This window comes from Leifsonia virtsii (assembly GCF_030433675.1).
Classification (GTDB): Bacteria; Actinomycetota; Actinomycetes; order Actinomycetales; family Microbacteriaceae; genus Leifsonia; species Leifsonia virtsii.
On sequence record NZ_JAROCB010000001.1, the window covers coordinates 369,333 to 423,275 of the forward strand.

Sequence of the window (53,943 nt, forward strand, 5' to 3'; positions counted from 1 at the left end):
GGGGCGGCGCTCCCTGGGGGGGGGGGGGGGGTGGTCCAGGTTCTGGGCGCGGCCGCGGGGGAGGGGGGGCGGCGGGGGGACACCCGGACGCGCGGGCGCTAATGCCCGCGCCGCCGCTTCCGTGAGGACGGATGACCGTCAGTGGTGGTCGTGGCCCGACTCGAGCTCGCCGCGGGTGGGCGGCAGGATCCGGTCCTCGAAGAACCAGCGGGACAGGCCTGCGCGCACCCGGTTCGCCGCCGTGATCCGGCCGCGGCGGTTCGGGCGCAGCATCAGCGGCTCGTAGGCCTCCTGCGAGACCAGGCGCCAGCGCTCGTAGTCGCTCAGCTGCTCGTGCACCTCGATGAACTCGCCGCCGGGCAGCTTGACGATGCGACCGGACTCGTAGCCGTGGAGGGCGATCGAGCGATCCTTCTTCTGCAGGGCCAGGCAGACGCGCTTGGTCACGACGAACGCGATCAGCGGGCCGACGAACAGCAGTGCCTGGAGGGTGTGGATGACGCCCTCCATGGTCAGCTTGAAGTGCGTCGCCATGATGTCCGAGCTCGCCGCCGCCCAGAACACGGCGTAGAACGTGACGCCGGCCGCGCCGATGGCGGTGCGGGTCGCCGCATTGCGCGGACGGTCCAGGATGTGGTGCTCGCGCTTGTCGCCCGTGATCCACGCCTCGAGGAACGGGTAGAACATCACGGTCACGATGAACAGTCCGAGGATCGCCACCGGGATGATGATGTTGAACGACCAGGTGCGGTCGAGCCAGACGAACTCCCAGCCCGGCGGGACGAGACGCAGCGCGCCGTCCGCGAAGCCGATGTACCAGTCAGGCTGCGTACCGGCGGACACGGGGGAGGGGTCGTACGGGCCGTAGTTCCAGATCGGGTTGATGGTGAAGAACGACGCCATGAGCGCGACGACACCGAACACGATGAAGAAGAAGCCGCCGGCCTTGGCCGCGTACACCGGGAGGACCGGGTAGCCGACCACGTTGCCCTGGGTGCGTCCGGGCGCCGCGTACTGCGTGTGCTTGTGGATGACCACGAACATGAGGTGCAGCGCGATGAACGCGACGACCAGTGCCGGCAGCAGCAGGATGTGCAGCGTGTAGAGGCGGCCGACGATGGCGGTGCCGGGGAACTCGCCGCCGAACAGCAGGAACGAGATCCACGTGCCGACCACCGGCAGGCCCTTGATCAGGCCGTCGATGATGCGGAGGCCGTTGCCCGAGAGCAGGTCGTCCGGGAGGGAGTAGCCGGTGAAGCCCTCGGCCATCGCCAGGATGAACAGCACGAAGCCGATGACCCAGTTCAGCTCACGCGGCTTGCGGAACGCGCCGGTGAAGAAGATGCGGAGCATGTGGAGGCCGATCGCCGCCACGAACAGCAGCGCCGCCCAGTGGTGGATCTGCCGGACCAGGAGGCCGCCGCGCACCTCGAACGAGATGTTCAGCGTGCTCTGCATGGCCGAGGACATCTCGATGCCCTTCAGCGGCACGTACGAGCCGTTGTAGGTCACCTCCGCCATCGACGCCTGGAAGAAGAACGTCAGGAAGGTGCCCGACAGCAGGATGACGATGAAGCTGTAGAGCGCGACCTCGCCGAGCAGGAACGACCAGTGGTCGGGGAAGATCTTGCGGCCGAACTCCTTGACGGCGCCCGAGATGCTGGTGCGGTCTTCGAGGTAGTTCGCGGCTGCTGCCGTGAACCCGCCCTTCGAAGCCGTCGTCTGTGCCGCAGGGCGTGCGGCGGTCGTGGTGCTCAATGGCGCTCCCAGAAGCTCGGGCCGACGGGCTCGTGGAAGTCGCTGCGGGCGACCAGGTAGCCATCGGCGTCGACGGTGATCGGCAGCTGCGGCAGCGGCCGCTTCGCCGGTCCGAAGATGACCTGCGCCTCGTGCGTGATGTCGAACTGCGACTGGTGGCACGGGCAGAGCAGGTGGTGGGTCTGCTGCTCGTAGAGCGCCACCGGGCACCCGACGTGCGTGCAGATCTTGGAGTAGGCGACGATGCCGTCGTAGTTCCAGTTCTCCTTGCCCTTGGAGACGTGGAGGTCCTCGGGCTTGAGGCGCATGAGCAGCACGGCGGCCTTGGCCTTCTGCTCGAGCATGTCCGGAGCCTCGTTGAGGCCTTCGGGGATGACGTGGAAGGCGCTGCCCAGCGTGACGTCGGACGCCTTGATCGGCGTTCCGGTTGGGTCGCGGGTCAGGCGCACGCCCTTGGCCCACATCGTCTGGGAGAGCAGCTCCACCGGGTCCTCGTTCTCGGGCGCGAGGCCCCGGAACAGGACGACGGCGGGGAGCGGGAAGGCGATCAGCGCACCGATGAGGCTGTTGCGGACGAGGATGCGGCGGCTGAAGCCGGACTCCTCGTCGGCCTGGCGGAAGATCTCCGCCGCGCGTTCGGTGGTCGCCTCGCTGCCGCGCACAGGGTGGCGGAGGTCGACGCCCTCCTTCTCGTGCATGAGCGCCTTGCCCCAGTGGACCGCGCCGATGCCGATGGCGAGGAGCGCCAGGGCGCTGCCGATGCCGATGAACAGGTTGTTCAGGCGCACGGAGCCCGGGTCGCCGTCGACGATCGGGAAGGCGAGGTAGGCGGCGACCGCCCACACCGATCCCGCGATCGAGAGGTAGAACAGCGTGTAGACGGTGCGCTCGGCGCGCCGCTCTTTCCGCGGGTCGAGGTCGGTGACCCGCGGACGGTGCGGCGGGAACCCGGGGTTCTCGACGGCGTCGCGGATGACCACCGCGGTGCCGGCGTCGCCGGTGCGGTGCTCCTCAGACGAACGGGCGGGCGTCAGCTCGTGGCCGCCGTTGTCGTCCTGTGCCATTGCTCTCCTTCTTACGCTGTGTTCGTATCCGAAGTGGGATCCGGATTAATTCGACTTCGCCGTGATCCACACGGTGAGGGCGACGATGGCGCCCAGACCGAAGATCCAGAGGAAGAGGCCCTCGGCCACCGGGCCGAGCGAGCCGAGCTCGAAGCCACCCGGCGACGGGTTGTTCTGGATGTACTTCAGGTACGTGATGATGTCGGCCTTGCCCTGCGGCGTGATGTTCAGATCGTTGAAGACCGGCATGTTCTGCGGTCCGGTGATCATGGCCTCGTAGATGTGCTGGGCGCTGACGCCGGTCAGCGGCGGGGCGAACTTGCCCTCGGTGAGCGCACCGCCCGCGCCGGCGACGTTGTGGCACATGGCGCAGTTGATGCGGAAGAGCTCGGCGCCGTGGGCGGCGTTGCCCTTGCCGTCGAGGTACTTCTGCTCCGGGATGGAGGGGCCGGGGGCGAGCGACGCGACGTAGTCGGCCAGCGCCTTGACCTGCTCGTCGGTGAACTGCACCGGCTTCTGCTCGGCCTGCGGGCCCTGCATCTGCATCGGCATGCGACCGGTGCCGACCTGGAAGTCGACCGCGGCGGCGCCGACGCCGATCAGGCTCGGGGCGACCGAGCTGCCCTGGGCGTCGAGGCCGTGGCAGGTGGCGCAGTTCGACTGGAAGAGCTTCTTGCCCTCGTCGACCGAGGTCTGGCTCGCTGCCGCGACCTGCGGCTCCTCGGCGGACGCCGTGGTGGTGGTGAACGCGGCGTAGGCTCCGCCGGTCAGGCCGAGGCCGATCGCGAGGAGCGCGACGGTGGCCAGCGGGTGACGGCGGCCGGCCTTGCGCGCAGGCTTCGCCTTGCGGACGGGCGAGGCCGGTGCTTTTCCGGGTGTACGGGGACGCATGGGGTGAAGAACGCTCCTGTTTCCTTATCGGATGATGTAGATGACCGCGAACAGCCCGATCCACACGACGTCGACGAAGTGCCAGTAGTAGGAGACCACGATGGCGCTCGTCGCCTCCTTGTGGCCGAAGGTCTTGACCGCGAAAGCGCGGCCGATCACGAGCAGGAAGGCGATGAGGCCGCCCGTCACGTGGAGCGCGTGGAACCCGGTGGTCAGGTAGAACGCCGACCCGTAGGCGTTGGCGCTGAGCGAGACGCCCTCGGAGACGAGCGTGGCGTATTCGAGCACCTGGCCCGACACGAAGATCGCTCCGAGGATGTAGGAGAGGGTGAACCACTCGACCATTCCCCACTTGGCCGGGCTCCACCCCGTGCGGCGCGGCTGCAGGCGCTCCGCCGCGAACACGCCGAACTGGCAGGTGAACGAGCTCGCCACCAGGATGATCGTGTTCGTCAGCGCGTACGGGACGTTGAGGTGCTGCGTCTCGGCGGCCCACAGATCGGGCGAGGTCGACTTGAGCGTGAAGTAGATCGCGAACAGACCCGCGAAGAACATCACCTCGGAGCCGAGCCAGACGATCGTGCCGACGGCCACGACATTGGGCCGGTTGATCGCCGGCGCACTCGTTGCAGGAGAAATGGAGGTGCTCGTCACGTAACCCATTATGGCTGAAAAGAACCCATGGTTTTCCCACCTAGGGGGCTTGAATCGGCCGGATTCGAGGTTAGGAGCGCCTCAGGATGCCCCACGGGCCGCTATCGCCGTGGCGTGTCGCCCGCCGATAGGATCGCTTCATGTCCCACACGCAGTCCTGGTCGTCCGTGCTGACGTCGCTCCTCGCCGGGGAGCACCTGAGCGTGGCGGACGCGGCGTGGGCCATGGACCAGGTCATGACGGGCGAGGCGACGGACGCCCAGCTGGCGGCCTTCCTCATCGCGTTGCGCGCGAAGGGCGAGACCGTCGACGAGATCGTCGGCTTCCGGGATGCGATCCTTGATCACGCCGTGCCGCTCGAGGTCGACCCGATGGCGCTCGACATCGTCGGCACCGGCGGCGACCGCTTCGGCACGGTGAACGTGTCGACCACGGCGTCCATCGTCGCGGCGGCGGCCGGCGTGCCCGTCATCAAGCACGGCAACCGGGCGGCCAGCTCCTCGTCGGGCTCGTCCGACGTGCTCGCCGCCCTCGGCATCGACCTCACGCTCCCGGCGGAGCGGGTCGCCGAGGTGCTGGAGACCGCAGGCATCACCTTCGCGTACGCCAGCGCGTTCCACCCCGGCTTCGCGCACGCCGGCCCCGTGCGGGCGCAGCTCGGCGTCCCCACCGTCTTCAACTACCTCGGCCCGCTCTGCAACCCGGCGCGCCCCGAGGCGTCCGCGGTCGGCGTCGCGACGCTCGACCGCATCCCGCTCATCGTCGGCGTGTTCCAGACCCGCGGCGCCACCGCGCTGGTCTTCCGCGGCGACGACGGGCTCGACGAGCTGTCGACCACCGGTCACAGCCACGTCTGGGAGGTCTCGAGGGGCCTCGTCACCGAGCACGACATCGATCCGCGCGATCTGGGCATCCCGCGCGCCAGGATCGACGACCTGCTCGGGAAGGATGCCGCGTATAACGCGGCTGTCGTGCGTGCCGTGCTGGCGGGAGAAGAAGGCCCCGTGCGCGACATCGTGCTGCTCAACGCGGCGGCCGGGCTCGTCTCCTACGAGCTCGCGTCCGACCCGTCGAGGGTCCAGGAGTCCATCCTGGATCGGTTCCGTTCGCAAATGGCGGTCGCCGCCGACGCGATCGACTCCGGGGCTGCGGCCGCGAAGCTCGAAGAATGGGTGGCGGCGACGCACTGACGGCAGTGGAGGCTCCACTGCAGTGGAAGGAATGGTTTCGATGAAGAAGCTCATTAACGACGTACCCGACGTCGTGACCGAGTCCCTCGCGGGGTTCGGCCGGGCTCACGCGGACATCGTCCGGGTGTCGCAGGATCCGAAGTTCGTCTCACGCGCCGACGGCCCCGTCCAGGGCAAGGTCGGACTGGTCAGCGGCGGCGGCAGCGGCCACGAGCCCCTCCACGCCGGCTTCGTCGGCAAGGGCATGCTGGACGCCGCGGTGCCGGGCGAGGTGTTCACCTCCCCGACCCCCATGCCGATCGTCGAGGCCACCAAGGCCGCGGACGGCGGCGCCGGCGTGCTCCACATCGTCAAGAACTACACCGGCGACGTGCTCAACTTCGAGACGGCGGCCGACCTGGTCGGCGCCGAGGGCATCACCGTGCGCTCCGTCATCGTCAACGACGACGTGGCCGTGCAGGACTCCCTCTACACCGCCGGCCGTCGCGGCGTCGCCGGGACCGTGCTGGTCGAGAAGATCGCGGGCGCGGCCGCCGACCGCGGGGACGACCTCGACGCCGTCACCGCGATCGCGGAGCGCGTCAACGCCAACGTGCGCTCGATCGGCCTCGCGCTGACCGACGGCACGGTGCCCCACGCGGGCGAGCCGGGGTTCGTGCTGCCGGAGGACGAGATCGAGTTCGGCGTGGGCATCCACGGCGAGCCGGGCCGTGAGCGCATCAAGCTGGAGCCGGCCGACCGCCTGGTGGACCGGATGATGGACGCGATCCTCACCGACCTGTCCTTCGAGGGCTCGCCGGTGCTGCTATTCGTCAACGGCATGGGCGGCACCCCGCTGTCGGAGCTCTACATCCTGTTCCGCCGCGCCGCCGAGATCCTCGACGAGCGGGGCATCGAGCTCAGCCGGTCGCTCGTGGGCAACTACGTCACCTCGCTGGAGATGCAGGGCGCCTCGATCACCCTGCTCAAGCTGGACGACGAGTTCACCCAGCTGTGGGACGCGCCCGTCCACACGGCCGCGCTGCGCTGGGGCCTGTAGGAAGCCGGAACGACAAGACAAGGGAGGCGTCGATGACGCTGGACACGAACTGGGTCAAGGAGTGGATCGTCGCTGCCGCCGCATCCATCGGCGAGCACAAGCAGGAGCTGAACACGCTCGATCGCGAGATCGGCGACGGCGACCACGGCGAGAACATGGACCGGGGCCTCAAGGCGTCGGTCGCGGCGCTGGAGAAGCTCCCGGACGACGCGACGCCGAACGCGGCGTTGCGCTCGGTCGCCATGACCCTGATCTCGACGGTGGGGGGTGCGTCCGGGCCGCTGTACGGCACGGCGTTCCTGAAGGCGGCGGAGCCGGTCGGCGACGCCGAGGCGATCGACGAGACGACGCTCGTCGCGGCCCTGAGGGCCGGGCGAGACGGCATCGTGTCCCGCGGGAAGGCCGAGCCGGGCGACAAGACCATGGTCGACGCCTGGACGCCTGCGGTGGACGCCGCCGCCGCGGCGCAGGAGTCGGGGGCCTCGGCCGCCGGCATCCTGGCCGCGGCGGCGGAGGCCGCCGAGAAGGGCTCGGACGCGACCATCCCGCTCGTCGCCCGCAAGGGCCGGGCGAGCTACCTCGGTGAGCGGTCGGCGGGCCACCGCGACCCGGGGGCGCAGTCGACGGCTCTGCTGCTGCGCGCGGCCGCCGGGGTGGCCGGATGAGCGCGAAGGTCGGTGTCGTCTTCGTCTCGCACAGTCCGCAGATCGCCGCAGGAATGGTGGCGCTGGCCGGTCAGATGGCCGGGTCGGTGGCGCTCGTCGCCGCGGGCGGCACCGACGACGACGGGATCGGCACCAGCTTCACCAAGGTGATGTCCGGCGTCGGGGAGGCAGACGGCGGTGCGGGGGTCGTCGTGATCAGCGACCTCGGCTCGGCGCTGCTGACCGCCGAGACCGTGCTCGACATGCTGGACGAGGAGCAGCGCGCCCGCGTTCGCGTGGTCGACGTGCCGTTCGTGGAGGGCGGCGTCGCCGCGGCGGTGGCCGCCGAGTCCGGCGGGAGCCTGGACGACGTGGTCGCGGCCGCGGAGGGCGCGATCGACGCGTGGGCGGGGAAGGACGCAGCCGCGGCGGCGGCCGAGCCGGCCCCCGCGCAGGCACCCGCCGACGGCCCGTACGAGCGCGAGGTGCTCGTGCGCAACCCCGAGGGCCTGCACGCGCGCCCGGCGGCCGAGTTCGTGAAGCTCGCGAACACGTTCCCCGCGAAGGTGACCGTCAACGGCAAGGACGCGAAGAGCCTCCTCGGCATCATGTCCCTCGGCCTCACCGCCGGCTCCACCGCGCGCATCGCGACGGACGCGCCCGACGGCCGTCCTGCCGTCGACGCCCTCGCCGACCTCGTCGACACCGGCTTCGGCGAGGTCTGACCCGCTCGCCCCTCCGCCAAGCCATCAGCTCCTGAGTTCTTCGACCTCCGCCCGGCGTGTCGGGTCGAACAACTCAGGAGCTCTTGGCCTCAGGGGAGGGGGAGGAACATCTCCCGTTCGAGGGCGGAGCGGTCGAGGGGGTAGGGCTGGGTGCGGCCGGTGAAGGCGAAGCCGCGGCGGAGGTAGGAACGGATGGCGGGCCGGTTGTCCTCGTGCACGTCGAGCAGCAGCCGGTCGCCGCGGCCACGCGCCCAGTCGATGACGGCGTCGAGGAGCGCATCCGTCATTCCGTGCTCGCGTCCGCGCCATGCGGGAGTGACGTAGACGCCGACGAGGTAGGGCTCGGCGGCGGGCGACGACTGGAAGCCGCCCATGCTGCCGAGCCAGCGGCCGTCGTCCGCGACCGCGGCGAACAGCCGGCTCGTCGAGCCCGTGTTCGCCGCGCGGCGCCGCCAGTGCTCGTCGGGATGGGTCCTCGCGTGCTCGAGCGTCTCCAGGAAGGCGATCGGAGCGTCCTGCAGCATCTCGAACCGCAGCGCGCGGTACTCCCGCCAGTCGTCCTCGGTGCTGGCGCGGACGACCCAGCCGGTCACGGTCAGTCCCGGCCGGCCAGCAGGGTCTCCGCCTCCGCGAGGAGGATCGCCGTGCACAACCCGTCGAGCGCCGTCCGGAGCTCCTCGACCGGAGGGAACGTCGGCGCGATGCGGATGTTGGCGTCGCGCGGGTCGTCGCCGTACGGGAACGTCGCACCGGCGGGCGTGACCGCGATCCCGGCCTCCTTCGCCAGCTGCACCGCGCGCTTCGCGCTGCCGTCGAGCACGTCGAGGCTGACGAAGTAGCCGCCCTTCGGCGCGTTCCAGGTGCCGGCGCCCCACGGCGCGAGCCGCTCGCGGAATGCCGTGTCGACCGCCGCGAACTTCGGCTCCAGGATGGTGCGGTGCTTCTCCATGTGCGCCGAGAGCCCGTCGGCGTCCTTCAGCAGCTGGACGTGCCGCAGCTGGTTCAGCTTGTCCGGCCCGATGCTCTGCGCGGCCGCGTTGTGCTGGAACCAGGCCACGTTGGCCTCCGAGGCGCCGAAGAAGGCCACGCCGGCGCCGGGGAAGGTCACCTTGGAGGTGGAGGCGAAGATCAGCGGGCGGTCCGGGTTGCCGGCCTCCGCGGCCAGCGCCAGCACGTCGATCGGCGCGGGTCGGTCGTCGCTCAGGTGGTGCACGGCGTACGCGTTGTCCCAGAACAGCCGGAAGTCGGGGGCGGCAGGCATGGAGACGAGCGCGCGCACGACCTCCTCGCTGTACACGGCGCCGGTCGGGTTGGAGTAGACCGGCACGCACCACATGCCCTTGATGCTGTCGTCGGCGGCCAGCAGGGAGGCGACGGCCTCGACGTCCGGGCCGTCCTCGTTCATCGGCACCGGGATCATCCGGATGCCGAAGCGCTCCAGGATGGTGAAGTGCCGGTCGTACCCGGGCACGGGCGCCAGGAAGCTGATCGACTGCCGGCCCCACGGCAGTTCCCCGCCCGGCACGCCGTGGATGAGCGCCTGAGCGATCGTGTCGTGCATGATCGTCAGGCTGGAGTTGCCGAGAGCCAGCAGCTGAGCCACCGGCACCCGCAGCGCGTCGGCGAAGATCGCACGCAGCTCGGGAAGGCCGTTCGGACCGCCGTAGTTGCGCAGGTCGGTGCCCGCCGCGTCGCGGTAGGCGCCGTCGGGCAGGTGGAGCAGGTCGTTCGAGAGGTCGAGCTGGTCGGCGGACGGCTTGCCTCGCGTGATGTCGAGCGCGAGGCCCGCGGCCTTCAGCTCGTCGTACGCCTGCGCGAACGCGGCGTGCGCCTCGCGGAGGGCGGCGGTGTCGAGGTCGGCGAGCGGTGCGGGGGAGAGCAGTGCGGAGGTCACGTGAACGATCGTACCGGCGCTGCTTCCCGCAATGCCCAGGCGACGTGTGCGAACATCCGGGATGTGAGCAACGAACTGGAGCACGGCCGGGGACGGACCCGTGCGAAGATGGCGACCGCTGTCGGCAGCGGGGTGGTCGTCGCTGTGGTGGTCGGCCTGCTGAACGCCTGGCACTATGCGGCCATCGCAGGCTGGGCTGCGGCGTGCGCCGTCTACATCGCGTGGGTGTGGATCTCGGTCTGGCGCCTCGACGGAAAGGCGACGAAGGATCACGCGACGCTGGAGGACCCGGGCAGGCGCGTCACCGATCTGGTGCTCATCCTGGCGTCGATCGCCAGCGTGTTCGCGGTGGTCTACATCCTCGTCGACGCGAAGTCGCTGAAGGGCGGCGCACAGCTGGGGGTCGCCCTCCTCGCCGTGGTGAGCATCGCGCTCTCCTGGACGCTGGTGCACACCGTCTACATGCTCCGGTACGCCCGCATCTACTACCGCACGGGCGGCGGCGTCGACTTCAACCAGCGCGAGGACCCGAGGTACAGCGACTTCGCCTACCTGTCCTTCACCCTCGGGATGACGTTCCAGGTCTCCGACACCAACATCCGGAGCTCGTACATCCGGCAGACGATCCTCCGCCACACGCTGCTCTCGTACCTGTTCGGCACCGTCATCGTGGCCGCGACGGTGAACCTCGTCGCGGGTCTCACCTGAGTCAGCGGGTGTAGGTGACGAAGCGGTACCGCATCCCGTTGGACGCGGTCTGCCACTCGCCGGCCTCGACGTTCGTCCAGCCGTCGCCCGGCTCGGGCGCCTGCGTGTCGCCGTCGACGTCGAGGTCGATCTCGGTGATCTCCAGCCGGTCGGCGCGAGGGAGCGCCTCCCGGTACAGCTCGCCGCCGCCGGTGATCCACACGGTGTCCGCGTCGCCCGCGGCGGTGAGGGCGTCGTCCAGCGAGTGCGCGACGACCGCGCCGGGCGCCGCCCAGTCGGCCCGGCGCGTGATGACGATGTTGGTGCGGCCCGGGAGCGGCCGGTAGCGCTCGGGGAGCGACTCCCAGGTCCGGCGGCCCATCACGACGGGGTCGCTGCCGGTGAGCGCGCGGAAATGGCGCAGATCCTCGGTGAGGTGCCAGGGCATCACGCCACCGGCCCCGATCACGCGGTCGTTCGCCTGCGCCCAGATCAGCGCGAGCGTCATACGGCGACCGCGGCCCGGATCGCCGGGTGGTGCTGGTAGTCCTCCACGACGAAATCCTCGAACCGGTAGTCGAAGATGCTCTCGGGCGTGCGGGCGAAGCGCAGGCGCGGGGCGGGGAACGGGTCGCGCGTGAGCTGCTCGGTCACCTGCTCCACGTGGTTGTCGTAGATGTGGACGTCGCCGCCGGTCCAGACGAACTCGCCCGGCTCGAGCCCCACCTGCTGGGCGACCATCATGGTCAGCAGCGCGTAGCTGGCAATGTTGAACGGGACGCCGAGGAACATGTCCGCGCTGCGCTGGTACAGCTGGCAGGAGAGCTTGCCGTCGGCGACGTAGAACTGGAAGAACGCGTGGCAGGGGGCGAGGGCCATCTGCGGGATGTCGGCGACGTTCCAGGCGGAGACGATGATGCGGCGCGAGTCCGGGTCGCTGCGCAGGGTGTCGACGACCTGCTGGATCTGGTCGATGTGCCGGCCGTCCGGAGCGGGCCAGGAGCGCCACTGGACGCCGTAGACCGGCCCCAGCTCGCCGTCGGCGTCCGCCCACTCGTCCCAGATCGTGACGCCGTTCTCACGCAGCCAGCCCACGTTGCTGTCGCCGCGCAGGAACCAGAGCAGCTCGTACGCGATCGACTTGAAGTGGACGCGCTTGGTGGTGATGAGCGGGAAGCCCTCCGCCAGGTCGAAGCGCAGCTGCCGGCCGAAGACGCTGCGGGTGCCCGTGCCGGTCCGGTCCGATTTGTGCGTGCCGGTGGCCAGCACGTCGCGCAGCAGGTCCTCGTAGGGGGTTGCGATCTCGCTCACACCCCCGATGGTACTTGCCTGCCCTCTCCTCAGGGGCGCACGGCGCGTCGTAGTGTGGCCTCATGGACCGGGCACCGGAGGGCGAGCGCCACAGCGACGACGAGCTCGCCAGTGCGCTGGAGGAGGAGGTCGCCCGGATCACCACGGCCATCCCGATCGTGGTGCCGCGGGCCGAGGCGCGGAGTGCCGCCGTGCCGGTCCCTCCGTCTGACCAGGAGCACGGCGACGAGGTCGCCGAGAGTGCTGAGGACGACGAGGGGGAGTGGAGCGGCCCGCCGACCGAGCTCATCAGCTTCGACGACCTCCCTGTGCGTCGGGAGCCGACCGGGCCGGAGCCGACGTTCAGCCCCTGGGTGGCGACCGCCGCCATCCCGATCCAGCGCGCGGAGCCCGAGACGGAGCAGCCGCCGGAGGTGAAGGAGGAGACGGTCGCTCCGCCCGCTTTCCGTCCGGTCGCCCGCGCGGAGCCGCTCGACCTCGTGCCCGAGGAGCTGGCGCCACGCGACTCCGAGCCGGTCCCGGTCGTGGCCGTGGCTCCCTCGGCCGTCGCCGCTCCTCCGGTGGCGGAGAGCGCTACCGCGGTCGACGCCGCGCCGGTCCCCGCGCTCCCGGCCGCCGACGCACCGGTCTCGGCGCCCGTGCCCGCTCCGCACGTCGCCCGCCATCTGGACGCCGACGTGCCGGACGACGCCGACGACGCCCCCGCCGGCCCCGGGAACGGCGCGCACCGCGCCACCGCAACCGTCGCGACGCCGCGCACGGGCGACGCCGACGCCCTGCTCGGCGGCCGCCGCGCCGCCCCGGGCCAGCTCACCACCGAGACCGCCGACCTCGAGCCGACGGCGGTCGAGCGCCGGGTGGGTCGTGCATCCCGGATGTTCTGGCTGTGGTTCGCCGGCACGTCGTCGCTCATCAGCGTCGGCGTCGGCGCGACCCTGTTCGTGCTCGGACTCAACCTGCGCCAGCTGCTCATCGCGACGCTCGTCGGCGTCGCGATGTCCTTCCTCCCGCTCGGCGTCGGCACGCTCGCCGGCAAGTGGAGCGGCCAACCGACGCTGGTCGTCTCCCGGGCGTCGTTCGGGATGGTCGGCAACATCGTCCCGACCGTGCTCGCGCTCGTGGTCAAGCTGTTCTGGGGCGCCGTGCTGCTCTGGCTGGCGGGCTCGGCCGCCGGGTCGCTCACGGCGGCGGAGCAGTGGCCGGGCAGCCCGGTCGCCGCGACCGCGGCGGCGCTCGCCGTGACCATCGCCGTCGCCGTCGCTGTCGCCTACGTGGGCTACGGGCTGGTCGCCCGGGTGCAGCTGGTGCTGACCGTCGCCTCCGCCGTCCTCATCGTGCTCATGGTGACCGCCACCTGGCGGCACGTGGACCTCGGCAGGGCCCTCGCCGTGCCCGACGCCTTCTGGACGCACGTGGTGACGGGGGCCGTGCTGGTGTTCAGCTACGTCGGGCTGGCCTGGGCGATGAGCAGCGCGGAGGTGGCCCGCTATCAGCGTCCGCGCTCCTCGGGCGGCGCCGCCATGCTCTGGGCGACGTTCGGCGCGGCCGTCCCGCCGTTCGTGCTGGTGTCCTACGGCGGTCTCCTCGCCGCCTCCAACCCCGGGCTCGCCGGGGAGCTGGCGCGCGATCCGGTGGCGGGGCTGGTCGCGCTCGGGCTCCCGGCCTGGTACCCGGTGCCGCTGCTGCTCGCGGTCGGACTGTCCCTCGTCTCCGCGCTCGTGCTGACCATCTACTCGGCGGGCTTCACGCTCGACGCGGCCGGCGTCCGCCTCGGCCGGCGCTGGAGCACGCTCATCGCGGGCGCCGCGATCGCCGTCGTCGGCGGCGTGCTCGCCGCGACCGTGACCGACCTGTCGACGGTCGTGCGCGGCATCCCGACGGCGCTGTCGGTGCCCGTCGCCGCGTGGGTCGGCGTGTTCTCGGGGGAGATGATGCTGCGCACCCGCCGCTTCCACCAGCCGTCTCTGGTGCGCCGCGGCGGCGTCTACCCGGACTGGCGCTGGGTGAACCTGGCGCTGCTCATCGCAGGGACGGTGGTCGGGCTCGGCCTGATCAGCTCCGAGCTGCCGTGGCTCGGCTGGGAGGGCTACCTCTTCCGCCTCGGCGGGATCGACCCGCGCGCGGGGATCGGGGCGAGCAACATCGGCGTGGTGGCGGCGCTCGCCGTCGGCCTGGTCGGTGCGCTCGTCTCGGCGCCGGGCGCGGTGCGGCGGCAGGAGGCGGCGCGAGCGTGAGCCCGTTCTGCACATCCGGCGGAGTTGTCCACATGACCGCTTCCGCCCGGCAGGCGGCTGGGCGCATCCCGTAGGCTGATCGACGTGCCCCACTCGCTGAACTCCGTCCGTGACACCGTCGAACGGCTGTGGCCGCTGTCGGGCGCTGAGGGGTGGGATGCTCCGGGGCTCGTCGCGGGCGATCCGGCCGCGCCGGTCGAGCGCATCCTGCTCGCGGTCGACGCGGTCTCCGCCACGGTCGACGAGGCGGTCGAGCTCGGCGCCGACCTGCTGATCGCCCACCATCCGCTGCTGCTGCGCGGCGTCACGAGCATCGCCGAGGACCGCTACAAGGGTGCACTGCTCGCCCGTCTCATCCGCGGCGGCGTCGCCCTGTACGGCGCCCACACCACGGCCGACGTCGTGGCGGGCGGCACGAGCGACGTCCTCGCCTCACGGCTCGGGCTGCACGACACGACCCCGATCTCGCCGGCAACCGACGGCGTCACCGGCATCGGCCGCGTCGGCGACCTGGCGGAGCCGACGACGCTCGGCCAGCTCGCCCGCACACTGGCAGACCTCCTCCCGCCGACCGCGGGCGGGGTTCGCGCGGCGGGCGACTACCGGCAGCCGGTCACGCGCGTGGCCGTCTGCGGCGGCGCGGGCGACTCCCTGCTCTCCGCCGACGCCGTGCGCACAGCCGACGTGTACATCACGGCCGACCTGCGGCACCATCCCGCGTCGGAGGCCCGGGAGCAGGCCGTGCTCGGCGGCGGCCCCGCGCTCCTCGACGTGTCCCACTGGGCGAGCGAATGGCTCTGGCTCGACACCGCGGCCGAGCAGCTGCGCGAGGCGCTGCCCGGGGTCGAGGTCGTCGTGAGCGAACTGCGCACCGACCCGTGGGACTTCGCCATCCTGCAATGACCACCCAGCACGAAGGAAGCACCGCATCGTGAAAGCACGTCCCGCCGACCAGAACGAGCTGCTGCGCCTGCAGGCGGCCGACACCCGCCTCGCTCAGCTGCAGCACGCCACGAAGAACCTGCCGCAGGCCGCGGAGCTCGCGAAGCTGCAGCCGGAGGTCGAGGCACTCCGCGCCCGCTGGATCGCCGCCACCGGCGAGCTGGAGGACGCCCGCGCGGAGCTGAAGCGGGTGGAGTCCGACGTCGAGGTCGTCGAGGCGCGCGTCAAGCGCGACACCGACCGCGTGCAGCAGACCTCGTCCGTGAAAGACGTCCAGGCCCTGGAGGCCGAGCTCGCCTCGCTGGCCAAGCGCAAGGACGACCTGGAGGAGATCGAGCTCACGGTCATGGAGCGCGTCGAGGGCCTCGAAGAGGCGCTGGCGACCGTCGACGCCGAGCGCGCCGAGCTGAGCGGCCGCGTCCAGACGCTGGAAGCGCAGCGCGACGAGGAGGCCGGCAAGCTCGAGGGCCAGAGGAAGGCTCTCGCCGCCGACCGGGAGACCATCGCCGCCGCCCTCCCGGCCGACCTGATCGAGCTGTACGAGCGCCAGCGCGCCCGCTACGGCATCGGAGCCGCCGCCCTCGTCCGCGGCGTCTCGATGGGCTCGAACGTGAAGCTCACCGAGTCCGACCTCTCCGAGATCCGCCGCGCGGCGGCCGACGACGTCGTGCTCTGCCCGGACAGCGGCGCCATCCTGGTCCGCGGGGAGGACTCCGGCCTCTGACGGCCGCGGCGCCGTCCGTCCAGCCGCCTGCGCTATCGTGGAGGCCGGAATGGGTCGGCAAGACGGTCGCGTCGGTCCGCGTCAGCGGGCCGCCGAGGAACGTCCGGGCTCCGCAGAGCAGGGCGGTGGGTAACACCCACCCGGGGCAACCCGCGAGAAAGTGCAACAGAAAGCAGACCGCCGGGGGCTCACGCCCCCGGTAAGGGTGAAACGGTGGTGTAAGAGACCACCAGCGGCCGGGGTGACCCGGCCGGCTGGGTAAACCTCGCCCGGAGCAAGGTCGTACAGGGGACCATGAGGCTGCTCGTCTCGTCCCCGGGTAGACCGCTGGAGGGCGGCGGCAACGCCGTCCCGAGATAGATGGCCGTCCGCGGCGCTCACGCGCCGTGACAGAACCCGGCGTATCAGCCGGCCCATTCCCCCTCCGGATCGAACCGGTACCCCATCCCCGGCTCGGTGAGCAGGTAGCGCGGGCGCGACGGCTCCGGCTCCAGCTTCTTCCGCAACTGGGCGAGGTACAGGCGCAGGTAGCCGGTGTCGGTCGTGTACTGCGGTCCCCAGACCTGCGTCAGCAGCGATTGGCGTGTCACCAGCCGACGCGGGTTGCGCAGCAGCAGCTCCAGGATCTGCCACTCCGTCGGGGTGAGCCGGACGCCGCGGACCGTGCCGTCGGCGTCGCGACGGGTGACCTGGCGCGCGGCGAGGTCCACGGTCACATCGCCGAAGGCGACCACGGGCTCGTCCGTCGCAGTGGGCTGGCGACGGGTGAGGGCGCGGATGCGCGCGAGCAGCTCGTCGGCGGCGAACGGCTTCGTCACATAGTCGTCGGCGCCCGCGTCGAGCGCGTCCACCTTGTCGGCCGAGCCGGTGCGGCCGGACACGACGAGGATCGGCACCGACGTCCAGCCCCGCAGCCCCTCGATCACCTCGATGCCGTCGAGCTGCGGCATCCCGAGATCGAGCATCACCAGGTCCGGGTGGTGGTCGACCGCGACACTCAGCGCCTCGGCGCCCGTGCGGGCCGTGAGCACCTCGTAGCCGCGGGCGGTGAGCAGGATGCGCAGCGCGCGCAGGATCTGCGGGTCGTCGTCGGCGATCAGGATCTTCTTCACGGGGCCGTCCCTTCCGCCGCCGGCAGCGTGACCACCATGGTGAGCCCGCCGCCGGGGGTGTCCTCCGCCTCGAGCGTGCCGCCCATGCCCTCCACGAAGCCCTTCGACAGGGCGAGCCCCAGCCCGATCCCGGCGTCGTTGTCCGTGTCGGAGAGTCGCTGGAAGGGCGCGAACACCGCCTCGCGCCGCTCCGGCGGGATGCCGGGCCCCCGGTCGACGACGCGCAGCTGCACCGTCCCGGCGAAGGCGCTCGCCGCGAGGACCGGCGGGGTGTCGGCCGGGCTGTAGCGCAGGGCGTTGCCGAGCAGGTTCACCAGGACGCGCTGCAGCAGCACGGCGTCGGCGCGCAGCGGCGGCAGGTCGGGGGAGAGGTCGAGCTCGACGTCGCCCGGTCCGACGCCGAGCTCGTCGAGCGCGGGCAGCACGACGTCGTCGAGCTCGGTCGCGGCGAGCGAGACGCCGAGCACCCCGGCCTGCACGCGGCTGGCGTCGAGCAGGTCGGTGACCAGGGAGGCGAGGCCGCGGAGGCTGTCCTCTGCCGTCTCCAGCAGCTCCTCCCGGTCGTCCTCGTCGAGGGCGAGGTCCGCCTGGCGCAGCGTGGTCACCGCCGCCGTCGCGGCGGCGAGCGGGCGGCGCAGGTCGTGGCCGACCGCCGCGAGGAGGGCGCTGCGCACCCGGTCGGCCTCGGCGAGCGGCGCGAGTTCGGCCGCGGTCGCGGTGAGGGCCCGGTGCTCGATGGCCGCCTCCAGCTGGGCGACGATCGCCGACAGGAGGCGCCGGTCGCCGGCCTCCAGGTCGCGTCCCCGCAGTTCCAGCACGGTGCGGGATCCCGCCGCTGGGTTGGCCTCGGCGCCGCGGACGGTGAGCGGGACGGTGAGCACGGGCTCGGTGGCGGCGGTTCCGGAAGGCGCCGCCGCAGACCCGGCATCCGACCCCTCGGCGCCCGTCCCCTCCGCCGCGCCGACATCCGACGCGATGACCTCGCGGCCGCCGTCCGGACCGGTCGTGACCAGCTCGACGGCGGTCAGCCCGAACGCCTCCCGAGTGCGCTCGACGAGCGCCTGAACCGCGTCCTCGCCCCGGATGACGCCTCCGGCGACCGTGGCGAGCAGCTCCGCCTCCGCGGCGGCGCGCTGGGCGGAACGGGAGCGGCGGGCCGCCTGGTCGACCACCAGGCTGACGAGCGCCGCGATGATGACGTAGAGGATCAGGGCGAGCAGGTGCAGCGGCTCGCCGACCGTGATCGTGTACAGCGGATCCACGAAGAAGAAGTCGAGCGTCAGGCCGGACAGCAGCGCGGCGAACAGCGCAGGCCAGATCCCGCCGACGAGCGCCACGACGACGACGAGCAGCTGGTAGCTGAGCACGTCGGCCGTCATCGACTCGTGCGAGCGGGAGCTGGTCAGCAGCAGGGTCAGCAGCGGTCCGCCGACCAGTGCAAGCAGGAAGCCGTAGACGCGGCGCCGCACAGTCAGGCCGCCCTTGGGCCGGGGGAGCGAGAAGCGGCCGCCGGCGCGCGCGTGCGACACGATGTGCACGTCGATGTCGCCGGACTCCCGGATGACGGTCGCGCCGATCCCGGGGCCGGTCAGCAGCGCCGACAGCCGGCTGCGTCGCGAGACCCCGATCACCAGCTGCGTGGCGCTCTCGCCGCGGGCGAACTCGACGAGCGCGCGCGGGATGTCGTCCCCGACGACCTGGTGGTACGTGCCACCCAGCTGCTCCGCCAGGGCGCGCTGCCGGGCGAGGATGCCGGGTGCCGCGTCCCGCAGGCCGTCCTGGCTGGTGACGTGCACGGCGAGCAGGTCGCCGCCGGCGCTCCGGGCGGCGATGCGCGCGCCACGGCGCAGCAGCGTCTCGCCCTCCGGGCCGCCGGTCAGCGCCACGACGACGCGCTCCCGCGCCTCCCAGGTGCCGGCGATGCCGTGCTCGGCGCGGTACTGCTGCAGCGCGTTGTCGACCTCGTCGGCGAGCCACAGCAGTGCCAGCTCGCGCAGCGCGGTCAGGTTGCCGAGCCGGAAGTAGTTCGAGAGGGCGGCATCCACCCGTCCGGCGGGGTAGACGACGCCCTCGGCGAGCCGGTCGCGCAGTGCCTGCGGGGCGAGGTCGACCAGCTCGATGCGGTCGGCACGGCGCAGCACGGCGTCGGGGATGGTCTCCCGCTGCGGCACGCCGGTGATCTGCTCCACGACGTCGTTCAGCGATTCGATGTGCTGGATGTTGACGGTCGAGATCACGTCGATGCCCGCGTCCAGCAGCGCGTCGACGTCCTGCCAGCGCTTCTCGTGCTCGGAGCCGGGGGCGTTGGTGTGCGCCAGCTCGTCGACCAGCGCGAGCGCCGGGGCTCGGCGCAGCACGGCGTCCAGGTCGAGCTCGGTCAGCGTGACCCCGCGGTGCTCGACCGTGCGCCGGGGGATGAGCTCGAACCCGTCCAGCAGCGCCGCCGTCGCGGTGCGGCCGTGCGTCTCGACCAGGGCGACGACGACGTCGGTGCCCTGACGGCGCAGCCGCTCGCCCTCCTCGAGCATGGCGAACGTCTTGCCAACGCCCGGTGCCGCGCCGAGCATCACCCGCAGGCGACCCCGAGCCATGCCCGTTACGCCGGCGTCGGCGCGGGGGCGTCGTCCGGCGTCGCCACCTCGCCGCTGCGGCCGCGCTCACCGCGATCGCGTCGCTCGCCACGCACGGCGAGGGCGGCCGCGCCGAGGATCCCGGCGTTGTTGCGGTGCACCGCGGGCACGATCGGGGTCTTCAGCTTCAGCAGCGGCAGGAACTCCTGGTAGTTCTTCGACACCCCGCCGCCGACGATGAAGAGGTCGGGAGTGAACAGGAACTCGACCGTCGAGTAGTACTTCTGCAGGCGCTTCGCCCACTTCTCCCAGCTGAGGTCGTCGCGCTCCTTCGCCGAGTAGGCGGCGCGCGACTCGGCGTCGTGCCCGTCGATTTCCAGGTGGCCGAGCTCGGCGTTCGGGATGAGGATGCCGTCGTAGATGAGCGCCGACCCGATCCCGGTGCCGAGCGTGGTCATGATGACCAGGCCGTCCTTGCCCTTGGCGGCTCCGAAGCGCGTCTCCGCGTAGCCGGCGGCGTCGGCGTCGTTCACGAAGTGGATGTCGCGCTCGAGCGCCCGCTCGAACAGGTCCTCCGCGTGGAGGCCGATCCAGTCCTTCGCGACGTTCGCCGCCGAGAGGGTCACGCCGTGGCTGACGATGGCGGGGAAGCACACGCCGACGGGCGCCTCCGGCTCCTCCTTGGCCAGCTGGTCGACGATCTCCTTCGTCGTCTCCACGATGTCGTCGGGCTTGCCGCCTGTGGGTGTCGGCAGCTTGACCCGGTCGCTGACGAGCTCGCCGGTCGTCAGATCGACCAGAGCCCCCTTGATCCCCGTGCCGCCGATGTCGATGCCGATCGCGTGCTTCTGCGAAGTCATGTCTCGAATCTACCGCGCCGCGGCGGCGTGGGGTCGGCGCGGACCGTTAGGGGAGCGTGAGGATCCGCTCACGGCCGCGCGGTCGCCAGAGCCAGCGGGAGGAACACGTCGTCGACGAACGACTCGAGCAGCGCGTCGTCCGCGGGCTGCAGTCGCATCATCATCTCGTGGCGCACCAGCGTCAGCGGCAGGTCGGCGACCACGGGGGAGAGCCGGGCGGGGTCGATCTCGCCTCGGGCGGCGGCTCGGTCGAGGATCTCCTGCAGCTGGTGCGGCTGCCCGTCGATGAGGCGTTCGCGGAGGCCGGCGATGCCTCCGTCGGACTCGGTGATGATGCCGGAGAACCGCAGCAGGAGCTCGGTGACGAGGCCCCGGCGCCTGGTGTTCATCTGCCGGAGCAGGTCGAGGGTGTCCTCGCGCAGACTGCCGTGGTCGGGGACCGCGATCGGGTCGGCGGCGAAGTGGTGGCGGATGGCGGCGAGGGCCAGGTCGCTGCGGCTGGCCCAGCGCCGGGCGAGGACGGGCCGGCTGGTCCCCGCCCGGGCCGCGACCGCCTCCATGGTGAGGCCGGCGTAGCCGTTCTCGTCGATCTCCTCCCAGGCCGCCTGCAGGAGGGCGTCTTCGAGCGCCGCGCCGCGCCGCCGCCGACCGGAGGTCTCTTTAGAGTCCATTTGCGCATCTTATCGGATGGACGTATCGTCTCGTTAGATACATCTACGCATCTTAAGGAGATCCCATGACCGACAAGCTCGACCGGGCGGTGGTCCGCACGGCGACCGCGCTCGTGGTCGGCGCGCTCGCGGTGGTGTTCGACACCACCATCCTGAGCGTCGCGCTGCACACCCTGGCGACCGACCTGCACACGACGGTCGCGCAGATCCAGTGGGTGACCACCGGGTACCTGCTCGCGCTCGCGGCGACCGTCCCGCTCTCCGCGTGGTGCCTCGCGCGCTTCGGGGGCAAGCGCGTGTGGATGGCGGCGCTGGCGATCTTCCTTGCCGGTTCCGTGCTCTCGGGTCTGGCCTGGAGCGCCGACGCCCTCATCGCCTTCCGCGTATTGCAGGGCGTCGGCGGCGGTCTCATGCTCCCGGTGATGACCACGATGATCATGGAGGTCGCGGGCGGGAGGCAGCTCGGCCGGGTGTCCGCGATCGTCGGCCTCCCGGCGATGGCCGGGCCCGTGCTCGGGCCGGTGCTCGGCGGGGCGATCCTGGCGCTCGGCGACTGGCGCTGGGTGTTCTGGGTGAACATCCCGTTCGCGGTCGTAGGGCTCCTCCTGGCCTGGCGCATGCTGCCCTCCGACCGCGGCCGCGACCCGAAGCGCCGGCTCGACATCGTCGGGGTGCTGCTGCTCATCCCCGGCCTCACCGGTCTGCTGCTCGGCCTGTCCGACTCGGTCCTCGACGGCGGCTTCGCCCGGCTGGACGCCTGGCTCCCGCTCGCCGCCGGGGCCGTGCTGATCGCGGCCTTCGTGCTCTGGGCGCTGCGCCGCCGCGACGCCGCCCTGGTGGATGTGCGCCTGCTGTCGGTCCGCTCGGTCTGGTCGGCCTCGGCGCTGCTGTTCCTGTCGAGCGTCGCGCTCTACGGCGCGATGCTGCTGCTGCCGCTGTTCTGGCAGCAGCAGCGGGGGACGGACGCGCTCGGCGCCGGACTGCTCCTCGTGCCCCAGGGCCTCGGCATGCTGGCCTGCCGTCCGCTGGTCGGGCGACTCATCGACCGTATCGGCGCGCGGTGGATCGCGGTGGTCGGCTTCGCGGTCGTCGCGGTCGCGACCATCCCGTTCGCCCTCGGCCCGACCTCGGCGGCCGACCCGTGGCTGCTGGTGACGCTGTTCGTGCGCGGGGTGGGGCTTGGCGCCGTGACGATGCCGCTGATGGTCGCGTCGTATCAGGGACTGACGGGGGAGCGGATCGCGCACTCCAGCATCCTGACCCGCACCGCGCAACAGCTCGGCGGCTCCTTCGGCACGGCGCTCTTCGCGGTGCTGCTGCAAGCCGCGGTGCAGGGCGGTGCGAGCCTGTCGTCGGCGTTCGACACCGCGTTCTGGGTGGCGACCGGCGCGACCGTGGTGGGGGTCGTGCTGTCGTTCGCGCTCCCGTCCCCGCGCCGCGAGACCGCTGCCGAGGCTGTGCCCGCACCGGTCGGGGCCGAGGTCAGGGAAGCGTGAGGATCTCCGCGCCGCGCTCGGTCACGACCAGAGTGTGCTCGAACTGGGCCGTGAGGCTGCGGTCGCGGGTGACCACCGTCCAGTCGTCGGCCCACATCTCCCACTCGTGCGTGCCGAGGGTGAGCATCGGCTCGATGGTGAACACCATCCCGGGCTCCATCACGTCGTCGTAGGCGGGCGCGGCGTCGTAGTGCGGGATGATCAGCCCGGAGTGGAAGGCCGCGCCGACGCCGTGGCCGGTGAAGTCGCGCACCACGCCGTAGCCGAACCGCTTCGCGTACGACTCGATCGCCCGGCCGATCACGTTCACTTGGCGGCCGGGCGCGACCGCCTTGATGCCGCGGGCGAGCGCTTCGCGGGTTCGGTCCACCAGCTGGGTCACCTCGTCGGAGGCGGTGCCGGCGATGAAGGTCTGGTTGCTGTCGCCGTGGAAGCCGTTCTTGTACGCGGTGATGTCGATGTTGACGATGTCGCCCTCCTCGATCACCGTGTCGTCGGGGATGCCGTGGCAGATGACCTCGTTGACCGAACTGCAGATCGACTTCGGGTAGCCGCGGTAGCCCAGGGTGGACGGATAGGCGTCGTTGGCGAGCAGGAACTCGTGCCCGATCACGTCCAGCTCCTCGGTCGTGACGCCGGGCCGGACCGCCTCGCCCACGAGCGCGATGGCCTGCGCGGCGATGCGGCCGGACTCGCGGATCAGCTCCACCTCGTCGGGCGTGTAGACGTCGCCGCGGGTGTACGGCGCGGGACCCGGACGCCCCACGTACTCGGGGCGGGGGATGCGGCTCGGCACCGGGCGCATCGGGCTGACGCGGCCCGGGACGAGGTGACCGGCGGAATCCTTGGGCATACCATCAACCTTATGACGAGCGACGAGTACGGCATCAAGCAGGACGCCGAGCACAAGTACTGGTACAACATGAAGACCGGCGAGGTCGAGCAGGGATTCCTGTCGCCCGCGCCGAACCGCGTCGGCCCGTTCGACACCCGCGACGAGGCCGAGCACGCCCTCGAGAAGCTCCGCGAGAACTCCGCCAAGTGGGCGGAGGAGGACGCCGAGGAGAACCGCTGACCTCTCCTGGTTGACGCGACACGCCGCCCGGCGCTCACGCAGGGCGGCGTGTCGCGTCAACCAGGCGTCAGAAGCTGTGCTCGTCGGTGGGGAAGGCGCCGGCCTGCACGTCGGCCTTGTAGGCGCGGGCGGCGTCGCCGAGGATCGTCTTCAGGTCGGCGTACTGCTTCACGAAGCGCGGGACGCGGCCCGTCGTCAGGCCGGCCCAGTCCGTCCAGACCAGCAGCTGGCCGTCGGTGTGGGGGCCCGCGCCGACACTGATCGTCGGGATGCGCAGCTCGGCGGTGACCCGCTTCGCCACCTCCGCGGGCACCATCTCCAGCACGACTGCGAACGCCCCGGCCTCCTCGACCGCGTGCGCGTCGGCGAGGAGCTCGTCGGCGGCCTCGCCGCGTCCCTGCACCAGGTGACCGCCGAGGCCGTGCTCGCTCTGCGGGGTGAAGCCGATGTGCGCCATGACCGGGATGCCCGCGTCGACGATGCGCCGGATCTGCTCGGCGCTGCGGCGCCCGCCCTCCAGCTTGACCGCGTGCGCCCCGGTCTCCTTCATGAAGCGGACCGCGGTGTGCAGAGCCTCCAGCGGACCGGTCTCGTACGAGCCGAACGGCATGTCGGCGACGACGAACGCGCGCTTCACGGCCTTCGCGACCGCGCGGGTCAGCGGGATGAGGTCGTCGATCGTGACCGGGAGCGTCGTGTCGTAGCCGAGGACGTTGTTGCCGGCCGAGTCGCCGACGAGCAGGAAGTCGATCCCGGCCTCGTCGAATATCTGCGCGGTCAGCATGTCGTAGCTGGTCAGCCCGGTGAACGGAGCCCCCTCCTCCTTCGCCGCCTGGAAGTGGCGGGTCCGCACCCGCTTCAGCGCCTGCATCGACGACGTCGTGGGATGGACGGAGGGCACCGGTGACTGCTCACTCATGCGGCTCAGTCTAGTGACGGGTGGGACGGCGCGGCTCAGGCGGGGACCGGCTCGTACAGGCCGCGCTTCTTCGCCTCGGCGGCGAGACGCTTGTCGAAGGTGATGAGGGGGATGTCGTTGCCGACCGCGATGGCGAGGGCGCAGGCGTCGGGCATGCGAAGTGAATGTTCCGCCCGCACACGCGCCAGAATCAGCGCTTCGTTGCTGCTGAGCGTCTCCGGGACAACGCCGAAGCGGCGGAGGTCTTCGAATGCTTCCAGGCTGCGACCTCGCCGTTCGGGGCCGATGAGCGCCTCGGCCAGGTTCACGGGATGGACGAGGAAGCGGATGCCGAGCGAGAACACCTCCGTCGCGGCGGCATGGCGGGCGTCTTCCGGATCGAGCAGGCCGATGAGCACGCCTGCGTCGACGGCGAATGTCATTCGGGGCAGCCTTCGCGGATGGACTCGAGGCTCTCGGTGAACATCCCCCGGTAGCGGGCGCTCATCCGCTCGAGCTCGACGCGCCGATCATCGATCTCCCGGCTCCGCTGCTCCCGAAGGCGCCGCTCACCCTCTTCGATGAGATGCAGCAGGAGCTTGCCATCCGTCTCGTCCGACCATCTCTCTCGCGCCGTCTCCAGCGCGCGCACCACCGGCGGCGTGTGGGTGACCTGGGTTCGGAGCAACTGCGTGGGCATGGACCGAGTGTATCACCCGACAGCGCGGTGTTGCACCGCCGTTTCGGGCCGTGCAACCACCCGCCAGCCACTAGTCTGGGAACGGCCGAGGAAAGGGGCAGGATGGACAAGCAGCGCGACTTCGTTCTTCGCACGATCGAGGAGCGTGGCGTCAAGTTCGTGAGGCTCTGGTTCACGGATGTCGTCGGCACCCTGAAGTCCGTCGCGATCGCCCCGGCCGAGGTGGAGGGCGCCTTCAGCGAGGGGCTCGGCTTCGACGGCTCCGCCATCGAGGGTCTGACCCGCGCCTACGAGTCCGACCTGCTGGCGCTGCCCGACGCGACCACGTTCCAGATCCTGCCGTGGCGCGGCGAGATCGACCCGACCGCCCGCATGTTCTGCGACATCACGACCCCCGACGGCCAGCCCTCGGTGTCCGACCCGCGCAATGTGCTCAAGCGCACGCTCGAGAAGGCGGCCGACCGCGGGTTCACGTTCTACACGCATCCCGAGATCGAGTTCTACCTGCTCAAGTCGTCGTCGTTCGGCGAGGAGGGGCCGGAGCCCGTCGACTCGGCCGGCTACTTCGACAACGTCCCGGGCGGCACGGCGCACGACTTCCGCCGCCGTTCGGTGCGCATGCTGGAAGACCTCGGCATCTCCGTCGAGTTCAGCCACCACGAGGCGGGCCCCGGCCAGAACGAGATCGACCTCCGCTACGCCGACGCCCTCACCACGGCCGACAACATCATGACCTTCCGCACGGTCATCAAGGAGGTCGCGATCGAGCAGGGCGTGTACGCCACGTTCATGCCGAAGCCGCTCTCCGGGCACCCGGGCTCCGGGATGCACACCCACATGTCCCTGTTCGAGGGCGACACCAACGCCTTCTTCGAGCCGGGGGCGCAGTACCAGCTGTCCAAGGTCGGCCGTCACTTCATCGCGGGCCTGCTCCGGCACGCTCCCGAGATCACCGCCGTGACCAACCAGTTCGTCAACTCCTACAAGCGACTGTGGGGCGGCGACGAGGCCCCGAGCTTCGTCAGCTGGGGGCACAACAACCGCTCGGCGCTCGTTCGCGTTCCGCTGTACAAGCCGAGCAAGGGCCAGAGCTCGCGCGTCGAGTACCGCGCGATCGACTCGGCTGCGAACCCGTACCTCGCCTTCTCGCTCCTGCTCGCGGCGGGCCTGAAGGGCATCGAGGGGCAGTACGAGCTGCCGCCGGAGGCGGAGGACAACGTCTGGGCGCTGTCCGACGCCGAGCGCCGCGCCCTCGGCTACAGCCAGCTGCCGGCGAGCCTCGACCACGCCATCTCGCTGATGGAGGACTCGGAGCTCGTCGCCGAGACGCTGGGGGAGCAGGTCTTCAACTACGTCCTGCTCAACAAGCGCAAGGAGTGGGCGGAGTACCGCGCCCAGGTCACGCCGTACGAGCTGCGCACGAACCTCGAGATCCTCTGACCTCTCCGCTGTGACCAGGCCGCCGCTCTCCCTCACCGCGCTGGCGCGTGCCGGGTTCGTGGGCCTGAGCTCGGTGCGGGCCGAGCTGGACGAGCTGGCGGAGCTGAGCGGGCTCGACCCGGAGGTGCTGCTCGGCGCGCTGTCGGCCGCCGCCGACCCGGACAGCGCGCTCTCCTCGGTCCTGCGGCTGCTCCGTCAGGCGCCGGACCAGGCGCGCACCGCCCTCCGCACGGAGGAGGCCGCCCGGCGGCTGTTCCGGGTCGTCGGCGCATCCGAGGGGGTGGCGGAGTTGTTCCTCCGGCACCCCGATCAGCTGGATGCGCTCGCCCGGCCGGTGCTCGCCCTGCCCGGCGCCGCGGAGCTGCGTGACGACCTGCTCGACTCGGTCGGAGCCGTCGACGGCGTCGCCACGGAGGCCGACGAGGCCCTGTGGACCGCGCTCCGCATCCGCTACCGCCGCCGGCTGGTGCAGCTGGCGAGCTTCGACCTGGAGCAGGTCGACCCCGTCTCGGGCTTCGATGCGGTCGCGGCCGCGCTCTCCGACCTCGCCTCCGCCGCGCTCGAGGCCTCCCTCGCCGTAGCCCGGCGCATGACGATGGGCAGCGGTCCCGGCCGCTTCCCGGAGGAGCAGGTGCGTGCCGCGCCCCTCGCCGTGATCGGGATGGGCAAGGCGGGCGCCCGCGAGCTCAACTACCTCAGCGACGTCGACGTGATCTTCGTGACCGATGGGGTCGAGTCCGCGGACCTCGCGCCCGGTCGCGCGGTCGACATCGCGACGCGCCTGGCGATGCTGACGATGCGCGGCATCCACGAGCCGGCCATCGAGCCGGGCCTGTGGGAGGTCGACCCGAACCTGCGGCCGGAGGGCAAGGACGGCGCGCTGGTGCGCACGCTCGACTCCCACGTCGCCTACTACGACCGCTGGGCGAAGGGGTGGGAGTTCCAGGCCCTGCTGAAGGCGCGCCCGCTCGCCGGCGACCACGCGCTCGGCGAGCGGTACGTCGCCGCGCTCGCCCCGAAGGTGTGGAGCAGCGCATCCCGCGAGAACTTCGTCGAGCAGGTGCAGCGGATGCGCGAGCGCGTGACCGACCACATCCCGGACGACGAGGTGCACTACCAGCTGAAGCTCGGCCCGGGCGGGCTGCGCGACGTCGAGTTCACCGTCCAGCTGCTGCAGCTCGTCCACGGGCAGACCGACGACCAGGTGCGGCAGCGGGACACCCTCTCCGCCCTTGCCGCGCTGGCGGCCCAGGGCTACGTCGGCCGGGAGGAGGCGGCGACCTTCTCGCACGACTACCGGTCGCTGCGGCTCATGGAGCACCGGCTGCAGCTGCGGCGGCTCACCCGCACGCACCTGATGCCGCGCGACGAGGCCGATGTCCGCATCCTCGCCCGCGCCACCGGTCTCGCGCCGAGCGCAGACCAGCTGCTCACCACCTGGAACGAGATCAAGCACCGCGTGCGCGGCCTCCACGAGCGCCTGTTCTACCGTCCCCTGCTCAGCGCGGTCGCCGCCGCCCCCGCGGAGGACGCGCGCCTGGCTGGCGGCGCCGGGCTCACCACCGAGCAGGCGGAGGCGCGGCTCGCGGCGATCGGGTTCCGCGATCCACGCGGCGCCCTCGCGCACATCGCGGCGCTGACCTCCGGCGTCTCCCGCCGGGCGACCATCCAGCGCCACCTGCTGCCGGTGATGCTGCAGTGGTTCGCCGACGGCCCCGACCCCGACTACGGGCTGCTGACCTTCCGCCGGCTCAGCGAGGAGCTCGGCAGCACGCACTGGTACCTCCGGATGCTGCGCGACTCGACCGGCGCCGCCCAGCGCCTGACCCGCGTGCTGTCCGGGTCGCGGTTCGCGGGCGAGCTGCTCGGCCGCATCCCGGAGTCGGTCGCGTGGCTGGAGGCGGACGACGAGTTGCGCCCGCGCACGGCGGCCCTGCTCGCGGAGGAGACGGCGGCGATCCTGGCGCGGCACGACTCCGTCGACTCGGCCGCCGCCGCGCTGCGGGCGATCCGGCGGCGGGAGATCCTGCGGCTCGCCGTCGCGGGCATCCTGGGCTTCGTCACCATCGAGGAGCTCGCCCAGGGCCTCACCGTCGTCACCGAGAACGCCATCGCGGGCGTCCTGCAGGCGATCCGCACGGCGCGCGGCGACGAGGGCGACCTCGAGTTCGCGGTGATCGGGATGGGACGCTTCGGCGGCCGGGAGCTGGGTTTCGGCTCCGACGCCGACGTCATGTACGTGTTCCGCCCGCTCGCCGCCGACCAGGAGGCTGCCAACCGCAGCGCGCTGGCGATCGTCTCCGAGCTGAACCGGCTCACGGAGGACAACCGCCTCCCGCTCGACCTCGACATCGGCCTCCGCCCGGAGGGCAAGAACGGGCCGCCGGTGCGGTCGCTGGAGTCGTACCGCGCCTACTACCGCCGCTGGTCGCTGACCTGGGAGGCGCAGGCGCTGCTCCGCGCGCGCGGCGTGGCGGGCTCCCCGCAGCTGCTCGCCGACTTCGAGGAGCTGGCGGACGAGGTGCGCTACCCCGCCGAGATCGGCGAGCAGGCGGTGCGCGAGGTCAAGCGCATCAAGGCGCGGGTGGAGAACGAGCGTCTGCCGCAGGGCGCCGACCCGTCGCGCCACCTGAAGCTGGGCCGCGGCTCGCTGAGCGACGTGGAATGGTTCGTGCAGCTCATCCAGCTGGAGCATGCGGCCGCCGTTCCGGACCTGCGGACCACCTCGACGCTGGATGCCCTGGCCGCTGCGGCGGAGCACGGTTTCGTCTCCGAGGAGGACGCCGCGCGCCTGCGCGACGCCTGGGTCTTCGCCTCCCGGACCCGCTCGGCGATGACCCTGTGGACCAACAAGACCGCCGACGTCCTCCCGTCCGACCGGGTCGCCCTGGACGGCGTCGCCCGCCTCCTGGAGTACCCGCCCGGTTCGGCGAGCCGGCTGGAGGAAGACTACCTGGCGGTCACCCGCCGCGCCCGTCAGGTGTTCGAGCGCTCGTTCTACGGCCTGCCCCAGCGCCCGGCGCCGACCGGCTGACGCGCTCGATCCTGGGCCGTCGCTATTAACGCTTGCCGTTAATAACGCATCGCGTTACTATCGAACATGCTCCAATCCTTCGCCGACCGCGACACGGAGGCGGTCTGGTTCGGCATACCGCTCAAGCGGTTCGGGCCCGACGTCCTCCGGGTCGCGCGGCGAAAGCTGACCATGCTGAACGCGGCCGCCACACTCGACGACTGCCGGGTGCCTCCGGGCAACCGGTTGGAGAAGCTGCGCGGCGATCGCGCCGGCCAGTACAGCATCCGCGTCAACGATCAGTTCCGCATCTGCTTCCGCTGGACCGCCGGCGGCCCGCACGACGTTGAGCTTGTCGACTACCACTGAGTCCAGGGCATTCCAGCAAGGAGAACATCATGACGGAGGCGATCACGCCGGGCGAGGTCCTCTATGAGGAGTTCATGGCCCCGCTCGGTCTGACCAAGTACGCGTTGGCCAAGGCAATCCACGTGCCGGCACAACGCGTGGGCGACATCGTCGCGGCCAAGCGAGCGATCACGCCCGACACGGCGCTCCGTCTCGCGCGATTCTTCGGGACGTCGGCGGAGTTCTGGCTGAACCTGCAGACGCATTTCGACCTTGAGCGGGCACTGGACGAGCATGGTGCCGAGTTCGACGAGATCCGCCCGCTCGCGGGCTGACGCGCTTCGCCCGTCAGCCCTCCCGCAGCCGCGCCGCCTTCGCGAGCAGCACGCCGCGCTCCCGCTCGTTGCCGGCGAGCTGCGCTGCGGCCGTGAGCTCGGACACCGCCTCCTCGGTCCGTCCCAGCTGGGCGAGGAGTTCGCCGCGCACGCTGGGGAGCAGGTGCGACCCGCGCAGCACGCCGCGCTCGGCCAGCTCGTCGGCGATGCGGAGCGCGTTCGCCGGTCCCGTCGCCATCGAGACCGCCGCGGCGCGGTTGAGCTCCACGACCGGGCTGGGCGCGACGCGGCCGAGCGCCTCGTAGAGGAGGACGATGCGGTCCCAGTCGGTCTCCTCCGTACTCTGCGCCACCGCATGGCACTCCGCGATCGCCGCCTGCAGTCCGAACGGGCCGCGGCCGCGGCCGAGCGCGTCCGCCCGCGCGAGCGCGTCGCGGCCCCGCCGGATCTGCGCGCGGTCCCAGCGCGACCGGTCCTGGTCGGCGAGCAGGATCGGCGAGCCGTCGGGACGGGTCCGCGCGGCGAACCGGGACGCCTGCAGCTCCATCAGTGCGACCAGACCGTGCGCCTCCGGCTCGCGGGGGAGCAGTGCGGCGACCATCCGGCCCAGCCGCAGCGCCTCCGCGGCGAGGTCGGCGCGCATCCACTCGGGACCGCTGGTGGCCGCATAGCCCTCGGTGAAGACGAGGTAGACGACGCTGAGCACGCCCTCGAGCCGCTCCTTCCATTCGGCGGGCTCCGGTGTGTCGAACGGGACTCGCGCGGCGGCGATCGTCTTCTTCGCCCGCACGATGCGCTGCTGGACGGTGGCGACCGGGACGAAGTACATCCGCGCGATCTCCTCCGTGCTCAGCCCCGCGACCACCCGCAGGGTGAGCGCGACCTGCGCCTCGCGCGAGAGCACGGGATGGCAGGCCGTGAACACGAGGCGCAGGACGTCGTCGTCGATCGGCTCCCAGCGGTCCTCCGCGGTGGCTTCGATCGTCGCCGCGATCGCGCGGTAGCGGTCGTCCAGCCCGTCGCGCCGGCGCCACTGGTCGATCGCGCGCCGCTTCGCGACCGCGGTGAGCCAGCCGCCCGGGTTGTCCGGCACGCCGTCCCGCGGCCACACCCGCAGTGCCTCGACGAGGGCCTCCTGGGCGAGGTCCTCGGCGAGGCCGACGTCGCCGGTGATCTTCGCGAGCGTCGCGACCACGCGCGCCCCGTCGATGCGCCAGACGGCGTCGACCGTCGCCGAGCTGTCGTTCATCAGGCGTTCTCGGCGGCGGCCCGCCACTCCTTCTCCTTCTGCAGGTACTCGTTGTCCTCGAAGCCGACGAAGTCGCTCTCGTCGGTCACACGCCGCACCTCCAGCTTCGAGCCGGGGCCGAGCGGGCAGCGCTTGGCCCACTCCACCGCCTCCTCCTTCGAGGACACCTCCAGCATCCAGAAGCCGTTGAACAGCTCGTGGATCTCGCCGTACGGGCCGTCGGTGACCGCCGGCGGCGTGGCCGAGAAGTCGACGACGAACCCGGTCGTCTCGATGTCGTCTGAGAGTCCCTCGCCGGCCAGCAGGACGCCGGCCGAGATGAGCTGCTCGTTGTACTGGCCCATCCGCGTGATGACCTCGTTGAAGTCCATTCCGTCGTAGGCCTCCTTGGCCTCCTGGGTCGCGCGCATGATCAGCATGTACTTCATGGGGTTCTCCCTCGAGCTCCGGGTGCGCTTCTCGCACCCTCCTATCATCGTGTCGAACGGGGAGACGGAAGGTCGACACAGAGCGGGAAGATTTTTCTGCGGGCAGGGAGAAGGGGCCGCCCCTTTCCCGGAGCGGCCCCCTCGTCCGGCTCAGGCCGGCTGCGACACCGTGTCCCGCGACGCCGTCTCCTGCGGCTCCCCGCCGTCGACCGTCGCGTCCGTGTCGGCGCGCTCGGCGGCGGCCTCGTCCGCCTCGCTGAACGGCTCACCGCTGCGGGGCGCGTTGTAGAGATCGAGGTCGAGGATGCCCTCGCGCTTGGCGACGATCGTCGGCACGAGCGCCTGGCCGGCGACGTTCACCGCGGTGCGGCCCATGTCCAGGATGGCGTCGACGGCGAGCAGCAGTCCGACGCCGTCGAGCGGCAGCCCGAGGGTGGAGAGCGTCAGCGTCAGCATGACGATCGCGCCGGTCGTGCCCGCGGTCGCGGCCGACCCGACCACCGAGACGACGATGATGAGCAGATACTGCAGCAGGTTCAGCTGGAGCCCGTAGAACTGCGCGACGAAGATCGCGGCGATCGCGGGGTAGATCGCGGCGCAGCCGTCCATCTTGGTGGTCGCGCCGAGCGGTGCCGCGAAGGACGCGTACCCGCTCGGTACGCCGAGGTTGCGCTCCACGACCCGCTGGGTGAGGGGGAGCGTTCCGATCGAGGACCGGCTGACGAAGCCCAGCTGCACGGCCGGCCAGACCCCGGAGTAGTACTGGCGGATCGACAGCCCGTTGCCGCGCACGATGATCGGGTAGACGACGAACAGCACGATCGCGAGGCCGAGGTAGACGGCGAACACGAACCAGGCCAGCGAGCCGATCGTGGTCCAGCCGTAGCTGGCGATGGCGTTGGCGATCAGCGCGAACGTGCCGAGCGGCGCCAGGCGGATGATCCACCACAGCACCCGCTGCACGATCTTGAGCGCCGAGTCGGTGAACGCGAGGAACGGCTCCGCCTTCCGGCCGACCTTCAGTGCGGCGATGCCGATGGCGGCGGCCACCACGATGACCTGGAGGACGTTGAAGGCGACGGACGAGGTGGCCGTGGCGGCGCCGTCCACCACCTCGACGTGCGTGTTGACCTGCGCGCCGGCGAAGTTCGACGGCACCAGACCGATCAGGAAGTTCCACCACGTCGCGGTGACTCCGGGGTCGGAGGCGGCCAGCTCGCCGTGCGAGGCGCGGCTGCCCGGCTGGAGGACGACACCGAGCGCGATGCCGATGCTCACCGCGATGAATGCGGTGATCGCGAACCACAGCAGCGTGCGGCCGGCGAGACGCGCTGCATTGGAGACGCGGCGCAGGTTGCCGATGCTGGAGACGATGGCGAGGAAGACCAGCGGGATCACCGCGGCCTTGAGCAGCGACACGTACGACTGCCCGATGGTGCTGAGCGTCGCCGTGAGCCCGTTCGGCTGTCCGCCGGGCTCGCCGAGCTGCCGGGCGATCAGTCCGGCGACGACGCCGAGCACGAGGGCTGCCGTGACCTGGACGCCGAACGAACGCAGCCAGCGCGGACCCCGGCGGGTGGGCCGGGCTGGGGAGGGGGTGGAGAGTGAAGTCATGCCCTCACGGTAGGACGACGGTTCTACGCCCACCTACCCCGGGGGAAACAGAACGAAATACGTGCCTTCCCGGCGCAACGCGAAAGGGCCGCACCCCGGAACGGGATGCGGCCCTCACGTGCGTCAGACGATCACACGCCGTAGTACAGCTCGTACTTCAGCGATGTGATTGTGTGTGGTTGTGCGTGATTGTTTGACCTGATCAAGCGGCAATTCAGTGGTTGGCTGAGTTCGCGGTTCTCGGTTCTGGATCGACATTGCTGCGGACTTTTTGCGGACTAGCGCTCGGTGGGCAGGCTCTCGATCCACTCGTTGAGGTCGTCGGCTAGGACGACCATCTTCGTGTTGGCGTAATGGACGATGAGCTCGTGGCGGTTCACGAATCCCCGAAGGAACTGCGCCGAGACACCGCACTCTTCAGCTGCAGCCTCGAGCGAGTACGCGACTCTGCGAATCGAGGGCTGCATCGAAGGGATTCGGACGACGGTTGGTGCGGCCTCGCGAGGTTTCTCTAGCCAAGGTGTGCGATCGGGTTCTCCATCGATCATCGGCCACGGGTCTACAGGTTCTCCGCGCTGGAGAGCGCGCAAGCGGTCGCCGACCCAGCGAAGTTCCCTGGTCTTATCGTCCATGGCGACAAAGACTAGTGAGCGGGTGCGAGTTTTGCATACCCCTCCATCGACGCGGGAGAGGGCGGGCCGTCTCGCTGCAGCGGCCCGCCCCAAAGCCGAAATTAGCTGACGGCGACGGGAGCGGCATAGACACCATTTTCGCGGGGTCACGAAGATGCTCTCCGGCCCCAATGGTTCTTTAGGTACAGCCGTACCGTTTGGATTTCTGGCTTGCGGGCGAATTGCGGGCGAATTGCGGGCGGTCGTCGCGTACCAACTGCACTGAGCCAAACGCGTCGGGCCGAAGCTATAGGTCGCCGATAGGTTTCACGTCTGTGAACAGTTGATGGAGCTGACGGCCGTTTGCTTTGGGGCGATACGCAGTCGGGACTACAGGCTCGTTGTCTGAGATGAATGAGACGGTCTCCAGGAGCATGGCTCCGGTACGAGCGATCAGCGAGACACCGCGACCGGAGGGAGCTGCGAAACCGACCCAGTGGCAACCTCCAGCACGAATTGCGGCTAGCTCCGCCGGGTTGCCAAGCTGCGAACGGTCGACCGTCAGGAAGACGTCCACGCCGCGGAATCGCATCTGATCGAAAAGCGGTATGTCCTTCATTCCGGTGAGCCCGGTGCTGCGGTAGTCGAGAAACTCGTGATCGGTGAACACCCGTTTGAGTGGCTCCAGAACTTTGTAGCTCACGCACTCGTCCAGATAGAACTTCACGCTGCCGCCGGCTCCCGAAGGCTGTCGGCGAATTCGAGCGCCGAGACGGCGGCCTCCGGAGTCACTTCCGGATAGTAGTAGGCGACCTGTGCTGGCGACATTGACCCGCCGCTCATCAGGTCCGCGATGGTGTCGAACGGGATGCGAGTCCCTTCGATGGTGGGCCACCCGCCGAGGCGGTCCGGCTCGACCTGCAAGTGTCGACCGGGACGTCGAAGGTCAACGACCCGCTCTCCAGCGACGTTCTCGAACTCACCGAGAATGTCTTCGAAGTTTGCTATGAGCAGCTGGCCAGGGTGCCGGACTAGGTCAACCGGTTCCCCATCACCACGTTGCAAGACAATGGAGTCGCCTTCCCGAGCGAGCTTGTAAGCCGAGGGGTGCTCAAACATGTCCATGGCGTGAAGGGAATTCAGCGCCTTGCGGATCTGCTGCAACGAGGCCTCGTGACGGAGCTTGGCGAAGGCTCGCAGGGCGGCGATATCGCGAAACGAGTAAAGGAGGGGTCTACCCGTCGATCGAACCTCTGGCACGAGGATGTCCGTACGTCGCCAATGCTGCAGTTGGGCACGCGTGGCGCCGCTCAGCTTGCTGGTTAGTGGCACGGGGAACGCCATCGTCACACCCCCTCTGTCATACCGTCGAAGCTGATGATAGCCGTACTCCGTGCGTTGACATTAGAGGTCACGTCAGTGGTTCGCGGAACCGTCCGCCAGAAGGCAAAACTAGGGCGCGGCTCTTCTCGCCTGGGAGAATCGCCCAGCACAAGTCTCAGGTTCTGAAAGGATTCTGGTGGCGCGCCGGGGCCGCTGCGTTGGCCTCGATCTTGTCAGCCAACTCGACATTGGCCCGAGTGCGGGAAAGGCCCGCCGCGGCTGACCTTGCAAGGGGCAGCAGCCGATCATATTTCGCCCGTAGTTCGTGAAGCTGCTCGCGCTGGCTGGCGCGTTGCACGCCGGCCCACTCCTTGACCTTGTCGAATCCTGGTTTGAACCACTCGACGTAACTTGTGACGAGCTCCTCGTACTCGTCCTCGTCGATCCCCGAGTAGGGATACGTTGTGTTGTCGCGCGCGCGGTGAACCCAGAAGTCCTCCTCATGGCGCACGTAATCGAGGACCGTTTCATATCGGGTGTACGCAAGCCGCTTGGCGAGTACCAGCGTTGTTTCCCAGGGGAACGCGATGTGGTCGCCGTCCACCACCGTGCCGGGGGCCTTGGAGAGGGTGTTCAGGCCGATGCGGCAGGCCCGGAGGACCGTTGGTGCATCGTAGGTTTCAGCGCAGCCGTATCCGTGGAAGTCGATGTGGTTGTTCAGGCCGGTTGCGACGAATACGATCTCTGCCGCGTTCCACTCGTCTTCCTCGGGGCCCGGATGATCGGAGAGGTCCATGAAGGGCTTCACCCTCGCCAAGTACTCATCGCGTTGGTCCCAAGGCACGTGCAGTTGTTCACGCTTGACCTTGAGTTTGCCCTTCAGCCAGCTCTCGTGGATCTTGACCGTGACCGTCTTGCCGATCTTCAACACTTCGGCGCAATGGACGGCATCGAATTTCGTAGGGTGATAGACCCAGCGCTCTCCGACTTCCATGCCGACAGGGTACCCATTGGCGGAGTGGCCGGCGCCGATGTCGGGTAACGCCGTAGCTAACTACCTTCGAACGTATGTTCTAATCAGTTCATGACGCGCCCGCGGCCGATCCGATACGACAGGGACACCTGGCTGGTAATGCGCGACAACCCGGTGCTGCCGAAAGCGGTTATCCGCAGGTACACAGATAAGGGCGGCAACGACCAGTATCTGGTGATCCGATGGGACATCGACCCGGCTGAGCGGCGCCTAATGGCCGTGTGCGACTCGCTCGAGCGTGCCGATGACCTGGTGCGATACGACAACACCCCCACGCACGGGTACTGGAAAGGTCCGCCCAACACCCACCCGGCTGGCTGACCGCTCGTCCGTGAACTCCTTTGCCCGAACTCTAGGTAAACAGCCACGACTCCGCGAACCGTGGATCGCTGCGAGCAGGTCCCTGCCTCCGCAGAATCGCAATATCCGCGCCCGGCGATATCAAGACCTTGGCCTGTGTACCGGCTTCATCGGGATGGTTGAGCGTCAACCAGCCGAACCCTTCGCGCATCGCGTCAGCAATCTTCTCTTCGAGAAACTGAATGTCCATGCGGTCGTCAAAAATGACTTCCAGCGTTGTTCCAATGACGAGTCGTTGCATGTGTCGATTATTGTCACCCGTGCCGCTCTGTACGACTTTTCGGTGACCGTCCCGGACTAGCTCGCTGCTCTAGTCCGGGACGGGTGGCGGGGAACGGGACGAGGTGTTCACCGACATTCGGATGCTAGGGGGCGTCGGCGTCACTTTGAAAGACACCTCTTTGAAGCAATCTTGATTCGCTATCGTGCGCGCATGAAGCAGGCCAACGCCGCGGCGATCTACGCCCGAATCTCATCCGACCAATCCGGCGAAGGGCTGGGAGTCCAGCGTCAGTTAGAAGACTGCCGAAGGCTCGCGGCGGAACGACACTGGGTCGTGGCGGCGGAGTACGTGGACAACGACATCTCCGCGTACTCTGGCAAAACGAGACCCAGCTACGAGCGCATGCTGATTGACATCGAAGCCGGCCGGGTCGACGCCGTCCTGGTCTATCACCTGGACCGGCTCACCCGTCGACCGGCCGAGCTGGAGCACTTCATCGACGTGTGCACCGACGCCCGCGTTGACGTGACAACGGTTACGGGAGACATCGGCCTAGGGAACGACAACGGGCTGATGATCGCCCGCATCACCAGCGCGATGGCGGCAGCGGAATCAGGCCGGAAGTCCGCACGCATCAAACGCAAGATGCTCCAGAACGCACAGATGGGGAAACCCAACTCGGGCGGCGCCCGACCTTACGGGTACGAGAATGACAAGGTCACGCTTCGCGAGGAGGAGGCGCGAGTCATTCGAGATTTGGCGCTGCGATACATCGCAGGCGAGTCGATGAACACGTTGGCGCGGTGGCTGAACCGTGAAGGGATTCCCGTCCCCGGCAAGGCGCCTTCGTGGCATGTTCAGACAGTGCGACCGATCCTGATCAGTGCACGAATCGCTGGCATCCGCGAATATGAGGGACGCGAACTCGGGCCCGCGATCTGGCCGGCGATCATCAGCCTGGACGAGCGCCGCCAGCTGCTCGCGGTTCACCAGTCGAAAAGCAGAGGAGGTGGCACCAAGAAGAACCGCTACCTGCTCAGCGGGCTTCTCCGATGTGGCAGGTGCGGTGGTGTGCTCTTCCATTCCGGACCGCCGAATATTCGCCGGTACCAGTGCCAGTTGGCAACAGACGACAGCACCTGCGGGCGTTTGTATATCAACGCCTTGAAGATCGAGGGGTGGGCTGCGGCAGCCGCGATCATGCGTCTGGATGCTCCCGGCATGACATCGCTGCTCGCGGCCCGCGTGACGGACGATGACCGGCACACCGCCCAAATTGCCGACGTGATGAAGGCCGAACGGGCACTGACTGAGCTCGCCGAAATGCTCGGCGCTGGGGAACTGTCCCGCGCGGAATACGCTGCCGCCCGCAAAGTCGCTGCGGAGCGCCATGTCGAAGCCCTTCGCGAGCTTGACCGAGCTACCGGAACTCACGTGCTCGACGGAATCGACCCCGATCGCGCCGCGCTCACGAGGTCGTGGGAGCGGCTGGATCTGCCTCGCCAGCGGGCAATCATGCGCACATTGCTCGAGTACGCGATCATCCATCCGCGCCCAAGAGGAACCCGCAAGCTTGACCCGACTCGGATCGAGGCACGCTGGACTGTCTAAGGTTGCGGGGTCATTCGGTTTGCACGGGCTGGGAGTAGTCGACCCGTTCGACATACAAGGCCGCGCCCATCGGCAGATCCTTGTGTTGCTCGCGGTACAACTCCACAGCGGCTTCGGCGTGATTCACCCGATGCCCGACCACATACCCGATGCGGTCCAGGGCCTCGTAGTTGGTCGGGTCGGCACGGTCTGACGTTGCCTCGCTCAGTCGTTCGCCGTAACGTCCCGTGTCGCGAACCTCAGCCATGTGCGCCAGCAGCAACGCCACATCATCATCGGTGAACTCGGGCTCACGAGTCGTGATCGACCGGGCAAGCCTGCCCGCATCGTCGTACTCGTACACGGTGATCGTCGCAGGCTCCCACCCATCCAGGCGCCGAGGCGAGATCGGGTGAGCGAGGGCTAGTTCGAGCCGGTCCCACTGCCGGCGCGCGCTTTTTTTGCTTCAACGAGCTTCTGCGACGGCCCCCACTCGTTGACCTCCCACACCGCATCCCGCACAGCCTGCGCGTCATGCCCGTACAGTTCAGCGAAGACCGCGTCCCACTGCGCATCCGTGAGAACAACCGTCTTCTCACCGTCGACCTGCCACGCGAAGTGATGCCCGCCACGCTCAGCCTTCACCGCAGCCTGCGCGACCGCGTCCAGGTTGTACCCGTAGTTCATGTCCACGAGCGCACCAGGACGCATCGGGTTCCGCGACGTCAGGTCAATCCACATGTCACCGGGCAACTTCTCGAACGCGAACGTCACAAGAGCCTGAGCCGTGGACGCCTTCAACTCGTCGATGCGCTCCTGAATTGCCTCCGCACCGTCCTCGGCACCGAGACGCTTGTCCTCGTCAGCAGCGATCGCTTCGAGTTGTGCTTCGAGTTCTTCGAGTTCTTTCGACGTGTCAGCGTCCAGGAGGACGGTCACTTCGATGGGCTTCGGTTTCGCGGCCGCACGTGCGGCCAGCAGCTCGTCAATCGACGGCATAGGGTTTTCCCTTCTGAGCAGTGTGTGAATGAGAAGTCGTGATCAGCTCGACTACGGCGCGGTGCCAACGAGTTCGATGTACAGGTTCCCCCAGTCGGTGATCGCGGACGGAGTCGTGAGAGTGAGCGGGTAGTCAGTTGGCGATGTGGTGATCGCCTGCGTCCACTCCTGCCTCTGCGTCGTCCCCTCGTACAGGCGCACCTTCGCCGTCGTCGACCCCGACGTGTCCTGAGCCAACCGCGCGGTCAGCGTGAGAGCACTTCGGGCCGACATGGGGGCGATTCGGTATTTCGTCGACTGTGCGGTCGAACTCAGTGGCGAGGACTCGAGGTAGGTCGTGTCTGAACCGTCCGAGAGCGCGTCGCCGGGAGTGGCGGCACCGCCGATGCTGGACCATGTGCCGACGGCCGCGGCCGCCGGTCCAGGAAGAACCGACACATCACCGGATGTGGGGACCCGCACCTCCGTTGTGACGGTTGTGGTGAGACTGTTCGAGTCGGTGACAACGCACTGCAGGATGTAGAGCTTGCCTGCCAGTGCAGAGGCCGTGAACGATGCGTTCGCGGTCGTCGCCCCCGTCAGAGCGGGCGCACCCGACGTAGGGTAGGTGAACGACCACGCGTACGACGCGATCGTGCCCGAGCTCGACGACGCAGTAACCGACTCATTCACCGTGGCGTTAGCGGGCACGTTCTGGATTGCCGGTGTCGATACTGTGGGGGGCGTCGCGGCCGGGATGCCGATGAAGTCAGACAGGGTTGAGTCGATCGCAAACTCATCGAACGTATATGACTCGACGTTGTTGTTGTACTTACCCAAGTAGACGACGGTGAAGTTCGTTCCGGTACCCGCGTTCGCGGCAGTGTTGTTGTAGATCGTCTCGACGGGTGTGGTTGAGTTGTCGACGTAGTACCCGACCTTGATCGTGCCATTGCTGGTCGTGGATCCCGCAACGACGTACGCCTCGAGCCGGTACTTGGTCCCCGGCGTTAGGGTTGTGGTTCCTGTCCACACATTGGTGCCTGCGGCGTCGAAGATGCGGAGCTTGCCTGTGCCCTGTACGTGCACGTCGAATACTCGGGTGCTGCCGTTGTGGAAGCGCATCAGGTACATGTCGCCGGTGGTAGGGACGGCGCTGATGGTGAACTTCATGTGCGCGGACAGTTTCGTGACGTTCGGAAGATTCCAGCCGGCAGCTCCGATCGCGCCGCCGGCTGTTGTGGCGCCCATACTGCCCTGCGTTGCGGCCGATGAGCTGTAGGTAAGTCCTGTGCCGAAGACGATGTCGAAAGCGGTGCCGGATGCGCCGCCTGAGTTGCCGGTGCTGATGGCGACGCCATTCCTGCCGCCCTCGAAGTTGTTGCTGGCCACAGTGGTCATTTGTCGTCGTCCTCTCGCTCAGAATCGCCTTCGGACCCGATAAGGGCCATGTGGCCAATGCGCAGGTGACCGCCTCTCTTGTCGTCGTCCTCTTGCTCAGGACCGCTCGCGGATCCGGTTCCCCGGATACCGTTCACCCGCACGTGGAGCCCGTCCGTCTTGTCGCTGGCTGTGGGTGATGCTTTCTCGTTCATTGCTGTGACCTCCTCAAGGTCGTTCGTGTGTGGTGGTTTCTGGTCAGCCCATCCGTGTACGGCGCCGTTGACGCGCCTCGTTCTCCTGAATCGCGCCGTCGATCATGATCCGAACCGGCTCCGCGAACCCATCAATGCGGGCGCTCAACACGACACCGGCAAGCGACGGTGCTGACACGTTCACAACCGGCGTGGATGGGTAGGACGATGCGGCGACATAGGTCGGTGTGACGAGCCCACCGCTGGCGTACCCGCGGATCACACCGCCGCGGTTCATGTACTCCATCGCTGCGAGGTTGTTGGGATTCGAGGTTGCTCGAGCGGTGTTGATGTACTCCCGGTTGGACAAGCGCGCCAGGATCGAATCCGACGTGCCAGTGCCGGGCCCGGTGACCAGACCACCAGTGGCAAACCCAGGACGAGTCGTACCGCCCGACTGTGGCAAGTTCTCAGCGCCGCGCACGATGATGTTTGCCACACGGTCCTTCGTGACCTCGATGAACCGCTCGTAGAACTGGTCCAGCGCGTTCTTCGCCGCGAGAGTGTTCGCGAGTACGTTCACCGTCTTCTGATCGGGGATCCGGTACACCTGGTCCGCGACAGCGCTGGCCTGCTCGGCCGTACCGCCCAGGGCGAGGATGTTGTTGATGAGAGTCTGGCGACCCGCCTGCAAGTTCGCGATGTACGCCTGCGTATTGCCGTCGACCGCGAGTTGCGCGTTCGCCGCGTCCTGGGATTTCGATGCGAGATCGGAGAACATCTGAATGTTGTCCGCGCCGGCCGCGGTGCTCGAGTCGAGCGAGGTCGAGTAGCCTTCCGCGCCATCCTTGGCCTTCTGGATGGTGTCGGCGACCTTCTGCAAGGCGTCCTGGTAGGACGCGTTCGCGGATACGGCGTCCTGGCCGACACCGTTCGCCTTATTCACCTCGTCAGTCAGCTGGCGGACCTGATCGTTGAGGCTGCCGGCACTGTCAGCCGCATCCAAATACGCCTGCGACGCCGCCTCAACACTGCTCGTGTTGTCCTTCGCGGCGTCCGTGCTCTCACCCAACGCATCATTGGTGTTCTTGATATCGCGCTGCGCGTTCTTCAGACTCTCCGAAGTGTCGCCCACGCCCTGACGCAGGGTGACCCACGCGACACCCTCCTCCTGCAGTTGAGGCGAGAGCTTGCCCTTCTGAGCGCTCCTGATCGCTTCGTACTCGCGATACTTTGCGTTCAGCTCCTCGACCGCCTTCGCGTTACCCAACGACGCGTCCGTGATGGTCTTGAGGCTGATACCGAGCTTGTTCGCCGCCTGAATCGATCCGTTGTCGTGCAACTGCTTCGCGGCTGTCGCTCGAGTGTTCTTTGTGATCGCGCCAGTGTTCTGGTCCAGGGAGGTGGTGAACTCGTCGGTGCGCGCCTGTGCTTCGGCCTGCGCTGTCGCCACCGCGGCGACGATCGCCACGAGACCAGTGATCGCGAGGCCCACTGCGCCGCCTGCGATGCCCACCGTCCGCATGGACGTGCCGAGAGTGTCCAGGGCGATGCGGAAGTTGCTCAACATCGGAACGATCTTCAGCATGCCGCCGCCTAGCAGCCCAACACCAGCAACTATCGCCCCGGTAGCGAGGACGACACCCTGCGCCGGCCCGGGAAGTTCCCCGAACGCCTTCACCAGCGCCGTGACGCCCTGCACAGTGCCGCGGAGTGCATCGTTAGCCGTCGACCCCGTCTTGATCAGCGCACTGTCGAAAGCAGCACCCAGCTTCGACAGGTCACCGTTCAGACTGTTCAGCTTCCCCCGAGCCTGCTCAGCAGCGAACCCCTGATCGTCAACGGCCTTCGTCCACTGGTTGACCGCCTTCGCACCGCCCTGCATCAGCACAGTAGCCGTGGTGATCTGCTCGTTACCGAAAATCTGACCCAACGCAGTCTGCCGCGTCTGCTGATCCAGGCCACCCAACTTCGTGCGCAACTGCTCCGCGACACCGTTGAAACCGACGAACTTCCCAGAAGCGTCATACACGCTGATGCCGTACTGATCCATCGCCTTACGAGCGATCACCGACGGGGACGTCAGCGACGACAGCATGCCACGCAGCGACGTACCAGCCTGGTCCGCGAGGATCCCGTTCTGCGCGAGCTCCGCCAACCTTCCCACGGTCTGCTCAATACTGATGCCCATGCTCGACGCAACCGGGCCCACATACTTCAGGCCCTGACCGAGGTCCTGAACCGAACCCAGCGCCTTGTCCGCGCCCGCGGCGAGAAGGTCCGCGATGTGAGGAACGTCCTTGCCCTGCAGCTTGAACTGCGTCATCGCAGACGCCGCAATCGACGTCGCATCCGCCACGTTCAACTGGCCGGCCGCAGCCAGGTCGAGCGCACCAGCAAGCGCACCACCGAGCATGTCCTTCACGGACACGCCAGCCTTGACAAGCTCCGTCTCCGCGTCCGCAACCTCAGTAGCGGAGAACCCGATCGCCTGACCCATGTTCAGGGAGGCGGCGCGGAGCGCGTCCATCTCCTTCGCCGTGGCGTGAGACAGCGTCTGAACCTGCGCCATCTGCGCATCCCAGTCCGCGAACTTCTTGATAGCGATCGCCACACCAGCAGCCGCGACCGCACCCATCGCCAGTGCCGCGTTCCCCAGCTGGTTGAACGCTTCCTTCTTCTGCGCCAGCTTCTCGGCCTCAGTACCCGTCTTCCGGGTGGCCTCGGCAGCTTTGTCCATGCCCTGGATGTACCCAGCGACCTGGGCGACCAGGCTGACTTTTACCGTCCTATCGGTCAATCTCCATCTGTCGCTTCCTCACCGGTTGAGGCCTACAAGGGACATTCAGTTGTCGGTTCGCGTGGAAAAAAAAGTTCGGGGAGAGACATCGCCTAGCCCCGGAGGTACGGGAGGCGTGGCATCGGGGGTACCCTCCCCTGGGTAGTCGGCGCTGGGATGGTCGCGAGTGGAGTCCGGGCATGTCAGATCACGGTTCCTGGTCGCTTGGTCGGTCGCTTGAGCGTTGCGTCGAGATCGCGTTGAGGGTTGTACTCGTCGGTAAATCCGCCCTTGATCGTCAAGGTGATCGGAGTTGCCGGCGTGACCACCACGACGGTGTCGGGGCTGACAGTCACCGGTCCGCCGCCTCGCGCTGACACGGCAGCGGCCAGGAGGAACAGCGTCCGCGCTGCTTCTTCGGGGAGTTGGCTCTTGTGTTCGGCGATCGTGATGAGGCCCGTCCGGTCGTTGGTCATGTCACATCACCATGTAGCTCACTGCTCGCGCGAGGCCGGCTTCGTGGAGGAAGTGCTGCAACTTCTCGATTTCGCGTGCCGCTGTTGCGGACTCCGGGTACTCCTGTTCGAACTGGCGGACCGCGTCCGTCCATCCTGCTTCGAGGGCTCGGCGGAATAGCGCGTGTGCGAGGGTGCGGTCATTGCTCCGTAGTGCGAGGCCCATCGTTCGGGATGCCTGCTCCGCTCCCTCGATGCGCTCGGAGCGTTCCTGTGCGTCGCGGAAGGCAATCAGGTCAGCGGTGCCGTATCCGACTTTCGCGTCGAGCTTGGTCTCGAGGGACTTGATGTGGTCCTTGACCAGTGCGATCTCCTTGTCGCGGAGAGCCTTGGCGCGTTCCTGCGCGATAGCCAACCGCTGCTCGTGGGCTTGGCGCTTGCCCTCGTCGCTGAGCGTTGTGTCGTTGTTGATCTCGGCGGCCCTGCGACCTGCGGCGGCCTGGATCTGTTTCGCGTCTGCACGCAGTCCGTCGATCTGCGCGTCGAGTGCATCGAGGCTCATGCTCTGCTTCCTCTTCGTTCTCGGTAGTGGGCGAGTTGCTCCCGGCTGATGCGGTACGTCCTGCCCACCTTCTCTGCGTGTAGTCGGCGTTCCCGGATGGCCTTTCGGATTGCCCGGTCGGTCACCTGGATCGCCGCTGCGGCTTGGCTGGTGCTAAGCCACTGCGATCCTCTGTCGAGTTCCGGTTTTGCCGCCTCCTGGGTTCCGGTTGCGGTACCACGCCAAGCGAGCGCCGCGACCTTCAGCGCGACCAGTGTCTGATCGATCTCGGGGTCCTCGCCGCGATGGTCGACGTGGTACTGGTTCAGGCCGGCGTATCGGAGCAGGAACGCTGCGGCGCGACCGCTGATGATCACTTCTGGTCCGCCCGCAGCGATGACGAGCTCCGTGGCTTGCCTAACCCGCGTCTCGCCCATGCGTTTGCACCCCGTTTCATTCTTCGTCGATTGGGTGGGCATCCTGACCTGACGCATCCGAATCGGCACTCACCGGCCGGATCAGGCGCCATCCCAAGATCAGCGAGTTGATATTGCTCAGCCGGAACGGGATCTCCCACGTCTCTGCGTCGTGGAGCATCTCGATCGCGATGAGTTGCATCGCCTGTTCTACGAGCCAACCCACGTAGAGGGTGTTCTTGTCGGACTCGCTCCACACCTGCCAGAGCTGCTGATTTGCGAAGCGGTCCTTTGAGCTCGTCGCGGTCACTTGCATCACGCCACCGACGATCCGGGCGATATGATCACGTACTTTGACCGGGTCTGCTTCGTACGTGCTGCCGTCGACTCCCGTGAGAGTGAACGGCTGGTCGGGGATGGCGTCGATCATGCGATGCTCCGATTCGCTTCGTGCTGCGGCCGAGGACGTCGTCGGTTACGTTTCCGTTGACGAGCCCTCCACTTGTGTCTGGGCCATTTGATGCTGGCGGTCATGGGGTGCCTTTCATCGACGGCGCCGGTACAGCGGGCGGCGCACGGGTTCGGGTTTCGGGTGTGGGGAGATGCCGAGGGCGATGTTCCGCTGCACGGCCCTCTCGTGCCGCTCCTGGGCTCTCTCCTGCTCGAGCTCGCGGTTAGCTTCGTCACAGGCACTGCATCGCACGAGGAATGCTTCTCCGACATGCCGGTCACATCGGGCTCCGAGGTCGAGCTGGGTGGTCATGCCGATCTCCTCTCGTCGGGGTTATCCACAGGCTTCAAGTGAGATGCTTCGGTAAACCGAGGTGTTCGTCGGCCTAGATCTTCTTGTGGCTCATCAGTGGTTCCTTGGGGGTAGGCCCGACCTACCCCTGGCAGTAGGGATTCCGTACCTTTCAGGGGTAGGAAATCCCTACTTTCCAGGGGTAGGGATTCCGTACCCCCGTAGATCAGGGCGAACTCGGCCCGATGGCCCTGGCGTCCTCGCTGACGACGCTGGATTGCGCCGCACTTCACCAGCCCCTGCACTGCGACCTTGACCGCCTGAAATGCGGCCTCACGGTCTCGGATCTGCGCCGCGGATAGGTCGTAGGACGGGTCGGCAACCATTCGGCCGATTCCGTAAGCAGACATCTCGCGAGATCCGAAGTATCGCGAGGGCTGGTCAGAGTCGAGTGCTGTGTGCGACATGAAGACGAGCAGCTGGTATTCGTTCGGCTTAAGAGCGTTCATCGCATTGAAAGCGATCGCCCGTCCGACCAGCTGCGCCCCCATCAGTCAGCTCCTCCAGGAAGATCCCTGATGGCGATGCCGAACTTCAAAGCTGTCATGCCCACGTCCAGGAGGTCGTTCGCGAGCGTGACCACTTCGGCGGGAGTGAGGTGTTGCACAGCGCTCCGTTCCGTTCCGTTGTCGTCCTCGATGATTAGGACCACATCCGGCCGGTCGCCCGACCATCCCGAAGTCACAGTCGCTGTCACCGTCAGACCCCCGAGAGGAAGTCAGCGGCCGAGACATGCAGCGCCTGGGCGGCACCGAAGAGCTCGTGAATCCATGCTGACGCTTCGCCTTTGAGCACCTGTCTTGCCCGTTCGGGGGAGTCGAACGCGGCGATGGCTTCCCATGCGGCGTCAGCACTGGCCCTGTTGAGGGCTTCCTGCAGGTTTCTCCCGACGACCTTGTCGACATCTGTTGCTTCTGCGATCATGGACATGTTGGTTCCTTTCCTAGGGTTCCGATACAGACCCCGCCCTGGCCGGCGGGGTTTTTCTTTCGGGTGATCATGCAGATGCCGCCTCCTTCGCGAACTGTGCATCAATCCACGAGTCCACGTCGTGCGCACGGAACATGCGCCGTCCTCCGATGATTGCGGACGGCGGCGCCGTCTTCGTGTGGATCATCCAGCGCAGTTGCGCTTCGCTCTTACGCAGCCGTTCAGCTGTCTCACTGAGCGTCAGCAGGGTGACAAGCGCTCCCACGAGCTCCTCCTTCACACTGATTTGATGGTGTCGACCAACGAATCGTTGTCTCCACCCACAGTATGCAATACAACGCTTCACCTCGCAACTACCTACAAACCGTTGTTTCCGATAGGCTGCCGTTGTGCAGCCATACAGACTCCCGGGCGGATCATCGTGGGAAGCCACGTTCATCGCCCGCATGAAAATGCGTCGCGAGCAACTCGGACTCACTCAGACCGATCTCGCCAAGCAATTGAAGGCGTTGAATCTTCCCTTTCACCAGCAGACGATTCAGCGGATCGAGGCGGGGGATAGACCCCTACGACTGGACGAGGCCTTCACCATCGCAGGCCTACTCGGGGTCGACTTGACGACAATGGTCTATCCGTCCCGGGATGAAAACGCAGGCTATGCAGAGCTCGTCGTGGATGCTCTGCGGCGCTCAGGCGAGACGCTTCGAGGCGACGTGGACGAGATAATCACCGATTGGTTGGCTGAGGCCTACGAACCAGTTGCCACCGAGTTTGTGGATGCTTGGGAGCTCAGCCAGCACAGGCCCACGAAGCTTGTTCGCTGGCTTGCTGCTTGGGTGATCAAAGCCATCTGGATTTTCGACAACGCTGATGACCTCATGACATCCACCTACGGCATCGATTCGAGCGCGCATGAGGAAGAGTGGCGATCGGCGACGGCGGGAACTCGTGAGGCGATAGAAGATCTGCGCTGGGTGACGGAAGAGGCCGTATGGGAGGAGATGGGTGTCTCGGAGGACGAGCGGCCAACCATGCTTGCCGACCTGGGTGTTGAAGCGTTGTCCGCTTACATGAGGGGTGATGATGGCGAGCATCAAGAAGAGGCCTGACGGCTCGTGGCGCGCCCGATATCGGGACGCTTCCGGTAGGGAGCACGCGCGGCACTTCAAGTTCAAAGACAACCCACGAGATCCGGAGAACTCGGCACAGCACTGGCTCGATCGCGAGACCAGCAAACTGGTCACCGGGACATGGGTGGCACCGAAGACTGCGAAAGTCACCATGAGGGAATGGTGCTCAACCTGGATTGACGGATATGCGACCAACCGTGCGTCGACGGTTCGGCAGGCTCGCACTCACCTCGTGCGCATCAGCGCGAAGTTCGGCGACCGCCCGCTAGGCAGCATCCGCCCGTCCGAGGTGAAGCACTGGATGGCCGAGCTCAAGGCTGAAGGTCTCGCTGACTCCACGGTCTACGCCATCCATCGCCGCCTGTCGCAGCTGTACACGGACGCCGTGCACGACGGCATCGTTGCGAAGTCTCCAGTCTCGCGCCGAACATCTCCTGGCGCCGGGAAGCAGCGACCCTACGTAGCCACCACCGAGCAGGTGTGGGCGCTCCACGACGTCCTACCGGAACACTTCAGGCCCGTTGTGCTGCTCGGCGCCTTCGCGGGCCTCCGAGTAGGCGAGATCGCCGCACTTCGCGTCGAAGACGTCGACTTCATGCGCGGCATCATCTCACCCGCCATCCAGTGGCCGGCCGAACCGCTCAAGACGGACATGTCGAAGACGCCGATCCCGATCCCGCACGAAGTGGCGCTCGAGCTCAATCGGATCCCGGCGCAGTGGGGGAGTAGCACTCTCGTTGTCGGCGCCTACGGCCGGCCGGTGGCTCCGTACACGATCGAAACCGCGTTCCGTGCCGCGCGCGAGAAGGTGCCCGGTCTACCCAATGGCTTCCGCATCCATGATCTGCGGCACTACTACGCGTCCCTGCTGATCGCGGCCGGCCTCGATATCAAGACGGTTCAGGCGCGTCTGCGGCATGCTTCCGCGAAGACGACGCTGGATACCTATGGGCATTTGTGGCCGGATACAGATGAGTCCGCACGAGCTGCGGTTTCGGTCGCTTTCGCGGACCGTCCTGCAGCTCGTGCGGACTTTTTGCGGACTAACGCGTCCGCAACGTCTTAGATCCCGCGCAATTCCGCGGCAATCCGGTCAGACCCCGTAGTACAGCTCGTACTCGAACGGGTGCGGGCGCTGCGCGAGCGGCTTGATCTCCTTCTCGCGCTTGTACTCGATCCAGGTCTCGATGAGCTCCGGGGTGAACACGCCGCCCGCGGTGAGGAAGTCGTGGTCCGCCTCGAGCGCGTCGAGCGCCTCGCCGAGCGACGCCGGCACCTGGGGGATGTTCTTGGCCTCCTCGGGCGGAAGCTCGTAGAGGTCCTTGTCGACCGGCTCGTGCGGCTCGATGCGGTTCTTGATGCCGTCGAGGCCCGCCATCAACTGCGCGGCGAAGGCGAGGTACGGGTTGCCGGACGCGTCGGGCGCGCGGAACTCGATGCGCTTGGCCTTCGGGTTGGAGCCGGTGATCGGGATGCGGATCGACGCCGAGCGGTTACCGGCCGAGTAGACCAGGTTGACCGGGGCCTCGAAGCCGGGCACGAGGCGGTGGAACGAGTTCACCGTCGGGTTCGTGAAGGCGAGCACCGCGGGGGCGTGCTTGAGCAGGCCGCCGATGTACCAGCGCGCGATGTCGGACAGGCCGCCGTAGCCCGCCTCGTCGTAGAACAGCGGCTTGCCGTCGTTCCACAGCGACTGGTGGGTGTGCATGCCGGAACCGTTGTCGCCGAAGAGCGGCTTCGGCATGAAGGTCGCCGTCTTGCCCCACTCGTTCGCCGTGTTCTTGACGATGTACTTGAACTTCAGGATGTCGTCCGCCGCGTGGACCATGGTGTCGAAGCGGTAGTTGATCTCCGCCTGGCCGCCGGTGCCCACCTCGTGGTGCGCGCGCTCCAGGATGAGGCCCGCGTCGATCAGCTTCAGCGAGATGTCGTCGCGCAGGTCGGCCTGCTTGTCGACGGGGGAGACCGGGAAGTAGCCGCCCTTGTAGGGGGTCTTGTTCGCCAGGTTGCCGCCCTCTTCGACGCGGCCCGAGTTCCAGGCGCCCTCCTCCGAGTCCACGGAGTAGAAGCTGGAGTTCTGCTTCACCTCGTAGCGGACGTCGTCGAAGATGTAGAACTCGGCCTCCGGCGCGAAGTACGCGGTGTCGGCGATGCCGGTCGACGCGAGGTACTTCTCGGCCTTCTTGGCGACCTGACGCGGGTCCTTCGCGTAGATCTCGCCGTTTCGCGGGTTGTAGATGTCGAACACCATGATGAGGGTGCGCTCGGCACGGAACGGGTCGATGTAAGCGGTCGACACATCCGGGATGAGCTGCATGTCGGACTCGTGGATCGACGCGAAGCCGCGGATCGAGGAGCCGTCGAACAGCTGGCCGACGGAGAAGAACTCCTCGTCGACGGTCGAGGCGGGGATGTTGAAGTGCTGCTGCACACCGGGCAGGTCGGTGAAGCGGATATCAAGGAACTTGACGTCGGTGTCCTTGATGAACTTGAGCACCTCGGAAGAATCACGGAACATACGGACGACTCCCAATGGCTTTGCGGGTGACCGGACTGCGCATGCAGTCCACCGACCACGCTAGGGGGAGGCCGTTTCCCCGCGGTCACGCGAATGTTTCCGGCATGTTACGCGTACCCCCGACGGGGATGGGGCGTCCAGGTGGCCGCGAGTGGCCCTCGGTAGACTCGGCTGGTGCCCCAGAACCCGTCGAACCGCCCCGGCGACATCGCCCCCAGCCGCTACCCGGGCGAGCGCCTCGGCCTCCCCGAGTCCGGGCCGCGCTCGATCGGGCGGGTCGGGCGGCGGATCGGGGCGATCGTCATCGACTGGGCGATCGCGTCGTTCCTGTCGTTCGCGTTCTTCCGCTACGACAGCTGGGCGACGATCGCGATCTTCGCCGTGCTGCAGATCCTCTTCATCCCGACCATCGGCGGCAGCATCGGGCACCGGATCGTCGGGATGCGCGTGGTCGCGGTCCGTGGGGGCTGGGTCGGTGTCTGGCGTCCGATCGTCCGGACGCTGCTGCTGTGCATCGTGATCCCCGCGCTTGTCTGGGACTCCGACCAGCGCGGCTTCCACGACAAGATCGCCGGCACGGTCCTCATCCGCGCCTGACGGCGCGGCGCGGGTCAGCGGGCGCGCTGGGCGCGCACCTTCATCGGGTCGATGCCCTTCGGGATCGGCATCTGGTTCTCCATCGACTGGAGACGGTTGCTGATCGCGATGACCTCGGCCTTGGTGAGGGTCGGCTTGATCTTGGCGAGCGTGCGCGGGACCTTGTGCAGCGGCACCGAGTCGGCATCCGGCCCGACCGTGATGATCGTGACGGGGACGTTCGGCAGCACGCGGTTCACCTTGCGGCGCTCCTCGTCCACCATGCGCTTGGTGCGCGTCGCCGGGCCCTCGCTGATCAGCACGACGCCGCCGCGGCCGGTCGCGCGGTACACCGCGTCCTGCGTCTTGCCGTTGACCGCCACCGGCATCTCGGAGCCGCGCCAGCTGCGCTTGAGCGACGAGCGCAGCACGGCGCCGACGGCACCGGGCTGGCCCTCGATCTGGGAGTACGCCGCGCGCTCGGCACGACGACCCAGGATGATCAGGCCGATCAGGACGCCCGCGAGCACGCCCGCGACGATCCACAGCACCATCGTGAAGACGTTGCCGCCGGACAGGAAGATCGCGAGCAGCACGCCGGCGACGATGGGAAGGACAGCACCGAGGACGATGTACAGCAGCGCGCGGTCGTCGTACCGGCGGGTCATCTGGAAGACCTGCCACATCTGCTTCAGACGGCCGGGCTCCTTGGTGGACTTGTCCTTTGCCATAGCTCCAAGGATACCGGCTCGCGGGTCCTCCAGATGACCTGTTCGCCGCTGGGAGAGTGCTGTCAGGAGACCGCCTGCGCGAACCCGAGCGACGCGTCGGCGAGGTGCCGCAGCTCGTCCGGCACCGGCCGTCCCTTCGCCTGCATCGACTGCGCCCAGAGCCGCCCCGCGCGGTACGAGGACCGCACGAGCGGACCGGCGAGCACGCCGAGGAAGCCGACCTCCTCCGCCTCCTGCTTGAGCTCCACGAACTCGTCGGGGTGCACCCATCGGGCCACCGGCAGGTGCCGCGGGCTCGGCCGCAGGTACTGCGTGATGGTCAGGATGTCGGTGCCCGCGTCGTGCAGGTCGCGCAGGGCGGCGCTGACCTCCTGGCGCTCCTCGCCCATCCCGAGGATCAGGTTCGACTTCGTGATCAGACCTGCCGCGCGACCCTGGGTCAGCACGTCGAGCGAGCGCTCGTACCGGAACGCCGGCCGGATGCGCTTGAAGATGCGCGGAACGGTCTCGACGTTGTGCGCGAACACCTCCGGCTGCGCAGAGAAGACCTCGCCCAGGTACTCCGGGTTGCCGGAGAAGTCGGGCACCAGGATCTCGACCCCGGTGCCGGGGGACTGGCGGTGGATCTCGCGGATCGTCTCGGCGTACAGCCACGACCCCTCGTCCTCCAGGTCGTCGCGCGCGACACCGGTCACCGTGGCGTAGCGCAGGCCCATCCGCTGCACGGACTCGGCGACGCGCCGCGGCTCGTCCCGGTCGAAGTCGGCAGGCTTGCCGGTGTCGATCTGGCAGAAGTCGCAGCGGCGGGTGCACTGGGAGCCGCCGATGAGGAAGGTCGCCTCCCGGTCCTCCCAGCACTCGTAGATGTTCGGGCAGCCGGCCTCCTGGCAGACGGTGTGCAGCTCCTCGGTCTTCACCAGGGTCTGCAGCTGCCGGTACTCCGGGCCCATCTTCGCCTTGGTCTTGATCCACTCGGGCTTGCGCTCGATCGGCGTCTGGGCGTTGCGGACCTCGAGGCGCAGCATCCGGCGCCCCTCGGGTAGGGCGCTCACGCGACGGCCTCCGCCGCCGTGAACTCGAGGTCGAAGGCGTCCATGACGAGCGGCGCGACCTCCTGCGGCGTGACGGTTCGGCCCAGGACGCGGGAGATCGTGGTGACTCCGGCGTCGCGGATGCCGCAGGCGACGATCCGGTCGTAGGCGGCGAGGTCGTTGGAGCAGTTGAGCGCGAAGCCGTGCATGGTGACGCCCTCGGCGACGCGGATGCCGATGGCGGCGATCTTCTCGTCCTGCTGTGCTCCCGGGTTGTGCTCCGGGCGCATCCAGACGCCGGACCGGCCCTCGATCTGCACGCCGGTCACGCCGAGGCGGGCGAGCACGTCGATGAGGACGCGCTCGAGCGCACGGACGTAGCCGACGACATCGACGGGTTCGTGGAGACGGACGATCGGGTACCCCACGAGCTGCCCCGGCCCGTGCCAGGTGATCTTGCCCCCGCGGTCGACGTCGACGACGGGCGTGCCGTCGTCCGGGCGTTCGTCCGGGGAGGTGCGCTTGCCGGCGGTGTACACCGACTCGTGCTCGAGGAGGATGACGGTATCGGGCGCCTGGCCTGCGACGACGGCGGCGTGCACGGCACGCTGCTGCTGAAGGGCCTCGAGATACGGCACGGAGTTGGCGCTTAGCCCCGTGACGTCATACGTGGTCACCCGGTCAGTCTACGTCGGGCTTCGGGAAGGTGCGCACAGCCCGACGACAGCGTGACTTGTCCACAGATCCGCGGAGACGGGCCCTCGGCGCGCCCGTGC

58 protein-coding genes, 1 other RNA gene and 1 pseudogene are annotated in these 53,943 nt (G+C 68.5%); 20 read left to right on the plus strand and 40 right to left on the minus strand.

Features of this window, described 5'->3' with window-relative positions:
* Window positions 1-138: 138 nt before the first annotated feature.
* From qcrB to ctaE, 4 genes are read right to left on the minus strand one after another with little or no spacing between them, the layout of a single operon-like run.
* Window positions 139-1,758: a cytochrome bc1 complex cytochrome b subunit gene (gene qcrB, locus P5G59_RS01775; protein WP_301215405.1), complete on the minus strand. Its 1,620-nt coding sequence runs from the start codon at window positions 1,756-1,758 to the stop codon at window positions 139-141.
* Window positions 1,755-2,822, minus strand: coding sequence for a cytochrome bc1 complex Rieske iron-sulfur subunit (gene qcrA, locus P5G59_RS01780; protein WP_301215407.1), 1,068 nt, complete (start codon window positions 2,820-2,822; stop codon window positions 1,755-1,757). Before qcrA ends, qcrB begins: the two co-directional genes overlap by 4 nt.
* Before the next feature lie 45 nt (window positions 2,823-2,867).
* A complete protein-coding gene (gene qcrC / locus P5G59_RS01785; RefSeq protein WP_301215409.1) occupies window positions 2,868-3,713 on the minus strand; it encodes a cytochrome bc1 complex diheme cytochrome c subunit in 846 nt (281 codons plus the stop codon).
* 24 nt (window positions 3,714-3,737) lie between these two features.
* Window positions 3,738-4,376 carry an aa3-type cytochrome oxidase subunit III gene (gene ctaE / locus P5G59_RS01790; RefSeq protein WP_301215411.1) on the minus strand — a complete coding sequence of 213 codons (639 nt, stop codon included), beginning with the start codon at window positions 4,374-4,376 and terminating at the stop codon, window positions 3,738-3,740.
* Between the two features lie 131 nt (window positions 4,377-4,507).
* Here ctaE and trpD point away from each other — a divergent pair, with 131 nt between their 5' ends.
* Genes trpD through dhaM form a run of 4 tightly spaced genes read left to right on the plus strand, consistent with a single transcriptional unit; the run spans window position 4,508 to window position 7,965 of the window.
* Entirely contained in the window at window positions 4,508-5,557 is a 1,050-nt protein-coding gene (gene trpD / locus P5G59_RS01795; RefSeq protein WP_301215413.1) for an anthranilate phosphoribosyltransferase, read from the plus strand.
* 40 nt (window positions 5,558-5,597) lie between these two features.
* Window positions 5,598-6,596: a dihydroxyacetone kinase subunit DhaK gene (dhaK, locus tag P5G59_RS01800; RefSeq protein WP_301215415.1), complete on the plus strand. Its 999-nt coding sequence runs from the start codon at window positions 5,598-5,600 to the stop codon at window positions 6,594-6,596.
* Window positions 6,597-6,628: 32 nt separating this feature from the next.
* Window positions 6,629-7,261, plus strand: coding sequence for a dihydroxyacetone kinase subunit DhaL (dhaL, locus tag P5G59_RS01805; protein ID WP_301215416.1), 633 nt, complete (start codon window positions 6,629-6,631; stop codon window positions 7,259-7,261).
* On the plus strand, window positions 7,258-7,965 hold the full coding sequence (gene dhaM / locus P5G59_RS01810; RefSeq protein ID WP_301215418.1) for a dihydroxyacetone kinase phosphoryl donor subunit DhaM: 708 nt from the start codon (window positions 7,258-7,260) through the stop codon (window positions 7,963-7,965). The genes dhaL and dhaM overlap by 4 nt, the downstream gene beginning before the upstream one ends.
* Before the next feature lie 89 nt (window positions 7,966-8,054).
* On the opposite strand, the gene P5G59_RS01815 is transcribed toward dhaM, so the two are convergent.
* Together P5G59_RS01815 and P5G59_RS01820 are read right to left on the minus strand one after the other, a co-directional pair.
* Window positions 8,055-8,558, minus strand: coding sequence for a GNAT family N-acetyltransferase (locus tag P5G59_RS01815; RefSeq protein WP_301215420.1), 504 nt, complete (start codon window positions 8,556-8,558; stop codon window positions 8,055-8,057).
* 2 nt (window positions 8,559-8,560) lie between these two features.
* Window positions 8,561-9,859, minus strand: coding sequence for an aspartate aminotransferase type Ic (locus P5G59_RS01820; protein WP_301215422.1), 1,299 nt, complete (start codon window positions 9,857-9,859; stop codon window positions 8,561-8,563).
* Between the two features lie 108 nt (window positions 9,860-9,967).
* On the opposite strand from P5G59_RS01820, the gene P5G59_RS01825 reads away from it, so the two are divergent.
* Window positions 9,968-10,567, plus strand: a complete 600-nt coding sequence (locus P5G59_RS01825) for a DUF1345 domain-containing protein (protein WP_435871240.1) — start codon at window positions 9,968-9,970, stop codon at window positions 10,565-10,567.
* Between the two features lies 1 nt (window position 10,568).
* Here P5G59_RS01825 and P5G59_RS01830 read toward each other — a convergent pair whose 3' ends face one another.
* Both P5G59_RS01830 and P5G59_RS01835 read right to left on the minus strand, forming a co-directional pair.
* The gene (locus P5G59_RS01830; protein ID WP_301215426.1) at window positions 10,569-11,054 is read right to left on the minus strand and encodes a dihydrofolate reductase; all 486 of its coding nucleotides are present in this window, start codon (window positions 11,052-11,054) and stop codon (window positions 10,569-10,571) included.
* Window positions 11,051-11,857: a thymidylate synthase gene (locus tag P5G59_RS01835; RefSeq protein WP_301215428.1), complete on the minus strand. Its 807-nt coding sequence runs from the start codon at window positions 11,855-11,857 to the stop codon at window positions 11,051-11,053. Before P5G59_RS01835 ends, P5G59_RS01830 begins: the two co-directional genes overlap by 4 nt.
* Window positions 11,858-11,919: 62 nt before the next feature.
* On the opposite strand from P5G59_RS01835, the gene P5G59_RS01840 reads away from it, so the two are divergent.
* From P5G59_RS01840 to rnpB, 4 genes are all read left to right on the plus strand, one after another.
* On the plus strand, window positions 11,920-14,091 hold the full coding sequence (locus P5G59_RS01840) for a cytosine permease (RefSeq protein WP_301215429.1): 2,172 nt from the start codon (window positions 11,920-11,922) through the stop codon (window positions 14,089-14,091).
* Between the two features lie 84 nt (window positions 14,092-14,175).
* A complete protein-coding gene (locus P5G59_RS01845) occupies window positions 14,176-14,994 on the plus strand; it encodes a Nif3-like dinuclear metal center hexameric protein (RefSeq protein ID WP_301215431.1) in 819 nt (272 codons plus the stop codon).
* A 28-nt stretch (window positions 14,995-15,022) separates the two neighbouring features.
* Window positions 15,023-15,757 (plus strand): zinc ribbon domain-containing protein, encoded by a 735-nt coding sequence (locus tag P5G59_RS01850; RefSeq protein WP_301215433.1) that lies wholly within the window; start codon window positions 15,023-15,025, stop codon window positions 15,755-15,757.
* Window positions 15,758-15,807: 50 nt separating this feature from the next.
* An RNA gene (rnpB, locus tag P5G59_RS01855) (RNase P RNA component class A) lies at window positions 15,808-16,177 on the plus strand.
* 2 nt (window positions 16,178-16,179) lie between these two features.
* On the opposite strand, the pseudogene P5G59_RS01860 reads toward rnpB, so the two are convergent.
* The 4 genes and pseudogenes from P5G59_RS01860 to P5G59_RS01875 all read right to left on the minus strand — a co-directional run.
* Window positions 16,180-16,869 (minus strand): annotated as a pseudogene (locus tag P5G59_RS01860) (response regulator); the annotation flags it as partial.
* Window positions 16,866-19,460, minus strand: a complete 2,595-nt coding sequence (locus tag P5G59_RS01865; protein WP_301215435.1) for an ATP-binding protein — start codon at window positions 19,458-19,460, stop codon at window positions 16,866-16,868. The pseudogene P5G59_RS01860 and the gene P5G59_RS01865, both read right to left, overlap by 4 nt.
* 5 nt (window positions 19,461-19,465) lie before the next feature.
* Window positions 19,466-20,299 (minus strand): polyphosphate--glucose phosphotransferase, encoded by an 834-nt coding sequence (ppgK, locus tag P5G59_RS01870; RefSeq protein WP_301215437.1) that lies wholly within the window; start codon window positions 20,297-20,299, stop codon window positions 19,466-19,468.
* Between the two features lie 68 nt (window positions 20,300-20,367).
* Entirely contained in the window at window positions 20,368-20,970 is a 603-nt protein-coding gene (locus P5G59_RS01875) for a TetR/AcrR family transcriptional regulator (protein ID WP_301215439.1), read from the minus strand.
* Window positions 20,971-21,035: 65 nt separating this feature from the next.
* Here P5G59_RS01875 and P5G59_RS01880 point away from each other — a divergent pair, with 65 nt between their 5' ends.
* Window positions 21,036-22,466, plus strand: coding sequence for an MDR family MFS transporter (locus P5G59_RS01880; protein WP_301215441.1), 1,431 nt, complete (start codon window positions 21,036-21,038; stop codon window positions 22,464-22,466).
* On the opposite strand, the gene map is transcribed toward P5G59_RS01880, so the two are convergent.
* Window positions 22,453-23,319: a type I methionyl aminopeptidase gene (map, locus tag P5G59_RS01885; protein WP_301215443.1), complete on the minus strand. Its 867-nt coding sequence runs from the start codon at window positions 23,317-23,319 to the stop codon at window positions 22,453-22,455. The genes P5G59_RS01880 and map overlap by 14 nt on opposite strands.
* Window positions 23,320-23,331: 12 nt before the next feature.
* Between map and P5G59_RS01890 the strand changes: the two genes are divergently transcribed.
* The gene (locus P5G59_RS01890) at window positions 23,332-23,541 is read left to right on the plus strand and encodes an SPOR domain-containing protein (protein ID WP_115697159.1); all 210 of its coding nucleotides are present in this window, start codon (window positions 23,332-23,334) and stop codon (window positions 23,539-23,541) included.
* Window positions 23,542-23,608: 67 nt separating this feature from the next.
* Here the strand turns inward: P5G59_RS01890 and panB are convergent, their stop codons facing one another.
* The 3 genes from panB to P5G59_RS01905 are packed head-to-tail and all read right to left on the minus strand — an operon-like array spanning window position 23,609 to window position 25,139.
* Window positions 23,609-24,460: a 3-methyl-2-oxobutanoate hydroxymethyltransferase gene (gene panB, locus P5G59_RS01895; protein WP_301215446.1), complete on the minus strand. Its 852-nt coding sequence runs from the start codon at window positions 24,458-24,460 to the stop codon at window positions 23,609-23,611.
* A 35-nt stretch (window positions 24,461-24,495) separates the two neighbouring features.
* Complete coding sequence (locus P5G59_RS01900; RefSeq protein WP_301215448.1) at window positions 24,496-24,882, minus strand: type II toxin-antitoxin system VapC family toxin; 387 nt, start codon at window positions 24,880-24,882, stop codon at window positions 24,496-24,498.
* Complete coding sequence (locus P5G59_RS01905; protein WP_301215450.1) at window positions 24,879-25,139, minus strand: hypothetical protein; 261 nt, start codon at window positions 25,137-25,139, stop codon at window positions 24,879-24,881. Before P5G59_RS01905 ends, P5G59_RS01900 begins: the two co-directional genes overlap by 4 nt.
* Window positions 25,140-25,241: 102 nt before the next feature.
* Between P5G59_RS01905 and glnA (P5G59_RS01910) the strand changes: the two genes are divergently transcribed.
* The 4 genes from glnA (P5G59_RS01910) (at window position 25,242) to P5G59_RS01925 (ending at window position 30,275) form a co-directional block, all read left to right on the plus strand.
* On the plus strand, window positions 25,242-26,579 hold the full coding sequence (gene glnA, locus P5G59_RS01910) for a type I glutamate--ammonia ligase (RefSeq protein ID WP_301215452.1): 1,338 nt from the start codon (window positions 25,242-25,244) through the stop codon (window positions 26,577-26,579).
* Window positions 26,580-26,589: 10 nt separating this feature from the next.
* Window positions 26,590-29,613 carry a bifunctional [glutamine synthetase] adenylyltransferase/[glutamine synthetase]-adenylyl-L-tyrosine phosphorylase gene (locus P5G59_RS01915; protein WP_301215454.1) on the plus strand — a complete coding sequence of 1,008 codons (3,024 nt, stop codon included), beginning with the start codon at window positions 26,590-26,592 and terminating at the stop codon, window positions 29,611-29,613.
* Window positions 29,614-29,679: 66 nt separating this feature from the next.
* Window positions 29,680-29,961 (plus strand): type II toxin-antitoxin system RelE/ParE family toxin, encoded by a 282-nt coding sequence (locus tag P5G59_RS01920; RefSeq protein WP_301215456.1) that lies wholly within the window; start codon window positions 29,680-29,682, stop codon window positions 29,959-29,961.
* 29 nt (window positions 29,962-29,990) lie between these two features.
* The gene (locus P5G59_RS01925) at window positions 29,991-30,275 is read left to right on the plus strand and encodes a HigA family addiction module antitoxin (protein WP_301215458.1); all 285 of its coding nucleotides are present in this window, start codon (window positions 29,991-29,993) and stop codon (window positions 30,273-30,275) included.
* A gap of 13 nt (window positions 30,276-30,288) precedes the next feature.
* Here P5G59_RS01925 and P5G59_RS01930 read toward each other — a convergent pair whose 3' ends face one another.
* The 7 genes from P5G59_RS01930 to P5G59_RS01960 all read right to left on the minus strand — a co-directional run bounded on the left by P5G59_RS01930 (window position 30,289) and on the right by P5G59_RS01960 (window position 36,494).
* Entirely contained in the window at window positions 30,289-31,524 is a 1,236-nt protein-coding gene (locus tag P5G59_RS01930; protein ID WP_301215460.1) for an RNA polymerase sigma factor, read from the minus strand.
* Window positions 31,524-31,952 (minus strand): YciI family protein, encoded by a 429-nt coding sequence (locus P5G59_RS01935; RefSeq protein ID WP_301215462.1) that lies wholly within the window; start codon window positions 31,950-31,952, stop codon window positions 31,524-31,526. Before P5G59_RS01935 ends, P5G59_RS01930 begins: the two co-directional genes overlap by 1 nt.
* 150 nt (window positions 31,953-32,102) lie before the next feature.
* A complete protein-coding gene (locus P5G59_RS01940; protein ID WP_301215464.1) occupies window positions 32,103-33,566 on the minus strand; it encodes a dicarboxylate/amino acid:cation symporter in 1,464 nt (487 codons plus the stop codon).
* Between the two features lie 278 nt (window positions 33,567-33,844).
* Window positions 33,845-34,198: a MerR family transcriptional regulator gene (locus P5G59_RS01945; RefSeq protein WP_301215466.1), complete on the minus strand. Its 354-nt coding sequence runs from the start codon at window positions 34,196-34,198 to the stop codon at window positions 33,845-33,847.
* Window positions 34,199-34,484: 286 nt separating this feature from the next.
* A complete protein-coding gene (locus tag P5G59_RS01950) occupies window positions 34,485-34,904 on the minus strand; it encodes a PIN-like domain-containing protein (protein WP_301215468.1) in 420 nt (139 codons plus the stop codon).
* Window positions 34,901-35,521, minus strand: a complete 621-nt coding sequence (locus P5G59_RS01955) for a DUF433 domain-containing protein (protein WP_301215470.1) — start codon at window positions 35,519-35,521, stop codon at window positions 34,901-34,903. The genes P5G59_RS01950 and P5G59_RS01955 overlap by 4 nt, the downstream gene beginning before the upstream one ends.
* A 154-nt stretch (window positions 35,522-35,675) precedes the next feature.
* Window positions 35,676-36,494, minus strand: a complete 819-nt coding sequence (locus P5G59_RS01960; RefSeq protein ID WP_301215472.1) for a hypothetical protein — start codon at window positions 36,492-36,494, stop codon at window positions 35,676-35,678.
* Between the two features lie 90 nt (window positions 36,495-36,584).
* On the opposite strand from P5G59_RS01960, the gene P5G59_RS01965 reads away from it, so the two are divergent.
* Window positions 36,585-36,854, plus strand: coding sequence for a hypothetical protein (locus tag P5G59_RS01965; RefSeq protein WP_301215474.1), 270 nt, complete (start codon window positions 36,585-36,587; stop codon window positions 36,852-36,854).
* Between the two features lie 31 nt (window positions 36,855-36,885).
* On the opposite strand, the gene P5G59_RS01970 is transcribed toward P5G59_RS01965, so the two are convergent.
* The gene (locus P5G59_RS01970; protein ID WP_301215476.1) at window positions 36,886-37,134 is read right to left on the minus strand and encodes a hypothetical protein; all 249 of its coding nucleotides are present in this window, start codon (window positions 37,132-37,134) and stop codon (window positions 36,886-36,888) included.
* Window positions 37,135-37,326: 192 nt separating this feature from the next.
* On the opposite strand from P5G59_RS01970, the gene P5G59_RS01975 reads away from it, so the two are divergent.
* On the plus strand, window positions 37,327-38,727 hold the full coding sequence (locus P5G59_RS01975; protein ID WP_301215477.1) for a recombinase family protein: 1,401 nt from the start codon (window positions 37,327-37,329) through the stop codon (window positions 38,725-38,727).
* 10 nt (window positions 38,728-38,737) lie between these two features.
* On the opposite strand, the gene P5G59_RS01980 is transcribed toward P5G59_RS01975, so the two are convergent.
* From P5G59_RS01980 to P5G59_RS02035, 12 genes are all read right to left on the minus strand, one after another.
* Window positions 38,738-39,070, minus strand: a complete 333-nt coding sequence (locus P5G59_RS01980; protein WP_301215478.1) for a hypothetical protein — start codon at window positions 39,068-39,070, stop codon at window positions 38,738-38,740.
* 59 nt (window positions 39,071-39,129) lie between these two features.
* Window positions 39,130-39,705 (minus strand): hypothetical protein, encoded by a 576-nt coding sequence (locus tag P5G59_RS01985; RefSeq protein WP_301215479.1) that lies wholly within the window; start codon window positions 39,703-39,705, stop codon window positions 39,130-39,132.
* 51 nt (window positions 39,706-39,756) lie between these two features.
* The gene (locus P5G59_RS01990; protein ID WP_301215481.1) at window positions 39,757-41,085 is read right to left on the minus strand and encodes a PKD domain-containing protein; all 1,329 of its coding nucleotides are present in this window, start codon (window positions 41,083-41,085) and stop codon (window positions 39,757-39,759) included.
* Window positions 41,082-41,279 (minus strand): hypothetical protein, encoded by a 198-nt coding sequence (locus tag P5G59_RS01995; RefSeq protein ID WP_301215483.1) that lies wholly within the window; start codon window positions 41,277-41,279, stop codon window positions 41,082-41,084. Before P5G59_RS01995 ends, P5G59_RS01990 begins: the two co-directional genes overlap by 4 nt.
* Before the next feature lie 43 nt (window positions 41,280-41,322).
* Window positions 41,323-44,058 carry a phage tail tape measure protein gene (locus P5G59_RS02000; protein WP_301215485.1) on the minus strand — a complete coding sequence of 912 codons (2,736 nt, stop codon included), beginning with the start codon at window positions 44,056-44,058 and terminating at the stop codon, window positions 41,323-41,325.
* 182 nt (window positions 44,059-44,240) lie between these two features.
* Entirely contained in the window at window positions 44,241-44,513 is a 273-nt protein-coding gene (locus P5G59_RS02005) for a hypothetical protein (protein ID WP_301215487.1), read from the minus strand.
* Between the two features lies 1 nt (window position 44,514).
* Window positions 44,515-45,054 carry a hypothetical protein gene (locus tag P5G59_RS02010; RefSeq protein WP_301215489.1) on the minus strand — a complete coding sequence of 180 codons (540 nt, stop codon included), beginning with the start codon at window positions 45,052-45,054 and terminating at the stop codon, window positions 44,515-44,517.
* Complete coding sequence (locus P5G59_RS02015; protein WP_301215491.1) at window positions 45,051-45,470, minus strand: helix-turn-helix domain-containing protein; 420 nt, start codon at window positions 45,468-45,470, stop codon at window positions 45,051-45,053. Before P5G59_RS02015 ends, P5G59_RS02010 begins: the two co-directional genes overlap by 4 nt.
* 16 nt (window positions 45,471-45,486) lie before the next feature.
* Window positions 45,487-45,879, minus strand: coding sequence for a hypothetical protein (locus tag P5G59_RS02020; protein ID WP_301215493.1), 393 nt, complete (start codon window positions 45,877-45,879; stop codon window positions 45,487-45,489).
* Between the two features lie 862 nt (window positions 45,880-46,741).
* A complete protein-coding gene (locus tag P5G59_RS02025; RefSeq protein WP_301215495.1) occupies window positions 46,742-46,948 on the minus strand; it encodes a hypothetical protein in 207 nt (68 codons plus the stop codon).
* A 2-nt stretch (window positions 46,949-46,950) separates the two neighbouring features.
* On the minus strand, window positions 46,951-47,181 hold the full coding sequence (locus tag P5G59_RS02030) for a hypothetical protein (RefSeq protein WP_301215497.1): 231 nt from the start codon (window positions 47,179-47,181) through the stop codon (window positions 46,951-46,953).
* A 67-nt stretch (window positions 47,182-47,248) separates the two neighbouring features.
* On the minus strand, window positions 47,249-47,446 hold the full coding sequence (locus tag P5G59_RS02035) for a helix-turn-helix transcriptional regulator (RefSeq protein ID WP_301215499.1): 198 nt from the start codon (window positions 47,444-47,446) through the stop codon (window positions 47,249-47,251).
* Window positions 47,447-47,570: 124 nt separating this feature from the next.
* Between P5G59_RS02035 and P5G59_RS02040 the strand changes: the two genes are divergently transcribed.
* Together P5G59_RS02040 and P5G59_RS02045 are read left to right on the plus strand one after the other, a co-directional pair.
* Window positions 47,571-48,290, plus strand: coding sequence for a helix-turn-helix transcriptional regulator (locus P5G59_RS02040; protein ID WP_301215501.1), 720 nt, complete (start codon window positions 47,571-47,573; stop codon window positions 48,288-48,290).
* Window positions 48,265-49,377 (plus strand): tyrosine-type recombinase/integrase, encoded by a 1,113-nt coding sequence (locus P5G59_RS02045; protein ID WP_301215504.1) that lies wholly within the window; start codon window positions 48,265-48,267, stop codon window positions 49,375-49,377. The genes P5G59_RS02040 and P5G59_RS02045 overlap by 26 nt, the downstream gene beginning before the upstream one ends.
* Before the next feature lie 27 nt (window positions 49,378-49,404).
* Here P5G59_RS02045 and glnA (P5G59_RS02050) read toward each other — a convergent pair whose 3' ends face one another.
* Complete coding sequence (gene glnA, locus P5G59_RS02050; protein ID WP_301215506.1) at window positions 49,405-50,829, minus strand: type I glutamate--ammonia ligase; 1,425 nt, start codon at window positions 50,827-50,829, stop codon at window positions 49,405-49,407.
* 174 nt (window positions 50,830-51,003) lie between these two features.
* On the opposite strand from glnA (P5G59_RS02050), the gene P5G59_RS02055 reads away from it, so the two are divergent.
* Entirely contained in the window at window positions 51,004-51,426 is a 423-nt protein-coding gene (locus tag P5G59_RS02055; RefSeq protein ID WP_175336334.1) for an RDD family protein, read from the plus strand.
* Window positions 51,427-51,440: 14 nt separating this feature from the next.
* On the opposite strand, the gene P5G59_RS02060 is transcribed toward P5G59_RS02055, so the two are convergent.
* From P5G59_RS02060 to lipB, 3 genes are all read right to left on the minus strand, one after another.
* A complete protein-coding gene (locus P5G59_RS02060; RefSeq protein ID WP_301215510.1) occupies window positions 51,441-52,136 on the minus strand; it encodes a DUF4191 domain-containing protein in 696 nt (231 codons plus the stop codon).
* 62 nt (window positions 52,137-52,198) lie between these two features.
* Window positions 52,199-53,188, minus strand: a complete 990-nt coding sequence (gene lipA / locus P5G59_RS02065) for a lipoyl synthase (RefSeq protein ID WP_301215512.1) — start codon at window positions 53,186-53,188, stop codon at window positions 52,199-52,201.
* Entirely contained in the window at window positions 53,185-53,844 is a 660-nt protein-coding gene (gene lipB, locus P5G59_RS02070; protein WP_301215514.1) for a lipoyl(octanoyl) transferase LipB, read from the minus strand. The genes lipA and lipB overlap by 4 nt, the downstream gene beginning before the upstream one ends.
* Window positions 53,845-53,943 lie beyond the last annotated feature (99 nt).

Excerpts from the sequence above, each read along its gene's own strand:
- P5G59_RS01985 (WP_301215479.1), bottom strand. The coding sequence starts at position 39,705 with ATGCCGTCGATTGACGAGCTGCTGGCCGCACGTGCGGCCGCGAAACCG.
- P5G59_RS01925 (WP_301215458.1), top strand. The coding sequence starts at position 29,991 with ATGACGGAGGCGATCACGCCGGGCGAGGTCCTCTATGAGGAGTTCATG.
- P5G59_RS01825 (WP_435871240.1), top strand. The coding sequence starts at position 9,968 with ATGGCGACCGCTGTCGGCAGCGGGGTGGTCGTCGCTGTGGTGGTCGGC.
- P5G59_RS02045 (WP_301215504.1), top strand. The coding sequence starts at position 48,265 with ATGGCGAGCATCAAGAAGAGGCCTGACGGCTCGTGGCGCGCCCGATAT.
- P5G59_RS01900 (WP_301215448.1), bottom strand. The coding sequence starts at position 24,882 with ATGACATTCGCCGTCGACGCAGGCGTGCTCATCGGCCTGCTCGATCCG.
- P5G59_RS02010 (WP_301215489.1), bottom strand. The coding sequence starts at position 45,054 with ATGAGCCTCGATGCACTCGACGCGCAGATCGACGGACTGCGTGCAGAC.
- P5G59_RS01970 (WP_301215476.1), bottom strand. The coding sequence starts at position 37,134 with ATGCAACGACTCGTCATTGGAACAACGCTGGAAGTCATTTTTGACGAC.
- P5G59_RS01990 (WP_301215481.1), bottom strand. The coding sequence starts at position 41,085 with ATGACCACTGTGGCCAGCAACAACTTCGAGGGCGGCAGGAATGGCGTC.
- glnA (WP_301215506.1), bottom strand. The coding sequence starts at position 50,829 with ATGTTCCGTGATTCTTCCGAGGTGCTCAAGTTCATCAAGGACACCGAC.
- P5G59_RS01880 (WP_301215441.1), top strand. The coding sequence starts at position 21,036 with ATGACCGACAAGCTCGACCGGGCGGTGGTCCGCACGGCGACCGCGCTC.
- P5G59_RS01940 (WP_301215464.1), bottom strand. The coding sequence starts at position 33,566 with ATGACTTCACTCTCCACCCCCTCCCCAGCCCGGCCCACCCGCCGGGGT.
- ctaE (WP_301215411.1), bottom strand. The coding sequence starts at position 4,376 with ATGGGTTACGTGACGAGCACCTCCATTTCTCCTGCAACGAGTGCGCCG.
- dhaM (WP_301215418.1), top strand. The coding sequence starts at position 7,258 with ATGAGCGCGAAGGTCGGTGTCGTCTTCGTCTCGCACAGTCCGCAGATC.
- P5G59_RS01890 (WP_115697159.1), top strand. The coding sequence starts at position 23,332 with ATGACGAGCGACGAGTACGGCATCAAGCAGGACGCCGAGCACAAGTAC.
- dhaL (WP_301215416.1), top strand. The coding sequence starts at position 6,629 with ATGACGCTGGACACGAACTGGGTCAAGGAGTGGATCGTCGCTGCCGCC.
- P5G59_RS01955 (WP_301215470.1), bottom strand. The coding sequence starts at position 35,521 with ATGGCGTTCCCCGTGCCACTAACCAGCAAGCTGAGCGGCGCCACGCGT.
- P5G59_RS02030 (WP_301215497.1), bottom strand. The coding sequence starts at position 47,181 with ATGTCCATGATCGCAGAAGCAACAGATGTCGACAAGGTCGTCGGGAGA.
- P5G59_RS01930 (WP_301215460.1), bottom strand. The coding sequence starts at position 31,524 with ATGAACGACAGCTCGGCGACGGTCGACGCCGTCTGGCGCATCGACGGG.
- P5G59_RS01905 (WP_301215450.1), bottom strand. The coding sequence starts at position 25,139 with ATGCCCACGCAGTTGCTCCGAACCCAGGTCACCCACACGCCGCCGGTG.
- panB (WP_301215446.1), bottom strand. The coding sequence starts at position 24,460 with ATGAGTGAGCAGTCACCGGTGCCCTCCGTCCATCCCACGACGTCGTCG.
- trpD (WP_301215413.1), top strand. The coding sequence starts at position 4,508 with ATGTCCCACACGCAGTCCTGGTCGTCCGTGCTGACGTCGCTCCTCGCC.
- P5G59_RS02020 (WP_301215493.1), bottom strand. The coding sequence starts at position 45,879 with ATGATCGACGCCATCCCCGACCAGCCGTTCACTCTCACGGGAGTCGAC.
- P5G59_RS01865 (WP_301215435.1), bottom strand. The coding sequence starts at position 19,460 with ATGGCTCGGGGTCGCCTGCGGGTGATGCTCGGCGCGGCACCGGGCGTT.
- P5G59_RS01935 (WP_301215462.1), bottom strand. The coding sequence starts at position 31,952 with ATGAAGTACATGCTGATCATGCGCGCGACCCAGGAGGCCAAGGAGGCC.
- P5G59_RS02015 (WP_301215491.1), bottom strand. The coding sequence starts at position 45,470 with ATGGGCGAGACGCGGGTTAGGCAAGCCACGGAGCTCGTCATCGCTGCG.
- glnA (WP_301215452.1), top strand. The coding sequence starts at position 25,242 with ATGGACAAGCAGCGCGACTTCGTTCTTCGCACGATCGAGGAGCGTGGC.
- dhaK (WP_301215415.1), top strand. The coding sequence starts at position 5,598 with ATGAAGAAGCTCATTAACGACGTACCCGACGTCGTGACCGAGTCCCTC.
- P5G59_RS01875 (WP_301215439.1), bottom strand. The coding sequence starts at position 20,970 with ATGGACTCTAAAGAGACCTCCGGTCGGCGGCGGCGCGGCGCGGCGCTC.
- map (WP_301215443.1), bottom strand. The coding sequence starts at position 23,319 with ATGCCCAAGGATTCCGCCGGTCACCTCGTCCCGGGCCGCGTCAGCCCG.
- P5G59_RS01945 (WP_301215466.1), bottom strand. The coding sequence starts at position 34,198 with ATGGACGATAAGACCAGGGAACTTCGCTGGGTCGGCGACCGCTTGCGC.
- P5G59_RS01965 (WP_301215474.1), top strand. The coding sequence starts at position 36,585 with ATGACGCGCCCGCGGCCGATCCGATACGACAGGGACACCTGGCTGGTA.
- P5G59_RS01960 (WP_301215472.1), bottom strand. The coding sequence starts at position 36,494 with ATGGAAGTCGGAGAGCGCTGGGTCTATCACCCTACGAAATTCGATGCC.
- P5G59_RS02060 (WP_301215510.1), bottom strand. The coding sequence starts at position 52,136 with ATGGCAAAGGACAAGTCCACCAAGGAGCCCGGCCGTCTGAAGCAGATG.
- qcrA (WP_301215407.1), bottom strand. The coding sequence starts at position 2,822 with ATGGCACAGGACGACAACGGCGGCCACGAGCTGACGCCCGCCCGTTCG.
- P5G59_RS01920 (WP_301215456.1), top strand. The coding sequence starts at position 29,680 with ATGCTCCAATCCTTCGCCGACCGCGACACGGAGGCGGTCTGGTTCGGC.
- P5G59_RS01830 (WP_301215426.1), bottom strand. The coding sequence starts at position 11,054 with ATGACGCTCGCGCTGATCTGGGCGCAGGCGAACGACCGCGTGATCGGG.
- P5G59_RS01840 (WP_301215429.1), top strand. The coding sequence starts at position 11,920 with ATGGACCGGGCACCGGAGGGCGAGCGCCACAGCGACGACGAGCTCGCC.
- P5G59_RS02005 (WP_301215487.1), bottom strand. The coding sequence starts at position 44,513 with ATGACCAACGACCGGACGGGCCTCATCACGATCGCCGAACACAAGAGC.
- ppgK (WP_301215437.1), bottom strand. The coding sequence starts at position 20,299 with ATGACTTCGCAGAAGCACGCGATCGGCATCGACATCGGCGGCACGGGG.
- qcrC (WP_301215409.1), bottom strand. The coding sequence starts at position 3,713 with ATGCGTCCCCGTACACCCGGAAAAGCACCGGCCTCGCCCGTCCGCAAG.
- P5G59_RS01975 (WP_301215477.1), top strand. The coding sequence starts at position 37,327 with ATGAAGCAGGCCAACGCCGCGGCGATCTACGCCCGAATCTCATCCGAC.
- P5G59_RS01995 (WP_301215483.1), bottom strand. The coding sequence starts at position 41,279 with ATGAACGAGAAAGCATCACCCACAGCCAGCGACAAGACGGACGGGCTC.